General features: G+C 71.6%; 56 protein-coding genes (1 of these 56 only partly in view). 36 read left to right on the forward strand and 20 right to left on the reverse strand.

The genetic code is table 11. The features are described 5' to 3' along the window. Positions 1–413: 413 nt before the first annotated feature. The 4 genes from HEQ75_RS16360 to HEQ75_RS16375 form a co-directional block, all read right to left on the reverse strand. Positions 414–1,364: a Bug family tripartite tricarboxylate transporter substrate binding protein gene (locus tag HEQ75_RS16360; RefSeq protein ID WP_235961803.1), complete on the reverse strand. Its 951-nt coding sequence runs from the start codon at positions 1,362–1,364 to the stop codon at positions 414–416. A 108-nt stretch (positions 1,365–1,472) separates the two neighbouring features. After that, positions 1,473–2,453 carry a tripartite tricarboxylate transporter substrate binding protein gene (locus tag HEQ75_RS16365; protein ID WP_168032546.1) on the reverse strand — a complete coding sequence of 327 codons (981 nt, stop codon included), beginning with the start codon at positions 2,451–2,453 and terminating at the stop codon, positions 1,473–1,475. Between the two features lie 112 nt (positions 2,454–2,565). Next, positions 2,566–3,711, reverse strand: a complete 1,146-nt coding sequence (locus HEQ75_RS16370; RefSeq protein WP_168032548.1) for an MFS transporter — start codon at positions 3,709–3,711, stop codon at positions 2,566–2,568. An 84-nt stretch (positions 3,712–3,795) separates the two neighbouring features. Continuing rightward, on the reverse strand, positions 3,796–4,239 hold the full coding sequence (locus HEQ75_RS16375; RefSeq protein WP_168032550.1) for a hypothetical protein: 444 nt from the start codon (positions 4,237–4,239) through the stop codon (positions 3,796–3,798). Between the two features lie 136 nt (positions 4,240–4,375). Between HEQ75_RS16375 and HEQ75_RS16380 the strand changes: the two genes are divergently transcribed. Continuing rightward, positions 4,376–5,083: a S1 family peptidase gene (locus tag HEQ75_RS16380; protein WP_168032552.1), complete on the forward strand. Its 708-nt coding sequence runs from the start codon at positions 4,376–4,378 to the stop codon at positions 5,081–5,083. 239 nt (positions 5,084–5,322) lie between these two features. After that, entirely contained in the window at positions 5,323–5,841 is a 519-nt protein-coding gene (locus tag HEQ75_RS16385; protein ID WP_168032554.1) for a septal ring lytic transglycosylase RlpA family protein, read from the forward strand. Between the two features lie 17 nt (positions 5,842–5,858). On the opposite strand, the gene HEQ75_RS27915 is transcribed toward HEQ75_RS16385, so the two are convergent. Next, the gene (locus tag HEQ75_RS27915) at positions 5,859–6,101 is read right to left on the reverse strand and encodes a DUF1127 domain-containing protein (RefSeq protein WP_209318608.1); all 243 of its coding nucleotides are present in this window, start codon (positions 6,099–6,101) and stop codon (positions 5,859–5,861) included. A 108-nt stretch (positions 6,102–6,209) separates the two neighbouring features. Between HEQ75_RS27915 and HEQ75_RS16395 the strand changes: the two genes are divergently transcribed. Next, a complete protein-coding gene (locus HEQ75_RS16395) occupies positions 6,210–7,139 on the forward strand; it encodes a LysR family transcriptional regulator (RefSeq protein ID WP_168032557.1) in 930 nt (309 codons plus the stop codon). 16 nt (positions 7,140–7,155) lie between these two features. Here HEQ75_RS16395 and HEQ75_RS16400 read toward each other — a convergent pair whose 3' ends face one another. The 5 genes from HEQ75_RS16400 to HEQ75_RS16420 form a co-directional block, all read right to left on the reverse strand. Beyond that, entirely contained in the window at positions 7,156–7,749 is a 594-nt protein-coding gene (locus tag HEQ75_RS16400; RefSeq protein WP_235961805.1) for a DUF882 domain-containing protein, read from the reverse strand. Then, positions 7,749–9,335: a L,D-transpeptidase family protein gene (locus tag HEQ75_RS16405; protein WP_235961807.1), complete on the reverse strand. Its 1,587-nt coding sequence runs from the start codon at positions 9,333–9,335 to the stop codon at positions 7,749–7,751. The genes HEQ75_RS16400 and HEQ75_RS16405 overlap by 1 nt, the downstream gene beginning before the upstream one ends. 94 nt (positions 9,336–9,429) lie before the next feature. Further along, positions 9,430–10,182, reverse strand: coding sequence for an SDR family oxidoreductase (locus tag HEQ75_RS16410; protein WP_168032559.1), 753 nt, complete (start codon positions 10,180–10,182; stop codon positions 9,430–9,432). Between the two features lie 39 nt (positions 10,183–10,221). Next, a complete protein-coding gene (locus HEQ75_RS16415; protein ID WP_168032561.1) occupies positions 10,222–10,440 on the reverse strand; it encodes a hypothetical protein in 219 nt (72 codons plus the stop codon). A gap of 42 nt (positions 10,441–10,482) precedes the next feature. After that, positions 10,483–10,752, reverse strand: coding sequence for a hypothetical protein (locus HEQ75_RS16420; RefSeq protein ID WP_168032563.1), 270 nt, complete (start codon positions 10,750–10,752; stop codon positions 10,483–10,485). A 178-nt stretch (positions 10,753–10,930) separates the two neighbouring features. On the opposite strand from HEQ75_RS16420, the gene HEQ75_RS16425 reads away from it, so the two are divergent. The 4 genes from HEQ75_RS16425 to HEQ75_RS16440 all read left to right on the forward strand — a co-directional run bounded on the left by HEQ75_RS16425 (position 10,931) and on the right by HEQ75_RS16440 (position 15,001). Then, on the forward strand, positions 10,931–12,019 hold the full coding sequence (locus tag HEQ75_RS16425) for an Ldh family oxidoreductase (protein ID WP_168032565.1): 1,089 nt from the start codon (positions 10,931–10,933) through the stop codon (positions 12,017–12,019). Positions 12,020–12,035: 16 nt separating this feature from the next. After that, the gene (locus HEQ75_RS16430) at positions 12,036–12,929 is read left to right on the forward strand and encodes an isocitrate lyase/PEP mutase family protein (protein WP_168032567.1); all 894 of its coding nucleotides are present in this window, start codon (positions 12,036–12,038) and stop codon (positions 12,927–12,929) included. A gap of 3 nt (positions 12,930–12,932) precedes the next feature. Then, complete coding sequence (locus HEQ75_RS16435) at positions 12,933–13,667, forward strand: haloacid dehalogenase type II (protein ID WP_168032569.1); 735 nt, start codon at positions 12,933–12,935, stop codon at positions 13,665–13,667. 140 nt (positions 13,668–13,807) lie between these two features. Beyond that, positions 13,808–15,001, forward strand: a complete 1,194-nt coding sequence (locus HEQ75_RS16440) for a class I SAM-dependent methyltransferase (protein WP_168032571.1) — start codon at positions 13,808–13,810, stop codon at positions 14,999–15,001. Positions 15,002–15,057: 56 nt separating this feature from the next. Here HEQ75_RS16440 and HEQ75_RS16445 read toward each other — a convergent pair whose 3' ends face one another. Continuing rightward, positions 15,058–16,041: a Bug family tripartite tricarboxylate transporter substrate binding protein gene (locus tag HEQ75_RS16445; RefSeq protein ID WP_168032573.1), complete on the reverse strand. Its 984-nt coding sequence runs from the start codon at positions 16,039–16,041 to the stop codon at positions 15,058–15,060. Positions 16,042–16,149: 108 nt separating this feature from the next. Between HEQ75_RS16445 and HEQ75_RS16450 the strand changes: the two genes are divergently transcribed. The 5 genes from HEQ75_RS16450 to HEQ75_RS16470 all read left to right on the forward strand — a co-directional run bounded on the left by HEQ75_RS16450 (position 16,150) and on the right by HEQ75_RS16470 (position 20,805). Then, positions 16,150–16,869 (forward strand): DUF1028 domain-containing protein, encoded by a 720-nt coding sequence (locus HEQ75_RS16450; RefSeq protein ID WP_168032575.1) that lies wholly within the window; start codon positions 16,150–16,152, stop codon positions 16,867–16,869. Between the two features lie 106 nt (positions 16,870–16,975). Next, positions 16,976–18,187: an MFS transporter gene (locus tag HEQ75_RS16455; protein WP_168032577.1), complete on the forward strand. Its 1,212-nt coding sequence runs from the start codon at positions 16,976–16,978 to the stop codon at positions 18,185–18,187. 28 nt (positions 18,188–18,215) lie between these two features. Then, positions 18,216–19,175: a Gfo/Idh/MocA family oxidoreductase gene (locus tag HEQ75_RS16460; RefSeq protein WP_168032579.1), complete on the forward strand. Its 960-nt coding sequence runs from the start codon at positions 18,216–18,218 to the stop codon at positions 19,173–19,175. Positions 19,176–19,212: 37 nt separating this feature from the next. Next, positions 19,213–19,827, forward strand: coding sequence for a histidine phosphatase family protein (locus HEQ75_RS16465; protein WP_168032581.1), 615 nt, complete (start codon positions 19,213–19,215; stop codon positions 19,825–19,827). A 99-nt stretch (positions 19,828–19,926) separates the two neighbouring features. Next, entirely contained in the window at positions 19,927–20,805 is an 879-nt protein-coding gene (locus HEQ75_RS16470) for an aminoglycoside phosphotransferase family protein (protein WP_168032582.1), read from the forward strand. Here the strand turns inward: HEQ75_RS16470 and pobA are convergent. Beyond that, positions 20,793–21,977 (reverse strand): 4-hydroxybenzoate 3-monooxygenase, encoded by a 1,185-nt coding sequence (gene pobA, locus HEQ75_RS16475; RefSeq protein WP_168032584.1) that lies wholly within the window; start codon positions 21,975–21,977, stop codon positions 20,793–20,795. The genes HEQ75_RS16470 and pobA overlap by 13 nt on opposite strands. A gap of 194 nt (positions 21,978–22,171) precedes the next feature. Between pobA and phnD the strand changes: the two genes are divergently transcribed. The 17 genes from phnD to HEQ75_RS16560 all read left to right on the forward strand — a co-directional run bounded on the left by phnD (position 22,172) and on the right by HEQ75_RS16560 (position 43,234). After that, the gene (gene phnD / locus HEQ75_RS16480; RefSeq protein WP_168032586.1) at positions 22,172–23,083 is read left to right on the forward strand and encodes a phosphate/phosphite/phosphonate ABC transporter substrate-binding protein; all 912 of its coding nucleotides are present in this window, start codon (positions 22,172–22,174) and stop codon (positions 23,081–23,083) included. 17 nt (positions 23,084–23,100) lie between these two features. Further along, entirely contained in the window at positions 23,101–23,979 is an 879-nt protein-coding gene (gene phnE, locus HEQ75_RS16485) for a phosphonate ABC transporter, permease protein PhnE (RefSeq protein WP_328734155.1), read from the forward strand. Continuing rightward, the gene (phnE, locus tag HEQ75_RS16490; RefSeq protein ID WP_168032589.1) at positions 23,976–24,740 is read left to right on the forward strand and encodes a phosphonate ABC transporter, permease protein PhnE; all 765 of its coding nucleotides are present in this window, start codon (positions 23,976–23,978) and stop codon (positions 24,738–24,740) included. Before phnE (HEQ75_RS16485) ends, phnE (HEQ75_RS16490) begins: the two co-directional genes overlap by 4 nt. Continuing rightward, positions 24,737–25,405 carry an LbetaH domain-containing protein gene (locus tag HEQ75_RS16495; RefSeq protein WP_168032591.1) on the forward strand — a complete coding sequence of 223 codons (669 nt, stop codon included), beginning with the start codon at positions 24,737–24,739 and terminating at the stop codon, positions 25,403–25,405. The genes phnE (HEQ75_RS16490) and HEQ75_RS16495 overlap by 4 nt, the downstream gene beginning before the upstream one ends. Before the next feature lie 68 nt (positions 25,406–25,473). Continuing rightward, positions 25,474–27,036 (forward strand): phosphoric/sulfuric ester hydrolase PehA, encoded by a 1,563-nt coding sequence (gene pehA / locus HEQ75_RS16500; RefSeq protein WP_168032593.1) that lies wholly within the window; start codon positions 25,474–25,476, stop codon positions 27,034–27,036. 27 nt (positions 27,037–27,063) lie between these two features. After that, entirely contained in the window at positions 27,064–28,611 is a 1,548-nt protein-coding gene (locus HEQ75_RS16505) for an ABC transporter substrate-binding protein (protein ID WP_168032595.1), read from the forward strand. Then, complete coding sequence (locus tag HEQ75_RS16510) at positions 28,611–29,843, forward strand: alkaline phosphatase family protein (protein ID WP_168032597.1); 1,233 nt, start codon at positions 28,611–28,613, stop codon at positions 29,841–29,843. Before HEQ75_RS16505 ends, HEQ75_RS16510 begins: the two co-directional genes overlap by 1 nt. Continuing rightward, entirely contained in the window at positions 29,840–31,459 is a 1,620-nt protein-coding gene (locus tag HEQ75_RS16515; RefSeq protein ID WP_168032598.1) for an ABC transporter substrate-binding protein, read from the forward strand. Before HEQ75_RS16510 ends, HEQ75_RS16515 begins: the two co-directional genes overlap by 4 nt. 3 nt (positions 31,460–31,462) lie before the next feature. Continuing rightward, positions 31,463–33,046 (forward strand): ABC transporter substrate-binding protein, encoded by a 1,584-nt coding sequence (locus tag HEQ75_RS16520; RefSeq protein WP_168032601.1) that lies wholly within the window; start codon positions 31,463–31,465, stop codon positions 33,044–33,046. A 4-nt stretch (positions 33,047–33,050) separates the two neighbouring features. Beyond that, a complete protein-coding gene (locus tag HEQ75_RS16525) occupies positions 33,051–34,619 on the forward strand; it encodes an ABC transporter substrate-binding protein (RefSeq protein ID WP_168032603.1) in 1,569 nt (522 codons plus the stop codon). A 2-nt stretch (positions 34,620–34,621) separates the two neighbouring features. Further along, positions 34,622–36,241, forward strand: a complete 1,620-nt coding sequence (locus HEQ75_RS16530) for an ABC transporter substrate-binding protein (protein ID WP_168032605.1) — start codon at positions 34,622–34,624, stop codon at positions 36,239–36,241. 2 nt (positions 36,242–36,243) lie between these two features. Next, positions 36,244–37,851: an ABC transporter substrate-binding protein gene (locus tag HEQ75_RS16535; protein ID WP_168032607.1), complete on the forward strand. Its 1,608-nt coding sequence runs from the start codon at positions 36,244–36,246 to the stop codon at positions 37,849–37,851. Then, entirely contained in the window at positions 37,848–38,831 is a 984-nt protein-coding gene (locus HEQ75_RS16540; RefSeq protein WP_168032609.1) for an ABC transporter ATP-binding protein, read from the forward strand. The genes HEQ75_RS16535 and HEQ75_RS16540 overlap by 4 nt, the downstream gene beginning before the upstream one ends. Beyond that, the gene (locus HEQ75_RS16545) at positions 38,828–39,838 is read left to right on the forward strand and encodes an ABC transporter ATP-binding protein (RefSeq protein WP_168032621.1); all 1,011 of its coding nucleotides are present in this window, start codon (positions 38,828–38,830) and stop codon (positions 39,836–39,838) included. Before HEQ75_RS16540 ends, HEQ75_RS16545 begins: the two co-directional genes overlap by 4 nt. Position 39,839: 1 nt before the next feature. Beyond that, positions 39,840–40,781, forward strand: a complete 942-nt coding sequence (locus tag HEQ75_RS16550) for an ABC transporter permease (RefSeq protein ID WP_168032624.1) — start codon at positions 39,840–39,842, stop codon at positions 40,779–40,781. A 2-nt stretch (positions 40,782–40,783) separates the two neighbouring features. Continuing rightward, positions 40,784–41,665 (forward strand): ABC transporter permease, encoded by an 882-nt coding sequence (locus tag HEQ75_RS16555; protein ID WP_168032626.1) that lies wholly within the window; start codon positions 40,784–40,786, stop codon positions 41,663–41,665. Positions 41,666–41,809: 144 nt separating this feature from the next. Continuing rightward, on the forward strand, positions 41,810–43,234 hold the full coding sequence (locus HEQ75_RS16560; RefSeq protein WP_168032628.1) for an alkaline phosphatase family protein: 1,425 nt from the start codon (positions 41,810–41,812) through the stop codon (positions 43,232–43,234). Positions 43,235–43,333: 99 nt separating this feature from the next. Here the strand turns inward: HEQ75_RS16560 and HEQ75_RS16565 are convergent, their stop codons facing one another. From HEQ75_RS16565 to HEQ75_RS16575, 3 genes are all read right to left on the reverse strand, one after another. Beyond that, positions 43,334–45,247 (reverse strand): TRAP transporter permease, encoded by a 1,914-nt coding sequence (locus HEQ75_RS16565; RefSeq protein ID WP_168032630.1) that lies wholly within the window; start codon positions 45,245–45,247, stop codon positions 43,334–43,336. Between the two features lie 25 nt (positions 45,248–45,272). Continuing rightward, positions 45,273–46,271 (reverse strand): TAXI family TRAP transporter solute-binding subunit, encoded by a 999-nt coding sequence (locus HEQ75_RS16570; RefSeq protein WP_168032632.1) that lies wholly within the window; start codon positions 46,269–46,271, stop codon positions 45,273–45,275. 80 nt (positions 46,272–46,351) lie between these two features. Beyond that, complete coding sequence (locus tag HEQ75_RS16575; protein ID WP_168032634.1) at positions 46,352–46,654, reverse strand: hypothetical protein; 303 nt, start codon at positions 46,652–46,654, stop codon at positions 46,352–46,354. 107 nt (positions 46,655–46,761) lie between these two features. Here HEQ75_RS16575 and HEQ75_RS16580 point away from each other — a divergent pair, with 107 nt between their 5' ends. Then, positions 46,762–48,354 (forward strand): ABC transporter substrate-binding protein, encoded by a 1,593-nt coding sequence (locus HEQ75_RS16580; protein WP_168032636.1) that lies wholly within the window; start codon positions 46,762–46,764, stop codon positions 48,352–48,354. Positions 48,355–48,388: 34 nt separating this feature from the next. Further along, the gene (locus tag HEQ75_RS16585) at positions 48,389–50,107 is read left to right on the forward strand and encodes an ABC transporter ATP-binding protein (RefSeq protein WP_168032638.1); all 1,719 of its coding nucleotides are present in this window, start codon (positions 48,389–48,391) and stop codon (positions 50,105–50,107) included. Positions 50,108–50,186: 79 nt separating this feature from the next. On the opposite strand, the gene HEQ75_RS16590 is transcribed toward HEQ75_RS16585, so the two are convergent. From HEQ75_RS16590 to pdxY, 3 genes are all read right to left on the reverse strand, one after another. Beyond that, positions 50,187–50,456: a hypothetical protein gene (locus HEQ75_RS16590; RefSeq protein WP_328734165.1), complete on the reverse strand. Its 270-nt coding sequence runs from the start codon at positions 50,454–50,456 to the stop codon at positions 50,187–50,189. Between the two features lie 76 nt (positions 50,457–50,532). Then, the gene (locus tag HEQ75_RS16595; RefSeq protein WP_168032640.1) at positions 50,533–50,952 is read right to left on the reverse strand and encodes a hypothetical protein; all 420 of its coding nucleotides are present in this window, start codon (positions 50,950–50,952) and stop codon (positions 50,533–50,535) included. Positions 50,953–51,013: 61 nt separating this feature from the next. Beyond that, positions 51,014–51,901: a pyridoxal kinase PdxY gene (gene pdxY, locus HEQ75_RS16600; RefSeq protein ID WP_168032642.1), complete on the reverse strand. Its 888-nt coding sequence runs from the start codon at positions 51,899–51,901 to the stop codon at positions 51,014–51,016. A 328-nt stretch (positions 51,902–52,229) separates the two neighbouring features. Between pdxY and rpmE the strand changes: the two genes are divergently transcribed. After that, positions 52,230–52,463 (forward strand): 50S ribosomal protein L31, encoded by a 234-nt coding sequence (gene rpmE / locus HEQ75_RS16605; protein ID WP_168032644.1) that lies wholly within the window; start codon positions 52,230–52,232, stop codon positions 52,461–52,463. A gap of 260 nt (positions 52,464–52,723) precedes the next feature. Further along, positions 52,724–53,197 carry an Hsp20 family protein gene (locus HEQ75_RS16610; RefSeq protein WP_328734169.1) on the forward strand — a complete coding sequence of 158 codons (474 nt, stop codon included), beginning with the start codon at positions 52,724–52,726 and terminating at the stop codon, positions 53,195–53,197. A gap of 55 nt (positions 53,198–53,252) precedes the next feature. Here the strand turns inward: HEQ75_RS16610 and HEQ75_RS16615 are convergent, their stop codons facing one another. Further along, a complete protein-coding gene (locus tag HEQ75_RS16615; protein ID WP_168032646.1) occupies positions 53,253–53,447 on the reverse strand; it encodes a DUF1192 domain-containing protein in 195 nt (64 codons plus the stop codon). A gap of 137 nt (positions 53,448–53,584) precedes the next feature. Here HEQ75_RS16615 and HEQ75_RS16620 point away from each other — a divergent pair, with 137 nt between their 5' ends. Continuing rightward, positions 53,585–54,154 carry a DUF1013 domain-containing protein gene (locus tag HEQ75_RS16620; RefSeq protein ID WP_168032648.1) on the forward strand — a complete coding sequence of 190 codons (570 nt, stop codon included), beginning with the start codon at positions 53,585–53,587 and terminating at the stop codon, positions 54,152–54,154. Positions 54,155–54,295: 141 nt separating this feature from the next. Here the strand turns inward: HEQ75_RS16620 and HEQ75_RS16625 are convergent, their stop codons facing one another. Next, positions 54,296–54,472: a YdcH family protein gene (locus tag HEQ75_RS16625; protein ID WP_168032650.1), complete on the reverse strand. Its 177-nt coding sequence runs from the start codon at positions 54,470–54,472 to the stop codon at positions 54,296–54,298. A 201-nt stretch (positions 54,473–54,673) separates the two neighbouring features. Between HEQ75_RS16625 and HEQ75_RS16630 the strand changes: the two genes are divergently transcribed. Both HEQ75_RS16630 and purE read left to right on the forward strand, forming a co-directional pair. After that, on the forward strand, positions 54,674–54,874 hold the full coding sequence (locus HEQ75_RS16630; protein ID WP_168032652.1) for a YdcH family protein: 201 nt from the start codon (positions 54,674–54,676) through the stop codon (positions 54,872–54,874). A gap of 36 nt (positions 54,875–54,910) precedes the next feature. After that, positions 54,911–55,089 carry the start of a 5-(carboxyamino)imidazole ribonucleotide mutase gene (purE, locus tag HEQ75_RS16635; protein ID WP_328734172.1) on the forward strand. Its footprint extends 316 nt past the window's final position, so only the first 179 of its 495 coding nucleotides appear in the window; it begins with the start codon at positions 54,911–54,913; the stop codon falls past the right edge of the window.

A 55,089-nucleotide genomic window follows, 5' to 3' on the forward strand; every position in this document is an offset into this window, starting at 1 on the left:
CAGCCAACCAACAACACCCTCAACAGGCACCATCAGCCAACCAACAACAAGCAAAGAGCAACCAATACTCTTCCCTCAACAGATACACAGCTTGAATGAACGGTGGGGCCGAAGGGCCGACGCCCCTTGGAAGGGGGCCAGCCTGTCTGTCCCGGTTTACCTCCGCCTCGGCGGGCCGTTGAAGTTAGCGGGTGTCCCGCTCGCTTTCAAGTGGCTGCCTCGTCGTCGGTGGGCGGTTTCTAGTGGCGGGCCGGGCTCCTGTCAAATCGCCCCTGCCACCCCCCCGCCCTGCCCGGAAACCCAGGCAAACCCTGGCGCTGGAAGCAAAAGGGGGCGGCCCTGGCGGGCCGCCCCCCTGTCATCGAACCGCATTTTTTTCACGCCGCCACCAATCGGGTGCCGGCGGGCGCGCCTCAGCTGTCCACGCGGATGTTGTTGTCCTTGATCACCTGGCCCCAGCGCTGGATCTCGGAGGCAACGAAGCTGCGCGCCTCCGCCGGGGTGGAGGCGACAATGTCGCAACCCTGTTCCTCGATCCGGGACTTCACCGCCGGGTCGTTCAGCGCTTCCCGCAGCGCCGCATGCATGCGGTCCACGATCGGCTGCGGCGTGCCGGTGCGGCCGAAGAAGGCCCACCAGGTCGGTGCCTCGAAATTGCCGAAGCCCTGCTGCGCGAAGGACCGGGTGCCCGGCACATGCCGAGTCTCGCCCCGCGTGGTCACCCCCAGCGGCCGCAGCGTGCCCGCCCGCATGTGCTGGGAGACGATGACGACGTTGGTCATGAACAGCGGGATTTCGCCGGCGATCGCCGCCGTCACGGCGGGGCCGCCGCCACGATAGGGCACATGGGTCAGCTTGAAGCCGTTCTGCTGCTGCAGCAGCGTCGTCGCGATATGCGCCAGGCCGCCGACGCCGGACGTCGCATAGTTCAGGCTCTCCGGGTCCTTCTTCGCCGCTTCCATCACCTCCTGGAAGTTCTGGAAGGGCGTGTCCTTGTGTGCCGTCATCACCAGCGGGCCGGTGGCCACCAGGCTGACCGGAACCAGCGCCTCCAGCGTCTGGTAGTTCAGCCGCAGCAGCGTCTGGTTCGGCGCCTCGTTGTCATAGGCCAGCATCCAGGTGCTGCCATCGGCCGGTGCCCGCGCCATTTCGGAAGCGCCGATGGAGCCGCTGGCGCCGCCACGGTTCTCGATCACCACATTCTGGCCGAGGATGGCGGCCAGCTTCGGCTGGAACAGGCGCGCCACCGTGTCGGTGGACCCACCGGGCGCCCAGGGCACGATCAGGCGCAGCGGCCGCTCCGGCCAGTTGCCCTGGGCCCGCACCAGGGCCGGCGCGGCCAGGCCGAGCGCGGTCAGGGTCATCAATCCACGACGCTGCATCATCTGCAGACACCTCCCGTTTGTTCGTTGCGGCGCCAAGCCTACATCAGCTCGGCGGCCGTTGGAATTCACCCGGCCCGACGGCCTGGTTCAGCTGTCCGCGCGGATGTTGTTGTCGCGGATCACCGCGCCCCATTTCTCGATCTCGCTGCGCACGAAGGCCGCGGTTTCCGCCGGGGTGGAGCCGACGATGTCCGCCCCCTGCTCGGCCATCCGCGCCTGCACGTTGGGCTCCGCCAGCACCTGCTTCACCGCGCGCTGCATCCTGTCCAGGATCGGCTGCGGGATGCCGGCGGGGCCGACCAGCTGCCAGTAGGTCAGCGCCTCGAAGCCTGGGAAGCCCTGGCGGGTGAAGGGCACCACGCCGGGCAGGTAGCGGCTGTCGGTCTGCTGGGTCAGGCCCAGCGGGCGCAGCGCGCCGGCGCGGATGTGCGGCAGGATGATCACAATGTTCGACATGAACAGCGGCACATGCCCGGCCAGCGCATCCTGCAGCGCCGGGCCGCCGCCGCGATACGGGACGTGTTCCAGCTTGAAGTCGCCGCGCTGCTGCAGCAGCACGGTGGCGATATGCGCCCCGCTGCCGACGCCGGTGGTCGCGTAGTTCAGCGTCTGCGGCCGCGCCTTGGCGGCCTCCACCATCTGCTGGAAGTTCCGGAAGGGCGTCGAAGGGTGGGTCACCAGCGCATAGGGGCAGGTGCCGACCATGGTGCAGAAGGAGAAGGCCTGCATCACCCGGTAGGGCAGGTTCATCAGCGTCTCGTTGGTCGCCAGCGTGTCATTCGCCAGCAGCCAGGTGTAGCCATCCGGCGCCGAGCGCGCGGTCTCGGAGGAGCCGACGGAGCCTGAGGCGCCCGCGCGGTTCTCCACCACCACCGGCCGTCCCAGCAATTCCGTCAATTTCGGCTGCAGGATGCGCGCGACCGTATCGTTCGACCCGCCCGGCGGGTAGGGCACCACGATGCGCACGGGCCGGTCCGGCCAGGACCCGGTGCCCTGCGCCAGGCCCAGGCGCGGTGCGGACAGTGCCGCAAGCGCGGCAGGGGCGGTCAGCAGCTTGCGGCGTTGCATTCTCGCGTCTCCCTCGATGCTTGGGAGGCATTGCCGCACGCCGGGCCGTGACGTTCAAGCACCGATACGCGGCGGGCGGCGGAATCCGGCCGGGAGGCCCGTGCGGCGCGCCTCAGGCCGGCCGGCGATAGGCGCGCGCCGCCAGCGCCGCCCCGGCCAGGGCCAGGGCGCAGCCCGCCAGCCCGGTCCAGGCCAGGCCGCCGGCGGCGATCACCAGCCCGCCCAGCGCCGCGCCGGTGCCCTGCCCGGCCAGGATAACCGCGCCGTTCAGCGCCAGCGCAACCGAGCGATCCTCCGGCGCCAGGCCCATCAGGCGGGACTGCACCAGTGGCGCCAGGGCAAAGAGGGAGGCCGAGCCGGCGAAGACCAGCAGGCTCAGCGGCACGGCGTGCCAGGCCGCGCGCTCGAGCCCCAGCAGCCCTGCATAGCCCAGCAGCGCCAGCGCCAGAACCAGGAACAGCACCACCGGCACCGCCGGCCCCTGCCGGTCCGCCACCCGGCCGCCGGCCCCGATTCCCACCAGGCTGCCCAGCCCGACGAAGACCTGGATGGCGCCGATGCCGGAGCCCTCGATCCCCGTGGTGGCGGTGACGATCGGGCCGAGATAGGCGGCGATGCAGAACAGGCCGGAAAAGGCGAGCCAGGAGGTGCCGAGGACGCCGAGGATCGCCGGCCGCAGGGCGATGCCGAGCGACCCGGCGCCGCCGCGATCCGTGCTCGGCAGCGCCGGCAGGCCCAGACGCACGGCCAGGGCGGCAAGGCCGGTCAGGGTGCCGGCGAAGACGAAGGTGCCGCGCCAGCCCACAACGCCGCCGAGCGCGGTGCCGAGTGGGATGCCGAAGGAAAAGGCCAAGGTCAGCCCCGCCATGACCAGCGCGATGGCACGCGCCCGCTGCGCCGCCGGCACCAGCATGGAAGCGGCCACCGCCGGCAGCACCAGGGCGGAGGCCAGTGCCGCGGCGACGCGCAGCACCAGGGCGCTGCCGAAATCCGGCACCAGCGCGGTGGCGAGGTTCAGCACCGAAAGCAGGCCGAGGCCGACCGTCAGCAGCAGCCGGCGATCCACCCGCGCGGTGAGCGCCGCGATCGGCGGCCCGGCCAGGGCGAAGGTCAGCGCATAGGTGGCGGCGAGCTGCCCGGCCGTGGCGACGCTGACACCGAGATCGGCGGCCAGCCGCGCGATCAGGCCGGTGAAGGCATAGGCGCCGGTGGCGGAGGCGAATTGCGCCCCCGTCAGCAGCCAGATCCGGCGGTCCATACGCGCTCCCGCATCGGGGCCGCCAAGGCGCGCCCAGAGAAGCTTATCTCGGCGCGCCCCGGCGTTCCGGCAAGGGTGGCGGGTTCAGCCGCCCCAGGGGTCGGCCAGGCGCAGCCCGGCGCGGCGGAAGCAGCAACCCAGAGCGATGGCGGCGCCGGTGGCGGCATAGGCCTGGTGCGGCGGCAGGCGGCGCAGCAGGCAGGCCAGCGCTTCCCGCCTCGGCCCGCGCTGGGCGCAGGCGACGGCCAGCAGCAGGGCCGGCTCCTGCCCCACCAGACGGGGACATAGCGGGCAGCCCAGCGTCAGCGGGTGCTGCGCCAGGGCGCGCAGCAGCGCATCCAGCGGTTCCGCCGCCGCGGTCGCGTCCTCGGTGGCCAGCAGGCGGCGCAGCGCCAGCAGCGCCGGCTGGCCATGCCGGGCGGCGTGCGCCCAGGCGCGGGCGGCATCCACCAGCAGGCGCTCCGCCGGGGGCAGCGCATCGGCCTCGGCGCCGGTCCAGGGCCAATGGGGAAGGCCGGTTGTAGCCATGGAATCGCTCCTGCCTGTCGAGCCCCTGGATACCGCAATTGCGAGTCATTCGCAAATCTGAAAGCCGGGGAGCCCGGCGCTCGCGCCCGCCGCGCGCTTCATGCGGCGTCAAACCGGGCGGGCGCAGGATGGGCGGATGCGAAGCGCCCCTGCCCTCTGCCGTCGCGCGCTGCCCCTGCTGCTGGCCGGCGCCTGCGCCCGTCTGCCGGGGGCCGAACTGGCAGGCGAGTTGCCGGCGGGACGCGCCACGCTCGCCGGCTTCGCCGCGCTCTCGGCGATGGGCCTGCCGCTGGGCTCGGCGGTGGCGGTGGCGCCGGGGCGGCTGCTGACCAATGCGCATATCCTGCCGGAGGGCACGGAGGCCGTCCTGGCGCGGCGCGGCGATGGCGCCGGCGGCGCCATGGCCCGGCTCCTGGCGCGCAGCCCGGCGCTGGACCTGGCGGTGCTGGCGGTGCCGCCCGGCCTGTTCCGACCCCTTCCCTGCCGCAGCGCGCCGCTGGCCACCGGCGAGGCGGTATGGGCGCTGGGAGCGCCGGCGCTGGGGCCGGCCCTGGCGCAGGGGCGGGTGGCGCGGCCGGCCGCGCTGCTCGCCGGGCGCGGCCCCGGTTTCACCGCCCGGATCGCCGCCCTGGCGGGCTATTCGGGCGGCCCGCTGCTGGATGCGGCGGGCCGGCTGGGTGGGCTGGTGACAGCGCTGGTCGATCCCGGACCGGCCCTGCTGCTGGCGGCGCTGACGGGGCTGGACCTGGACGGGATTGCACGACTCCGTGACCCGCGTGAGGTTTTCGTCCTATCCATCGCCGCGGCGATGGCCGAATCCGGCCGGATCGCCCCCATGGGGTGAGATGCGCCCCGCAAAAGCTTGACGAGCGGGGGCTTCCGGCTGTCCTTGCCGGCACCGCCCCAGGACCCGGCGGTGTGAACCCCCGCGACGTGCCCCCCCGCACGCCGCCCCGTATTCACCGGCCTATGCCGCCGCGGGCTTCGCCCGGGCGTGCCGATCCGCCGTGAACGGCCCCGTGCGGGGCCCTGCGGATCGCGTGCCGCCAGGCCGCCTTCGGGCGGTGTGAAGGAGGACCTTGGATGGCCCCAGAGGCCCCGCAGCGCGAAGCGCTGCGTTCTTTCTACGCGCAGCGCGAAGCGCTGCATTCTTTTCATGCGCAGCGCGAAGCGCTGCGTTCTTCCCATGGCCGGCGCGCTTTGCTCGCCTCCTGCTGCCTCGGCCTCGCGCTGCTTGCCGGGCTTGGCCTATCCGCCCCGCCGGCGATCGGCCATGATTTCGCGCCGCAGCGCGGCATCGCTTCCTACTACCATCCGGAACGCTTCACCGGCCGTCCTATGGCCAATGGCGAGCGCTTCGATCCCAATTCCAATTCCGCCGCCCACCGCACCCTGCCCTTCGGCACCGTCGCCGTCGTCACCAACCTGCGGAATGGCGAAAGCCGCACGGTGGTGATCGAGGATCGCGGCCCGCATGTGCCCGGCCGGATCATCGACCTGTCGCCGCGCATCGCCGAGGAACTCGGCATGCGCGAGGCCGGGCTGGCCCGAGTGGAAATCCGCCCGCTGGCGCTGACGGAAGTCGCCCAGGCCCCGGACTGAACAGAACCCCTGCCGCGCTACTGGGCCCTGGGGCCGATGTCCCAGGGCAGGCGGCCGGATTCATAGACCGCATCGGCGCGGCTGAGCCCGATATCCTTCAGCATGCGATCATCCATCGCCGCCAATTGGCGGCGCGTGGTGATGATGCGCAGCATGACGCCCATCCAGCCGAACCAGGTCGCGGCGCCGCCACGGGCGCGCCGCCTCGCCAGGCTGGGGTTCCGCCGCACGCCGCCGGGCGAGAGCAAGAAGCCGGACATCGATTCACTTCCTTCTGCTGATCCATCGGGGCCAGCATCCGGCGGGGGAACGCATCAGTAAAACGAGAAATATTGACGGGCCGCATCAACATCCTTGATGCTGGCCGCATGACGCCCCTGCCCCCCGCGCTTGACCCCGACCTGCTGCGCGTCTTCGTGCTGATCGCCGAGGGAAGGTCCTTCACCCGCGCCGCGGACCGCGTCGGGCGCACCCAATCCGCCGTCTCCATGCAGATCCGCCGGCTGGAGCAGACGCTCGGCCAGCCGCTGCTGCTGCGCACCCCGAAGGGCGTGCAGACCACGCCGCAGGGCGCCTGGCTGCTGGACCGCGCGCGCGACCTGCTGGCGCTGAACGACGAGATCGTGGGCAATTTCCGCGCCCCGCCCATGGTCGGCTCGGTCCGGCTCGGCACGCCGGACGACTATGCGCTGAACTGGCTGCCGGACATCCTGGCGCGCTTCGCGGAGGCGCATCCGGCGGTGGAACTGGACGTCACCTGCCTGAACTCGGATGAGCTGGTGCTGCATTTCCAGCAGGGCAGGCTGGACCTGACCCTGGTGAGCGAGGGGCAGGAACCGCCCGGCGTGCCGGCCGAGCGCATCTGGCGCGGCCCGCTGCGCTGGGTGGGCAGCCCGACGCATGGGCTGCACCGGCGCGACCCGCTGCCGCTGGCGCTGTCCCGCCCCAACCTGCATCCTACCCGCCCGGAATTCGCCTGCGCCTGGCGCGAGGCGGCGCTGGCGGCGCTGCGCGCCAGCGCCCGCCCCGCACGCGTCACCTACAATTCGGCGACGCAGACCGGCTGCTTCACCGTGGCCCTGGCGGGGCTGGCGCTGACGGTCAGCACGCCCACCACCCTGCCGCAGGGGCTGGCCTGGCTCGGCGAGGCGGAGGGGCTGCCGCCACTGCCGGACATGGGCATCCTGTTGCTGCGCCACGAATCCGGCCTCGGCGTGCCGGCGGTGGATGCGCTGGCCAGCCACATCACCGAGGGTTTCCGGCGCGCCAGCGAGGCCGGCATCGCCCTGGCCGCCTGAACCGCGGCTCGGCCCGCTACCAGCGCCGCACCGGGCCGCAATCCAGGTGCACGAAGCCATCCCGGGAATACAGCCCGACCCCGCCGAGCCGCATCTCGGACGCCAGGCGCGCCAGCTGCGTGGCGCTGCGCCCCGGCAGCCGGCAATCCGCCGCCATGCCCGACATGTGCAGCGACACGCGGGAGACGCGGCGGCTGCGGTTGGCATTGACCGCGTTGGATTCGGGGGTGCGATAGCCGCTGACCACCTCGAAGGTCTCGTCGCTGTCCAAGCGAAGGGCGGCGGCGGCCATCACGTCGAACAGGCGCGGGTCCATCGGCGTGGTCTCGGCCCGCGACAGGTCGCGGAAGACGTAGTCCAGCCGGCGCAGCGCCTCCCGGTCATAGCGGCCGTCGCGGAAATAGACGCCGGCGAAACTGTCATTCGTCACCTGCCGGCGCACGCGAAGGCTGCGCGTCGCGCCCTGCGCCCAGGCCGGCGCCGCGGCCAGGGTTCCCGCGCCGGCCAACACCGCGGCCAGGACCCCGCGCCGCGGCAGGGCGCTGGCCGGCACCAGCCCGGCTTCGCCACAGCAGGGGCAGGCTTCCGGATGCATGAAGATCCGTGGCATCAGCGGGCAGAGAGCTGCGGCCGGTTCATCCCCGCCACCAGCGGCCGATGCGCGACCATGGCACGGGCATAGGCGGCATCCAGCCGGTAGATGTCGGGGCGGATCCGCACCCGTCCGCCGGCCTCCACCACCACCGTTTCATAATACAGCCTCACCGGCAGGCTGCGCGCCAGGGAGGCGACGCTGGTGGCACGGCTGGCCAGCATGCGTTCCGCCCGCGCCAGACTCCAGCCGGGGGTGCCTTCCAGCAGCACGCCCATCAGCTCATTCGGCCGTTCCAGCCGGATGCAGCCGGAGGAGAAGGCGCGGTCCGGGCGGCGGAACAGATGCCGGTCCGGCGTGTCGTGCAGGTAGATGTCCTCGCCATTCGGCATGATGAACTTGATGCGGCCCAGCGCGCTGAAATCGCTGGCATCCTGGCGCACGAAATAGGGGAAGCGGCGACCGTTGATGCTGGACCAGTCGATGGTCCGCGGGTCGATCTCCATGCGCTCCCCGCCCACCAGGGAGAACACCCGGAAGCCCTTGTCCATCATCGCCTGCGGGTCGCGGCGGAAGCGCGGCAGCAGGTCCTCCCGCGCATTGCGCTCCGGCACGCCCCAGGGCGGGTTGAACTGGATGGCGGTCAGCCGGACGTTCAACATCGGCGTGGCGCGGGCCGGCTGGCCGACGATCACCGCCATGCCCAGCAATTCGCGGTCCCCTTCCATCACCCGCAGTCGGAAATCCGGGACATTCACCTCAACCCGCCGGCCGGGCGGGGGCGTGCCGGCGCCGCGGCGCATGTCCAGCGCCACGCGGAGCTGGTCGATGCGATCGCCCAGCGGGCGGTTCAGCAGGCCGAGCGAGATGCGGCCGACGCGGCCATCCACCTCCAGCCCATTGGCCAGCTGCCAGCGCCGCACCGCGGCCTCCAGCACCGTGTCATAGCGGCTGCCGGCATCCGGCGCGGCCGCCAGCGTCGCATCCTCCACCGCCAGGCGGGCGCGCAGCAGCGGCACGCGGATCGGGTCCTGGTCGCCGGGGTCAATGGTGGCCTCACCCGGGATCGGCGTGAAGGCGCCGCGCGCGGCGACCTGCCGCTGCCGCGCCAGTTCCGCCTTCAGCGCCGCAGCCTCCCGCGGCAGCAGCGCGGCGCGATCGAGCAGCCCGGCCGGGTCGGGGGTGGCGGCAAGCTCGGCCAGCCAGGCCTGCAGGTTCACGGCGGAGGGGTCGCGTCGCAGGTCGGGACGGCCAGGCAGATCCCGCACCCGGCCGAGCAGCAGATCGGTCAGCGCCGCGGCGCTGGCCTGGTGCAGGGCGATGCGGAAGGCGGCGGGGTCGGCCGCGGCCAGCGTGCTGTCCGGAATGGCGTAGTGGCGCGGGTCGAGCCCATCCTCCTCCAGCCGCAGCAGCCGGTCCACCAGGCGCAGCAGCGCGTCGGTGGCGCCGGGCACCGTGCCGGGGACGGCCGGCAAGCCGGCAGGGGGCGCGAGGCCGCCGGGGGCCTCCATCGCGGGGGTGGCGGGGCGCTGCGCCTGAGCGGCGGCAGGGCCCGCCACGAAGGCCAGGGCTGCGGCAAGCAGGGGCCGACGTTCGATGTGCATGGCCCTGGAATACCGAAGCCGCCCCTGGGTTGCAAACACCGATGGGCAGATCCGCCGGCGATCACGGCGGTTTCGCTGCCGCACCCCGCGCCGCCTACCGCCCGCCGCCCACCGGCAGCACCGCGCCGTTCACATAGGCCGCCTGGGGCGAGAGCAGGAACAGGATGCACTCCGCCACCTCCTCCGGCGATCCCATGCGCCGCAGCGGGATGCCGGGGACGATGCGGCCGATGCGCTCCGGAATGCCGGCGCTGGCGTGGATGTCGGTGTCGATCATCCCGGGAGCGACCGCGTTGACCCGGATTCCCTCCCCGCCCAGCTCCCGCGCCAGGCCCAGCACCAGGCTGTCCACCGCCCCCTTGCTGGCGGCGTAGTGGACGAATTCGAAGGCGGAGCCGATCTGCGCGGCGCGCGAGGAGACGGCGACGATCCCGCCCCCCGCGCCGCCGCGGGAGGTCGCCATGCGTTGCGCCGCCTGCCGGCAGGCGCTGGCCAGGCCCAGCACGTTCACCCGGAACACCTCGGCCCAGGTGGCGTCGGAGGAGGTGAGGAAATCGCTGGCCGGGCCGGTGATGCCGGCATTCACCACCAGCGCGTCGATCCGGCCGAATCGCGCATCCAGCCGGCCGAAGGCGGCCGCTGTCGCCGCCGGGTCGCCGGCATCGGCCTGCACCAGTTCCACCGCCGCGCCGGAAGCGCGGCAGGCCTCGGCGGTTGCCGCCGCCGCCGCCTGCGCACCGCGCCAGGTCAGCAGCAGATCATGCCCGCGCGCCGCCGCCAGCCGGGCCGTGGCGGCGCCGATGCCGCGCCCCGCGCCCGTCACCATCATCACCGGCCTGTCCACCATCGCCATCCCTCCCTGCCGGCGGGCAGGACAGCGCTTCCGTCAGCCCAGCGCCAGATACAGCAGCCAGGAGATCAGGGCCGCGGCCCCCAGCACCAGCAGGCCGGCGCCGATGGCAGCCAGCCCCTCGTTGCGGCGCGCACCCTCCTCGGGCTTGGCGATGGGCCGGGAGGGCGGAATGACTCCCCTCGGCGGGTTGAACGGGTCGCGACGCGAGAGCGGAACGCCCGGACGCGCGTCCTGGACCAGGGTCTTCGGCATGGCCGGCCTCCTGCAGATGGTGCCGGGCCTGGAACGCGCGACTCAGCGGGAGGTGAGCAACCACCCGAGCAACAAAATCGCCAGCGTCGCCAGCGCCAGGCCTTTCAGCGTCGCCCAGACCTCCGAGCGGCCACCATCGCCCTCCTCCGGCAGGTAGGTCGGGCGCTGCGGCAGCGCCGCCCGGGCGAAGGGATCACGCGGCGGGGCTTCGGGCGGTGGGACCGCCGAGACGGGGGCCACGGGCGCGTCCGGCAGCGCCGGGTCGAACATGGTGGCCTGCGGCGGGCGGATTTCGGTGCGGCGATCCGACATGACTGGCTTACTCCGGGTTGGCAATCTCCGGGCCGGCGTCCTCCTGCGAGGAGCGCGGGCGGCCAGCCTACCAGCCAGCCCGGCCAAGGTGCCACGCGCCTGCGGCCGCCCCGATTGACGCCGGCGCCGGTCCGGTCCACCCCTTGCGCCCTGAAACGGCGGGGAAAACGGCAAGGCGATGCGGGCAAGTGCGGACAGCGTGCGGGCGCAAATCCTCGCGATCCTGGCGGCCTGGGGCATGCCGGAGGATCTGGCGGCCCAGACCGCGGAGGTGATGCTCGATACCGACCTCGCCGGCGTGGACAGCCACGGCATCGGCATGCTGACCAGCTACGAGGGCATGCGCCGGGCCGGCCAGGTGAAGCTGGACGCGCGCCCGCGGATCGAACGCGATGGCGGCGCGGTGGCGCTGGTGGATGGCGGCGCCGGGCTCGGCCATCCGGCGGCGGCCTTCGCCATGCGGCTGGCGATCCAGCGCGCGAAGCAGTTCGGCGTCGGGGCGGTGGCGGTGCGCAACAGCCACCATTTCGGCGCCGCCGGCTGGTACGTGAAGCTGGCCGCGGCCGAGGGCTGCGTCGGGCTGGTGACCAGCGGCACGCGCACCATGGCGATGGTGCCAACCCATGGCGCGGTGCCGGTGCTGGGCACCAACCCCATCGCCTTCGCCGCCCCGGCCGCCAGCCAGCCCCCGGTGGTGCTGGACATGGCCACCACGACGGCCGCCGCCAACAAGGTCCGTGCCCGGGCGCTGCGCAACAAGCCCATCCCCGCCGGCTGGGTGGTCGATGGCCGCGGCCAGCCGGTGACGGAAGGCGCCGCCGCGGTCGCGCAGATCTTCGAGAAGCCCGAAGGCGGGCTCTCGCCGGTCGGCGGCACGCCGGACATGGCCAGCCACAAGGGCTACGGCCTGGCGATGATGGCGCATATCCTGGGCGCGACCCTGTCCGGCGCCAGCTTCTCGCCCATTCGGGTGCGCACCCAGCGGCCGGAGGACCCGGACGATATCGGCCACTTCATGCTGGCGCTGAACCCCGCCGCCTTCCGCCCGGAAGGCGCGTTCGAGCAGGATCTGGACGCGGCGGTGGCGGTGCTGCGCGCCACGCCGCCGGCCGACCCCGCCCTGCCCGTGCTGGTGCCCGGCGACCCGGAACGGGCCGAGCACGCCGAGCGCAGCGCGCAGGGCATCCCCATCCCCGCCGGGCTCGAGGCGCAGATCCGTGGCATCTGCGAGCGTGCCGGCATTGCCTTCCTGTTGGCCGAAGCCTGAAGAGGACCCCCGACCCATGGCCCATCCCAGCCTGCGCCAGGCGCTTGCCGCCGACGACTTCATCCTCGCCCCCGGCGTGTTCGACATGATCTCCGCCAAGGTGGCGGACGGCATGGGGTTCAAGGCGCTCTACGCCACCGGCTTCGGGGTCACGGCGTCGCATCTCGGCCTGGCCGATGCCGGCATCGCCACCTACACGGACATGGTCGGCCGCATGGGCACCATCGCGAAGGGCTGCCGCACGCCGGTGATCGCCGATGCCGACACCGGCTATGGCGGCCTGCTGAACGTGCGCCACACGGTGCGCGGCTATGAGGAGGCGGGCGTCACCGCCATCCAGATGGAAGACCAGGAAGTGCCGAAGAAGTGCGGCCACACGCCGGGCCGCAAGGTGATCCCGGCGGAGGAGATGGCGCTGAAGATCCGCGTCGCCGCGGAAACCCGGCGCAGCGAGGATTTCCTCATCATCGCCCGCACCGATGCCCGCACCTCGCTTGGCCTGGAGGAGGCGATCCGCCGCGGCCAGATGTTCGCCGAGGCCGGGGCCGACGTGATCTTCATCGAAAGCCCGGAAAGCGAGGCCGAGATGGCGGAGGTGGGCCGGCAGATCAAGAAGCCGCTCTTCGCCAACATGGTGGAAGGCGGCCGCACGCCGATCGTCCCGGCGGAGCGGCTGCACGCCATGGGCTACCGCATCGCCATCTACCCGGCGGTGGGCTTCCTGAGCGTGGCCGGGGCGCTGGAGCGCGCCTATGGCCAGCTCAAGGCCGATGGCCATTCCAACAACATGACGGTGAATGCCGACTACAGCTTCGCGAAGATGTGCGAGCTGATGGGCTTCCCGGATGTGTGGGAATTCGACCGCAAATGGGCCGAGGCCGCCGGCAACCTGCCGAAGGCGGCGGAATAGCCCATGCCGCAGACCCCGCCCGAGGATGTGCGCATCCTGCTGTTCGATGTCTTCGGCACCGTGGTGGACTGGCGCAGCTCCGTGGCGCGGGAGGTGGCGCCCTTCCTGGCGCGGCACGCGCCGGGCGTGGACCCGACCGGCTTCGCCGTCGCCTGGCGCCGCCGCTACCAGCCGGCGATGGAGGCGGTGCGCAGCGGCGCCCGCCCCTTCACCCGGCTGGACATCCTGCACCGGGAGAACCTGGAAGGCGTGCTGCAGGAATCCGGCCTGGACCCGGCGGCGATCGACGCGGCGGAGCTGGACCAGTTGAACAAGGCCTGGCACCGGCTGGACCCCTGGCCGGACAGCGTCGCGGGGCTGGCGCGCCTGAAGCAGCGCTTCCTGATCGCGCCGCTGTCCAACGGCAACATCGCGCTGATGCTGAACCTGGCCAAGCGCGCCGGCCTGCCCTGGGACGCGATCCTGGGGGCGGAGGTGGCGCGCGCCTACAAGCCGAGCCCGGCGGCCTACCTGAACACCGCCGAGATCCTGGGCCTCGCCCCCGGGCAATGCATGCTGGTGGCGGCCCACAACAACGATCTGGCGGCGGCCCGCCGCGCCGGCTTCCGCACCGCCTTCGTGCCCCGCCCGACGGAACACGGGCCGGGGCAGAAGACGGATCTGGCGCCGGAACAGGATTGGGACGCGGTGGCGGAAAGCTTCCCGGCGCTGGCCGATCGGCTGGGCTGCCCCGGGTAGCTCCTGTTCCGTCCTCAGGCGCCGGGCGCGGCCTCCGGCTGCCACCGGCCGTCGGCGTGATCGGTCGCAGGGCGGCTTGATCGGGCGCGGTCGGGCCGCGACACTGGCGCCACAACGCATCCGGCGGATTTCCTTCCAGCATGGCCTTCCCGCATGACGACCCCGCCTGGGCGGAAACCGCCGCCTTCCTGCGCGCCCGGCTGGCACCGGCCGACCGGGTGCTGGCGCCGGACCCGTTCCGCTGGGCCATCCCCCGCGCCGAGCGCTTCGGTGGCGCCGCCGGCACGGCGCCGCGCGACGTCGCCTGGGTGGTGGTGCACAAGGGAGAGCTGGACCGCATCCCGCGGCCGCTGCTGGACGCGCTGCCGGACCAGGCCCGCCCGGTCTATGCCAACCCGGTCTTCGTGGTCTTTGCCAGCCGGCCGGCCGAGGACCTGCCGGACCTGACCGAGACCGACCACGTCCGCGCCTTCGCCGCCAACCACGCCACCCTGCCGCCGGCACCGCTGCCGGTGCTGGCCCTGGTCGATCTGGCCGAGCCGCCCGCGGCGCCGCCTCCCCCACCGCCCCCGCTCGCCCGCCCCGTGCCGCCGCGCCAGGCACCGCGCCCGCAGCGCCCGCCGCCGCGCCCCGCCACCGCCCCGCCCCGACCCTGGCTGGTCGCCGGCCAGCCGGGCCCGGCGCGGGAAGCCGCCTTCCAGGCGGAGCTGGACCGGCTGATCGCCGCCTATCTGGGCAGCGCCACCGGGCAGGCCGTGCTCGATATCGGTTGCGGCACCGGCCGGCTCGGCACGCTGCTGGAAGGGGCCGCCCGCGTCGCCGGCATCGACCTGGACCCGGCCGCGCTGGCCGCCGCCCGCACCCGCCATGCCGGGCTGCCGCATTTCGGCTTCGCGCGCATGGACGCCGCCCGCCTGGCCTTCGCCGAGTCCAGCTTCGACGCCGCCTTGCTGGTCGACACCATCGAGATGCTGGCCGACCCCGCCGCCGCCCTGGCCGAGGCCGCCCGCGTGCTGGCCCGTGGCGGGCTGCTGCTGCTGAGCGCGGTGAACCGCGACAGCCTGTATCTGCGCGCCCTGCGCCGGCTGGGCGGCAGCCCGCCGGCCGCCGGCCACACGGCCGAGGAACTGGCCGGGATGCTGCGGGCCGTGGGCATGCAGGTGGTGCGCAGCGATGGCTGCTTCCTCTCCCCCGCCTGGGCGCTGCCCGGCGCCGCCCCGGGCCTGGCGGCGCTGGAGGAGGACCCCGAATTCATCGAGACCGCCCGCCGGCTCGGCCGCCGCGCCGGGCCGGAGGATGCGCTGGCCTTCGTGCTGCTGGCCCGCAAGGGCTGACGGCGGCGGACCCGTCCCACGACTGGTCCGCGCGCCCGCCCTGCAAGCCGCAGGTGTCAGCCGGTGGCGATGCCGCCGGCGCGGATGATCGGCGTCCAGCGCGCCACTTCCCGCGCGATGTGGCCCGCGAAGGCTTCCGGCGTGCCGCCGACCACCGTGCCGGCCTGGGTGTCGAAGATGCGCTGCTTCACATCCGGCATGGCGGCGATGCGGCCGAACACCTCGTTGATCCGGCGCGCCAGGGCCGGATCCATGCCCGCGGGGGCGACGATGCCGTGCCAGACCGCCACCTCGAAGCCCGGCAGCACGGTGGAGATCGCCGGCACCCCCGGCAGCAGCGGCGTGCCCGCCGCATTGCCCACGGCGATCGCCTTGGCATTGCCCTGGCGGATCTGGCCGATGCCGGAGGAGACGGTGGGGAAGCCGAACTGCGCATCGCCGCGCAGCAGCGCCGTCACCATCTCCGCGCCCGAACGGTAGGGCACGTGCACCATGGAGACGCCGGCCTCCTTCAGGAACAGCGCCATGAACAGGTGGCTGCCATTGCCGTTGCCGGCCGAGGAATAGGTGAAGCCGTCCGGCCGCGCCTTCGCCTGCTCGATCACCTGCTGGATGCTGGTGGCGGAGACGGAGGGATGCGCCATCAGCACCGCCGGCAGGTTCACCAGGTGGATGATCGGCGTGAAGGCGGTGGGCGGGTCGTAGCTCAGGCTGGGAACCAGTTCCTTGCCGATGGCGTTGGCGCCGACATCGGCCATCATCAGGGTCAGGCCGTCCGGCTTCTCCCGCGCCACGAAGGCGCCGGCGATGGTGCCGCCGGCGCCGGGGCGGTTCTCCACCACCAGGGTCTGGCCGCCGGAGGCTTCCGGGAACTTCGCGGCGACGGTGCGGGACAGCGTGTCGATGGCGCCACCGGCGCCGAAGGGCACGATCAGCCGGATCGGGCGGTCCGGCCAGGTGCCCTGCGCCCGCGCCACGGCCGGCGCGGCAAGCGCCCCCATGCCGGCCAGGACATGCCGGCGCAACAGCTTGTGCGTCATCATTAAAACCTTTCTTGAGACGTTATCGCCAAAATGGCCCAGCACTAGCTGGCGCGCAACCGGCGAACTCACTGTAGTGTGCAGCACCTTCCGAGTCGGATGCCTGCCATGACCTGGTCCATCGTCGCCCATGACCCGGAGACCGGCGCCTTTGCCGTCGCCGTCACCACCTGCGCCTTCGCGGTCGGCGCCTCCTGCCCCTTCGTGCGGTCGGGCGTGGGCGCCGTCTCCACCCAGTCCATGACCAACCGCTATCTGGGCCCGGCGGTGCTGGACGGCATGGCGCGCGGCCTGTCGCCGGCGGCGGCCATCGAAAGCGCGCTGGCCGGCGACGAGGGGCGCGGGCTGCGCCAGGTGCATGCGGTGGACCGGCATGGCCGCAGCGCCGCCTTCACCGGGAAGAACTGCGTCGAATGGTGCGGCGACGTCACCTCCGCCCATGTCTCCTTCGCCGGCAACATGCTGGCCGGCCCCGCGGTGCTGGCCGATACCTACGCCGCCTTCGTCACCAACCCGGAGATGAAGCTGGCGGAACGCCTGCTGGCCGGGCTCGACGCCGGGGAGGCCGCGGGCGGCGACCGCCGCGGCCGGCAATCCGCCGCCCTGCTGCTGACCACGACCGAGGATTTCCCCGACCTGTCGCTGCGCGTGGACGACCACCCGCTGCCGCTGGTGGAGTTGCGGCGGCTGTACGACATCTGGCTGCGCGAACGCGCCCCGGCGCTGCGCGACCAGCCCTCCAAGGCGCGGCCTTCCGGCATGACGGACCTGGACGGGATCGAGGCGCGCTGGATCGCCAAGGGGCTGGACCTGCGGCTGCGGCGCTGAGACCCTGTGGGCGCGGCCCGATGGGCCCCTGCAGCACGGGAAGGGATGCGATGACAGCGCCGCGCAGCGACAGGCAGGCGCCCACCCCGGCGGGTTCCGGCCGCGGATGCTGAAGCCCTGGGTCGCGGCGCTGTCCGCCACGCTGCTGATGCAGACGGTCGGCACCTTCCTGGGCCAGACCATCCCCGTGGTAGCACCGCTGATGACGGCGGAGCTGGGCCTGCGGCCCGAGACGGTGGGCAATTTCTCCTCGGTCAACACACTGGGCGCCATCCTGTTCCTGCTGTTCGGCACGCCCTTCGTCGCCCGCCACGGGCCGCTGCGGATGCTGCAATTCGGCGCGCTGGTGGGCAGCCTGGCGCTGCTGGCGGCGGCCGCCGGCATCGTCTGGCTGCTGCCGGTGGCGGCGCTGGTGATGGGCATCGGCTATGGCCCCACCGGCCCGGCCGGCAGCCGCATCCTGCAGGCCACGGCGCCGCCGCGGCACCGGGTGCTGATCTTTTCCGTCAAGCAGGCGGGCGCGCCGGCCGGTGGCGCGCTGGCCGGGCTGGTGGCGGCGCCGATCGCGGCGCTGTACGGCTGGCAGGCGGCGCTGCTGTCCGCCATCGTCGTGGCACTGGCCTGCGCCGTGCTGATCCAGCCGCTGCGCCCGCAGCTGGATGCGGAGCGCGAGCCGCAGCGGCCGTGGCGCGACGCCTTCACCGCGAAGCGCCTGGCCGCGCCGGTGAATGCGCTGCGCATGCACCGGGTGCTGCCGCCGCTGACGCTGCAGGCCTTCGCCTTCGCCGCCCTGCAGGGCAGCCTGTTCAGCTTCACCGTGACCTGGCTGGTGGAACGCCACGGCTACAGCCTGACCGCCGCCGGCAGCCTGTTCGCCGCCATGCAGGTGGCCGGCGTGGTGGGGCGGCTGGTGCTGGGCTGGGCGGCGGACCGGCTGGGCGATGCGACGCGCAGCCTGTCGCTGCATGGGCTGGTGGCGGCCGCGCTCTCCGCCGCCTGGGTGCTGCTGGGCCCGGACGCGCCGGCGCCGCTGGCGCTGCTGCTGGCCGTGGGCGCCGGCTTCACCGCCGCCAGCTGGAACGGCATCTTCCTGGCCGAGGTCGCCCGGGTGGCGCCGGCCGACCGGGTGGCGGAGGCCTCTTCCGGCGCCATCCTGCTGTGCTTCCTGGGCTACCTCTCCGCCCCCACCGCCTTCGCCTGGGCGGTGACGATGACGGGCAGCTGGACCCTGCCCTACCTGGTGGCCTGCGGGCTGCTGGCCGTGGTCTCCTTGGTGGTGTTCGCGCTGCGGGTTGGAGACGCGGTGCGCAACCGGTAAACCCGCCCCTGGCACAAGGGGTTGGAACATGGCGGTCAGGCTCGGCATCGTCGGCTTCGGCATCATGGGGGAAAGGTTGCTGCGCGCCGCCCTGGCGCAGGACGCCATGCGCCCCGTGGCGGTATGGGACCCCTCCGCCGAGGCCGCCTCCCGCCTCGCCAGGATCGCGCCGGAGGTGCCGATGCTGGCCAGCCCGGCGGCGGTGATCGCGGCCTGCGAGGCGCTGTACATCGCCTCCCCCCCCAGCGCCCATCTGGAGCATGCCGGCGCCGCCTTCGCCGCCGGCCGCGCCGCCTTCCTGGAAAAGCCGCTGGCCGCGGACCTGGCCGCCGCCCGCGCCTTCGTCACGATGGCGGAGGCCGAGGGCGCGCGCGCGGCGGTGAACTTCCCCATGGCCTCCTCCCCCGCCGTGGCGCAGCTCTCCGCCTGGCGGGCGGGCATCGGCGCGCCGCGGGCGCTGACCATCCGCGCCGACTTCGCCACCTGGCCGCGTGGCTGGCAGCAGGGCGCCGCGGGCTGGCTGGCCAGGCGCGCGGAAGGTGGCTTCACGCGGGAAGTGCTGTCCCACTTCCTGTTCCTGACGCGCCGGCAGCTCGGCCCGCTGGTGCTGCTGGACCGCTCGGCGGATTACCCGCCGGACGACGGGGCGGAGATCGCGGTGCAGGCGCGGCTTGCCGCCGGCGGCGTGCCCGTGGCGCTCTCCGGCCAGGTCGGCGGCACCGACCGCGACGAATCGAATGAATGGCGGCTGGAGGCCGAGGCCGGCAGCATCCGCCTGCGCGACTGGTCCCTGGCCGAGAAGCGGGACGCCGATGGCGCCTGGCGCCCGGCGCCGGACGCGCTGCCGAACGAGACCATGCGGCCCATGGTGCTGCGCGACCAGCTGCGGAAACTCGCCGCGCTGACGCGCGATGAACCGCAGGACCTCGCCACGCTGCGCGAGGCGCTGGAGGTGCAGGAGGTGGTGGAGGGCATCCTTGGCGGCTGAAAGACCGAGGCTTCCCCGGCGCGCCCTTCTCGCCGCCATGCTGGCGCCGGGCCTGGCCTGGGCGCAACCACGGGCACCGGTGGCGCCGGACAGCCCGGCGGGCGCGGCGCTGGTGGGGCGGCTCCGGCAGGGTGGGCTGGTGCTGTACCTCCGGCACGCCGACACGCGGGGCGAGCCCTGCGACCGCAGCTACCGCCTGGGCGACCGCGACGGGCAGCGCAACCTCTCGGCCGCGGGCCGCCTGCAATCGGCGCGGATCGGCGCCATGCTGGCCGAGCTGCGCATCCCGCTGGCGCTGCCGGTACTGGCCGGCCCGGTCTTCCGGGCGCGCGATACGGCGGAACTCGCCTTCGGTGCCGGCGCCATCCAGGTGACGGAGGGGCTGCTGGCGGATGACTATGCCGGCGGCCGGCTGGCCTGGGTGCTGGCGGAACACCGCCGCCTGTTCGGCACCAGGCCGCCGGCGGGCGAGAACCGCGTGCTGGTCGGCCACCGCACCCCCGCCATCATGCTGCTGGGCGATGCCGTCGCCGGCCGCGCCTTCCCGGAAGGCGCGGCGCTGGTGCTGGAGCCGGCGGGCGGGCGCTTCGCCCTTCTGGGTATCCTGGAACTCGCCCCGCTGCCCGGCGGCGGTTTTCACGCCTGCGGCTGAGGCCGGCGCCGGCCTGGCCGCATCCTCCACGCATCGGGCGGGTCCGCCGGCTGCGATGTTGCGGTAGAAGACGCGCCACTCCCTTTCTGCCGGATACCGATGCCTCCCCTCGATGCCGCCCTGGTCGCCACACTGGTCCGCACGCAGTTTCCGCGCTGGGCGGCGCTGCCGGTGCGGCCCGTCGCGGAAGGCGGGATGAACAACCACAGCTTCCGCCTGGGCACGGACATGCTGGTCCGCCTGCCGAGCGCGGCGCGCTATGTCGCCCAGGTGGCGAAGGAGCAGGCTTGGCTGCCGCGCCTCGCGCCGCGCCTGCCCCTGCCGATCCCGCACCCGCTGGCGCTCGGCCAGCCCGGCGAGGGCTTTCCCTTTCCCTGGTCGATCTATGGCTGGATCGAGGGCGAGACCGCCCGGCCGGACCGGATCACCGACCCGCTGCGCCTGGCGCGGGATCTGGCGGGCTTCCTGCACAGCCTGCAGCGGCTCGAGGCGATGGGCGGGCCGCCGGCCGGGGCGCACAACTTCCATCGCGGCGGGTCGCTCGCGGTCTATGACGCGGAGACCCGGGCGGCGATCGCGGATCTCGGCGCCGAGATCGACGGCGCCGCGGCCACCACGATGTGGGAGGCGGCGCTGGCGTCCCGCCACGCCGCGCCGCCGGTCTGGATCCATGGCGATGTGGCAGCGGGCAATCTGCTGCTGCGGCAGGGCCGGCTCTGCGCGGTGATCGATTTCGGCAACATGGCCATCGGCGACCCGGCCTGCGATCTGGTGCCAGCCTGGACCATGTTCGATGCCGCCGCCCGGGGCGCCTTCCGCGAGGCGCTGCCCCACCCGCCGGCATGCTGGGCGCGGGCCCGCGGCTGGGCGCTGTGGAAGGCGCTGATCACCTGGCGGGCGCCGGGCCCGCCCGGCGCTTCCGCCCGGCAGGTGATGGCCGCGCTGCGGGCGGAACGCGAAGCCGGCTACACCTCGTAGGGCAGCCCGACATAATTCTCGGCCAGCGTCGTCATCGCCGCGCGGCTGGTCGAGACATAGTCGAGCTCCGCCACCTGCACCCGGTGCTCGAAGCGGTCCTCGCCGTCGAAGCGGTGCAGCATGGAGGTCATCCACCAGGAAAAGCGCTGGCCCTTCCAGATCCGCCGCAGGCAGATCTCCGAATACTGCTCCAGCAGGCTGGCGTCGTTCCGGGCGAAGAAGCGTTCCAGCCCGCGCGCCAGCACGCGGATATCGGCAATGGCCAGGTTCATGCCCTTGGCACCGGTGGGCGGCACGATATGCGCCGCGTCGCCCGCCAGGAACAGCCGCCCATGGCGCATCGGCTCCACCACATAGCTGCGCATGGCGGTGACGCCCTTCTGGAAGATTTTCCCCTGTTGCAATTCATCACCGCAGCCAAGGCGCTTGTGCAACTCCTCCCAGATGCGGGAATCGGGCCATTCGTCGAGGTTCTCGTCCGGCGCGCATTGCAGATAAAGCCGCGTCACGCTCTCCGACCGCATGGTGGCCAGGGCAAAGCCGTCCTGGTGGCGGGCGTAGATCAGCTCCTCCGACACCGGACGGCTGTGCGACAGGATGCCGAGCCAGGCGAAGGGGTAGATGCGGTCATAGACCCGGATGATCGCCTCGGGGATGGCGCCGCGGCAGATGCCGTGGAAGCCGTCGCAGCCGCCGATGAAGGCGCAGTCCAGCACCTGCGCCACGCCGTCATGGGTGAAGCTGATGCGCGGGTTGTCGGTGGTGACGTCGTGCACCGCGACGTCCGAGACCTCGAACAGGATCGCCGGGTTGCCGCTGCGCGTGCCGGCGGCCAGGCGCGCGGCGATCAGGTCCTTCACCACCTCCTGCTGCCCATAGATGGTGACCACCTTGCCGGTGAGGTCCGTCAGCGGGATGCGGTGGCCGGCGCCGTCGAAGCGCAGCTCGATGCCGTGATGCGCCAGGCCCTGCCGGTGCAGCCGGTCCGCGACCCCGGCCTCGGTCAGCGTATCGACGCTGCCCTGTTCCAGCAGCCCCGCGCGCACCCTTTCCTCGACATAGGCGCGGGAGCGGGCCTCCAGGACCACGCTGTCGATGCCGGCCAGGTGCAACAGGTGGGAGAGCAGCAGCCCCGCCGGGCCGGCGCCGATGATGCCGATCTGGGTGCGCATGGCTGGTCGAACTCCCCTGGGCTCCGCCGGTTGGATCTGCGCCCGGCCCGATGTGATGCAAGCCCGGCGCGGACGCGGATTGTTGTATCGCATAACAATCTGTCGCGGCGAAGCGTCGCGATAGGGTCACGATGGTGTCAAGCCGCTGCAACATGCCGAGGCTAGAGCACGCGCAACCGCTTCGAGGACGCGTCATGATCCGTCGCCGCACCCTGCTGGCCGCCGCCCCGCTGCTGGCCGCCCCCGCCCTGGCGCGCGCCCAATCCGGCTGGCGCGCCAACTATCGCGACCTTCGCTACGGCATCATCTCGTCGGAGAATGAACGCGACGCGATCGCCCGCCTGCAGGGCCTGGCGGCCTATACCGAGCGCAAGCTGGGCGTCCCGATGCGCATCACGCGCGGCACCGACTATGCCGCGGTGGTGGAGGCGCTGCGCGCCAACCAGCTGGAATTCGCGCATCTCGGGCCGGCAGCCTATGCGCTGGCGCGGCGCGCGATGGGCGAGCGCGTGCTTCCCCTGCTGCGCCACCGCAGCCGTGACGGCGCGGAGGGCTACTACTCCGTCATCTTCGTCAAGGCCGACAGCCCCTACCAGACCCTGGCGGACCTGCGCGGCCGTTCCTTCGCCTTCGCCGATCCGAACTCGACGTCCGGCTTCGCCGCGCCGAGCTACTTCCTGCGCAAGGCCGGCATCGAGCCGAGCACCTATTTCAGCCGCACCGGCTTCTCCGGCAACCATGAGCAGTCGGTGATCGCGGTGCTCAACGGCACCTACGACTCCGGCGCGACCTTCTGGAGCAACGAGACCGCCGGCAACATCCAGCGCATGACCGAGAAGGGCATGATCCAGCCGGGGACCACGCGCATCATCTGGCGCAGCCCGCTGATCCCGAACTCCCCCACCGTGACGCGCGCCGAGGTGCCGGAGGATCTGCGCCGCGACTTCGTCGCCATGATGAAGGCGATGCCGGTCGAGGCGCCCGAGGTGCTGCGCCAGCTCAGCACCAGCACCGTGGCCTTCGCCGATGCGCGCCACGAGGACTACCTGGACGTCATCGCCATCACCGAGGACAACCAGAGCCGCCGGCGCGAGCGGCGGTCCTGACACCGGGCTCGCAGGCCGTGGCTGCCGCGCCGCCGGCCGCCGCCGTCGCCGCGGTCACCGCGCGCTGGGCCGCGCGGTCCAGGGCGCGGGGCCTGCGGACGCTGTTATGGGGTGTGGTGTTCCTGCTGGCCGTGGGCGTCGCCACCCAGGTCGGCCAGGTGAATATCGGGCGGCTGCTGGCCGGGTTGCCGATGGCCGCCGACTATATCGGCCGCACCATCCCGGTGCTGCGCGCCGAAAGCTTCGGCGCCGACCTTGCCGAGTGGTTCTGGGGCTTCGACATCTGGGTCGGCCTGCTGCTGGACACCATCCTGATCGGCTATACCGGCACCGTCCTCGGCGGCGCCGCGGCGCTGCTGCTCTCCTTCCCCGCGGCCACGACACTGGCGCCGCGCTGGTCCGTGGAACTCTCCCGCCGCCTGCTGGAATTCGCCCGCACCGTCCCCACGCTCGTCTTCGCGCTGATCTTCGTCTACGCCTTCGGCCTCGGCCCCTTTGCCGGGGTGCTGGCGATTGCGCTGCACACCATGGGGGCGTTGGGCAAGCTGTTCGCCGAAGTGCATGAGAATGCGGATCTCCGCATGGTGGATGCGGTGCGCGCCGCCGGCGGAAGCTGGCCGCAGACAATGCGCTACGGCGTGCTGCCGCAATCCCTGCCCGGCGTGCTGTCCTTCGGCCTGCTGCGCTTCGAGATCAATGTGCGGGAGGCCAGCGTGCTCGGCATCGTCGGTGCCGGCGGCATCGGCGAGGAGCTTTATCTTTCGGTACGGCAGTTCGAATACCCGGACATCTCCGCCATCCTGCTGCTGATCCTGATCACCGTCACGCTGATTGACCAGTTGTGCACGCGGCTGCGCCACCGCATCCTGGGCGCGGAGGCGCTGCGCGTCGCATGACCCTCAACCGCACCCCGCTGCTGTTTGCCGGGGGCTTCCTGCTGCTGCTGCTCGGGCTCTGGCGGGTCGATGCCTCGCCGGCGCGAATCCTGGATGGGCTGGGCAAGCTGGGCTGGCTGGTGGCGCTGATGTGGCCGCCTTCGTCCGGCGGCGCGCTGGTGGAATTGCTGGAGGCGCTGGCCGAGACGGTGGCGATGGCCTTCCTGGGCACGCTGCTGGCGGCCCTCGTGGCGCTGCCGCTGTGCTTCCTTGGCGCCGGCAACGTCATCGCCAGCACGCTGCTGCGCTTCACCGTGCGCCGGAGCTATGACGGGCTGCGCGCGGTGGACAGCCTGGTCTGGGCGCTGATCTTCGTCTCCGCCGTCGGCATGGGGCCCTTCGCCGGGATCCTGGCGCTGGCGGTGCCGGATATCGGGCTGCTCGCCAAGGTCTTCTCCGAAGCCATCGAATCGGCGGATCGCCGCCAGGTGGAAGGTGTCCGTGCCTCCGGCGGCTCGCGGCTGCATGCGATCCGCTACGGGCTGGTGCCGCAGGCGGCGCCGGTGATGCTGTCCCAGATGCTCTATACCTTCGAGAGCAACACGCGCTCCGCCACCATTCTCGGCGTGGTGGGCGCGGGCGGCATCGGGCTGGCGCTTGGCGACCGCATCCGGCTGAACAACTGGGATGAGGCCGCCTTCATCGTGCTGCTTATCCTCGTCACCGTCGGCATCATCGATTTCGGCAGCCGCCGCCTGCGGCTGAAGCTGATCCGCGCATGACCGAGAGGCCTGTCTACCGCGACCCCGCCACCGCCAAGAAGCAGCTTGGCGACGCGCCCTGCATCGATCCCACGGCCAGTGTCCGCGACTGCAGCTTCGGCGCCTATACCGAAGTCGGCGCGCGGACCTCGATGGCGGAGGTGACCTTCGGCGACTATTCCTATGTCGTGCACGACAGCCAGATCATCTACGCCACGATCGGCAAGTTCTGTTCCATCGCCAGCCACACGCGGATCAACCCCGGCAACCATCCGCTGGACCGCGTGGCGCTGAACCACTTCACCTACCGCGCCAGCGCCTATGGCCTGGGCCCGGACGAGGCCGGCTTCTTCGACTGGCGGCGGGAACACCATGTCACGCTCGGCCATGATGTCTGGCTGGGGCATGGCGTCATCGTCCTGCCGGGGGTGACGATCGGCTCGGGGGCCGCGATCGGCGCCGGCACGGTGGTGACCAGGGATGTGCCGCCCTTCGCCATCGTGGTCGGAAATCCGGGCCGCATCCTCCGCTTCCGGTTCCCCGAAACTATTCGCGACAGTCTGCTGCGTATCAATTGGTGGGATTGGTCACGGGACCAACTTGCAGCGGGTCTGGATGACATGCGAAACTTGTCGGCGACGGCCTTCTGCCAGCGCCATGATCCCGGGTTCTGTCACAAAGACTAAGCCCGACCGTCACACCAGCTTCGCCGATAGGGCGGTAAGCCCCGCGCCGACGCAAGGAGCGGCGCAGCATGGGTTCGCGGAAGAACGTTCTTCTTATTGTGGTGGACCAGTGGCGCGCCGATTTCGTGCCCGCCCTCGGCGCCGGTTTCCTGCGCACGCCAAACCTCGACCGCCTCTGCCGGGAGGGTGTGACCTTCCGCAACCACGTCACCAACACCGTGCCCTGCGGCCCGGCGCGGGCCAGCCTGCTGACCGGCCTGTACCTGATGAACCACCGCGCCGTGCAGAACACGGTGCCGCTGGATGCGCGCCACACCAACCTCGGCAAGCAGCTGCGCCTGATCGGCTATGACCCGGCCCTGATCGGCTACACCACCACCACGCCGGACCCGCGCACCACCGGCCCGCGCGACCCGCGCTTCACCACCCTCGGCGACCTGATGGACGGTTTCCGCAGCGTCGGCGCGTTTGAGCCGAACATGGACGGGTATTTCGGCTGGCTCGCGCATCAGGGTTACGAACTGCCGGCGAAGCGCGAGGATATCTGGCTGCCGGAAGGCGAGGACGCCGTGCCGGGCGCCACCAACCGCCCGTCCCGCATCCCGAAGGAATTGTCGGACACCACCTTCTTCACCGAGAAGGCGCTGACCTACCTGAAGGGCAAGGGCGAGAAGCCGTGGTTCCTGCACCTCGGCTACTACCGCCCGCACCCGCCCTTCATCGCGCCGGCGCCCTACAACAGCCTGTATGATCCGGCGGACATGCCCGCCCCCGTGCGCGCCCCGCGCTGGGAGGAGGAGGCCGAGCAGCATCCGCTGCTGCGCCACTATCTGCGCGCCATCGGCCAGGCCAGCTTCTTCCGCGGCGGCCAGGGTGCGGGCGCGGGGCTGGATGAGGCCAGCATCCGTCAGATGCGCGCCAGCTATTGCGGCCTGATGACCGAGATCGACGACGCGCTCGGCCGCGTCTTCGCCTATCTCGAACAGACCGGGCAGTGGGATGACACCACCATCATCTTCACCTCCGACCATGGCGAGCAGCTCGGTGACCATTGGCTGCTCGGCAAGCTCGGCTATTTCGACGAGAGCTTCCGCATCCCGCTGGTGGTCAAGGGCGCCGGGGCGCAGGCCGGGCTGATCGACGACACGCTGACCGAAAGCGTGGACGTGATGCCGACCATCCTGGAATGGCTCGGCGGCACCGCACCGCGCGCCTGCGACGGCCGGTCCCTGCTGCCGGTGCTGGCGGGCGAGAAGCCGGCCGACTGGCGCGACCTGCTGCACTACGAATACGATTTCCGCGACATCCACTATTCGCAGCCGGAGACGGCGCTCGGCCTGACGATGGATACGTCGAGCCTCTGCGTCGTGCAGGACGCGGACTACAAATACGTCCACTTCGCCGCCCTGCCGCCGCTGTTCTTCGACCTGCAGCGCGACCCGAACCAGTTCGAGAACCGCGCCGAGGACTCGGCCTACGCCGCGCGCGTGAAGGACTACGCGCAGCGCGCCCTGTCGCTGCGGCTGCGGCACGCCGAACGCACCCTGACCCATTTCCGCGCCACGCCGAAGGGCCTGGAGGAGCGCCGCCCGGCGCCCGCCGCGCCGGCGGCGCGCGCCGCGGCGGAGTAGTCCGACACCGGAACGGAAGGCCACGCCATGCGAACCCTGCGCCAGAGACTGATCGCCGCCCTTGCCGCCTGTGCGCTCGCCGCACCGGCGCTGGCGCAGGAGGCACGCCCCGCCCTGACCATCGCCGTGCAGGACGTGCCGCGGTCGCTCGACCCGCTGACGCAGTTCGGCAATGTCGATTGGCGCGGCTACGCCAACATCTTCGACGGCCTGCTGACGATGGACTTCGCCGGCGACTTCCGGCCGCTGCCGGCGCTGGCGGAAAGCTGGCGCCGCATCGACGGCCGCACGCTGGAACTGACGCTGCGCCGCGACGTCACCTTCCATGACGGCAGCCGGCTGACCGCCGAGGACATCGCCTTCACCTTCGGCCCCGAACGCATGCGCAACCAGGGCGCGCCGGGCTATGCGGTGGGCCGGATCTTCTTCGGCACCTTCGCCGACATCGAGGTGGTGGATGCGCAGACGGTGCGCATCGTCACCAGCCAGGACGACCCGCTGATCGAACAGCGTCTGGGCACCATCCCCGGCGGCGTGGTCGGCCTGCAGGCGTTCCGCGCCGCGCCGAACTTCGCCGCCTGGAACCAGCGCGCCATCGGCACCGGCCCCTATCGCGTGCAGAGCTACCGCGCCGGCAACGACCTGGTGCTGGTCGCGCATGATTCCTGGTGGGGCGGCCGCCCGCCGGCGCAGCGGCTGCGCTTCTGGGCGGTGCCGGAGGTTGGCTCCCGCGTCGCGGCGCTGCGCAGCGGCGAGGTGCAGATCGCGACCGACATCCCGCCGGACCAGTTCCCGGTGGTCGCCGCCGATCCGCGGCTGGAGATCGTCGGCGGCGGCGTCGCGAACCATCGCGTGCTGTCCTACAACACCCGCAACCCGGCGCTGCGCGACCCCCGCGTGCGCGAGGCGCTGAATCTCGCCATCGACCGCGGGGCGATCACCCGGGCGCTGTGGGACGACCGCCTGCCGGTGACGCGCAGCCACCAGTTCCCCGCCTATCGCGACCTGTTCCTTGCCGACTGGCCGATGCCGCGCTTCGACCCGGCGGCGGCGCGCCGCCTGCTGGCGGAAGCCGGCTACCGGGGCGAGCGGATCACCTACAATGTGCTGAGCAACTACTACACCAACGAACTCGCCACGGCGCAGGTGCTGGTGGAGATGTGGCGCGCCGTCGGGCTGAACGTCGTGCTCGAGGTGCGGGAGAACTACAGCCAGATCGTCAACGACCCGGCGCATGGCATCCGCAACTGGTCCAACACCATGACCCTGCCGGACCCGGTGGGCAGCCTGTGGCGCCTGTATGGCCCGCGCGGGCCGGTGCAGGGCAGCTACCGCGAATGGGTGAATGACGCGTTCAACCGCGACGGCGCCATCCTGGAAAGCTCGACCGACACCGCCGCCCGCCAGGCCGCCTGGCGCCGCATGCTGACCGTCTACGACCGCACGGACAGCCCGGGCACGGTGCTGCACCAGTTCGGCCTGTTCTACGGCAAGCGCCGCGATGTCGCCTGGCAGCCGCTGCCGGTGGAGTGGATGGATTTCCGCCCGGCCTTCCTGCGCACGGCGGCCCGCTGATGGCCGAACGTGCCATCCTGCTGCTGATCGACGGGCTGCCGGCGGATGTCTTCGCCGCCGAGGCCGCCCGCCTGCGCAACCTCTCGGCGCTGGCCGCGCGCGGCCTGCACCTGGCGCGGGTGACGCCGGCGCAGCCATCCGTCTCCTTCCCCGGCCGGGCGGAGATGCTGACAGGCCGCGGCCCGGCGGAGAACGGCGTCTGGGGCAACGCGATCCATGACGGCACGCGCTTCCGCAAGGCAATGGCCGATGACATCCGGGTGCCGACGCTGGCCCGCGCGGTGCGCGATGCCGGCGGCACGGTGGCCAGCATCGGCTTCGGCCTGGTCGATCCTGCCGATGCCGACTGGCATTCGGATCCGTGGTGGCAGCATCTCGATGCCGCCGATCCCGCCAACACCAAGGGACCCGCCGCCGCGCCACTGCACATCCGGCGCGATGCCGATGGCCTGCTGGCGGCGGCGCTGCGGCGCGGCGCCTTCACCTTCGGCCCGGGCGCCACGCCGCACGGCCTGGTGCAGCCACAGATGCTGGGCTTCGCCTGCGACATGGCGCAGATCGACGCCGCGGCGGCGCTGCTCTGCGGCGAGGCCCCGCCGCGCCTGGTGCTGACGGAAATCGCCACGCCCGACGCCGCCCTGCACTACCACGGTCTGGGCAGCGCGGCGGCGGACCTGGCCATCGCGCTGGCGGACATGCTGGTGGGCCGGCTGGTGCAGCATCTGGAGGCGGCCGGGCGGCTGCACGACACGCTGATCGTCGTCTCCAGCGACCATGGCCACGCCCCGATCGACACCGCGCTGTACCCGGAAGCGATCCTGCCGGGAAAGATCTGGGCCTCGGAAGGCGGCGCGCTGCATGTGCTCGCCGCCACTGCGCGCGATGTGGCGACGCTGGCCGCGCTCGGCATCACGCCGCTGCCCGACACGCATCTGCCGGAGGCGCAGCGCGGCCGCATCACCACCTTCGTCGCGCCGGCCGGCCAGGCCTTCGAACGGCGCACCGATGTTGCCACGCCGACGGGCGCGCCGATCGTCGTGGCCACCCATGGCAATGCGCCGGGCACGCCGGGCGATGACGCCGTCGCCTTCCTGGCGGGCGGCGGCATGCCGCGCGGCCTCGTGCCGCGGGCCAGCCTGCGCGACCTGGCGCCTGCCATCCTGCACCTCCTGGGCCTTCCCGCGCTTGCCGGCACCAGGCCCAACCTGATCCGAGAGAGGATTCCCGCATGACCGCCCTCCCCCGTCGCGCGCTGCTGGCCACGCCGGCGGCGCTGGCCCTGCCGCGCTTCGCCATTGCCCAGTCCGACAACCGCCCCTCCATCACCATCGCCGTGCAGAAGGTGGTGAACAGCAACACGCTCGACGTGCTGCGCGAGCAGTCGAATGTGGGCGAGCGCGTGTTCTTCTCCTCCCTGTGGGAAGGCCTGATCGGCCGCGACTGGCTCGGCGACCTGCGGAGCGTCCCCGGCCTGGCGACGTCCTGGCGCCGGCTGGATGACCGCACGGTGGAGCTGGTGCTGCGCCAGGGCGTGCGCTTCCACAATGGCGACGAGCTGACCGCCGACGACGTGGTGTTCACCTTCGGGCCGGAGCGCATGTTCGGCACCGGCCAGGGCGCGCCGCAGGGCGTCACGCTGTTCAGCCGCCTGCCCGGCGGCACCGGCAAGGAACTGCCGCCCGAGGTCGCCGCCGTCGCCCGCCGCAACTGGCCGGCGCTCGAGAAGGTGGAGGCGGTGGACAAGTACACCGTCCGCTTCGTCAACCGCACGCCGGACGTGACGATGGAAGGCCGGCTGGCGCGCTACGGCAGCGACATCATGAACCGGCGTTCCTTCGAGGAAGCCGGCAGCTGGCTGGACTGGGCGCGCAAGCCCGTCACCACCGGCCCCTACATGGTGGCGGAATTCCGCCCGGACGTGTCGCTGACGCTGGTGGCGCACGATGCCTATTGGGGCGGCCGCCCGCCGCTGAAGCAGATCCGCTTCGTCGAGGTGCCGGAGGTGTCCTCCCGCATCAACGGCCTGCTCTCCGGCCAGTACCAGTTCGCGTGCGACCTGCCGCCGGACCAGATCGAATCCGTCGAGCGCAACCGCGCCTTCGAGGTGCAGGGCGGCACCATCCTGAACCACCGCCTGACGGTGTTCGACAAGAACCACCCGCAGCTGCGCGACCCGCGGGTGCGTCGCGCCATCACCCATTCGATGGACCGCCAGGCGATCGTCGAAAGCCTCTGGGCCGGCCGCACCGTGGTGCCGAAGGGCCTGCAGTGGGACTATTACGGCCCGATGTTCCACGCGGATTGGTCGGTGCCGGCCTATGACCCGGCCGAGGCCCGCCGCCTGCTGCGCGAGGCGAATTACCGCGGCGAGCCGATCCCCTACCGCCTGCTGAACAACTACTACACCAACCAGGTGGCGACGGCGCAGGTGCTGGTCGAGATGTGGCGCTCGGTCGGGCTGAACGTGCAGATCGAGATGAAGGAGAACTGGGCGCAGATCTTCGACCGGTCCAGCCCGCGCGCGGTGCGCGACTGGTCCAACAGCGCGCCCTTCAACGACCCGGTCTCCTCCATCGTCAACCAGCACGGCCCGAACGGCCAGCAGCAGCAGGTCGGCGAATACGCCAATGAGGAGCTGAACCGGCTTTCGGTGGAGCTCGAGACGAGCACGGACCGCGCCCGGCGCCGCGCCGTGTTCCGCCGCATGCTGGAGATCGCGGAGCGCGAGGACCCCGCCTACACCGTGATCCACCAGAACGCGACCTTCACCGCGAAGCGCAAGGACATCGCCTGGAAGGCAAGCCCGGCCTTCGCGATGGACTTCCGCGCCGGCAACTGGGGGGCCTGAGCCATGCTCCGCCGCCGCACCCTGCTGGCCGCCGCGCCGATCGGCGCGGCGGCGGCCACCCTGCCGCGCTTCGCCATCGCCCAGGCCGACCAGCGGCCCGTCATCACCATCGCCGTGCAGAAGATCGGCAACAACGGCACGCTGGATATCCTGCGGGAGGCCAGCAATGTCGGCACGCGCTGGTACAACCTGTACAAGGAACCGCTGATCGACACGGACTGGACCGGCAATCTGGCGCTGCGCCCGGGCCTGGCCAGCGCCTGGCGCCGCATCGACGACCGCACCGTCGAGCTCGAACTGCGCGACGATGTGCGCTTCCATGACGGCACGAAGCTGACGGCGGAACACGTCGCCTTCACCTTCAGCGCGGAGCGCATGTTCGGCCGGCCCGGCCTTACCGGCCCGTCCGCGCCGCCGCCGGAAGTCATGGCCGGCGCCCGCGGCACCTTCCCGGGCTTCGAGAAGGTGGAGATCCTCGGCCCGCACCGGCTGCGCTGGGTGAACCGCACCGGCGACGTGACACTGGAAGGCCGCCTCTCGCACCGCGCCGGCAGCATCATCCCTGGCGAGGCCTTTGCGCGTGCCGGCGGCTGGGCGCCGTTCTTCCAGATGCCGATCGGCACCGGCCCCTACCGCGTCGCCGAATGGCGCATCGACAGCCGCCTGGTGCTGGAAGCCTTCGACGACTACTGGGGCGGTCGCCCGCCGATCCGCCAGATCCGCTTCCTGGAAGTGCCGGAGCTGTCCTCCCGCATCAATGGGATGTTCGCCGGGGAGTATGACTTCGCCTGCGACATCACGCCCGACCAGATCACGACCATCGAGCGCGATCCGCGCTTCGAGGTGGTGGGTGGCGTCATCATGAACCACCGCGTCACGCATTTCGACACGACGCACCCGGTGCTGGAGAACCCGCTGGTGCGCCGCGCCATGACGCATGCGGTGGACCGCAAGGCGATCGTGGACAGCCTCTGGGCCGGCCGCACGGAGATCCCCGCCGGCCTGCAATTCCCCTTCTTCGAGGGCATGCTGGCGCAGGGCTGGTCGGTGCCGCGCTTCGACGTGGCGGAAGCCCGCCGCCTGCTGCGGGAGGCGAATTACCGCGGCGACGCCATCCCCTACCGGATGCTGAACAACTACTACACCAACCAGACCGCGACCGGCCAGGTGATGGTGGAGATGTGGCGCGCGGCGGGGCTGAACGTGCAGCTGCAGATGGTGGAGAATTGGGGCCAGGTGCAGGCCGCCGGCCCCGGCCGCGGCATGTTCGAACACTCCGTCACCAGCTTCTTCAACGACCCCGTCTCCTTCGTGCCCACCACCTACGGCCCGCGCGGCTCGCTCAGCCGCAACGGCATGTGGAAGAACGCGGAGTTCCACGCGCTGGTGCCGCAGCTGGAATCCGGCACGGATCGCGCACGCCGCGGCGCCATCTGGGCGCGCATGCTGCAGATCATGGAACGCGAGGACCCGGTGGTGAACGTCATCCACCAGACCGCGAACTTCACCGCCAAACGCCGCAACATCGCCTGGCGCCCGGCCAAGTCCTTCGTGATGGACTTCCGCCGCCAGAACTGGGGGGCCTGAGCCCATGAAACTTTCCCGCCGTTCCGCGCTGAAGCTCGGCGCCGCCAGCCTTGCCCTGCCCGCCCCCGCCATCGCCCAGGCCGACAGCCGGCCGACGGTGACGGTCGCGGTGCAGAACATCAGCACCTCCAACACGCTGGAGATGCTGCGCGAACAATCCAATGTCGGCACGCGCATCTTCCGCAACTATGTGGAGCCGCTGGTCGATACCGACTGGGTCGGCGACATGGCGCTGCAGCCGGGCCTGGCCACCGCCTGGGAACGCGTCGATGACCGCACCGTGGATTTCACGCTGCGCCAGGGCGTGCGCTTCCACAATGGCGATGCCTTCACCGCCGATGACGTCGCCTTCTCCTTCGGCCCGGACCGCATGTGGGGCGGCGGCGCGAAGGAGGTGCCGACCGCGGTCGTCCAGGGCGCGCGCCGCATCTTCCCGGGCTTCGAGCGGATGGAGGTGCTGGGGCCGCATCGCGTGCGCCTGGTGAACAAGGTGCCGGACATCGTGCTGGAAGGCCGCATGGCGCGCACCGCCGCCGTCATCGCCAACCGCCGCGCCTTCATGGCCGCGCCGTCCTGGATGGATTGGGCGCGCAAGCCGGTCGGCACCGGCCCCTACAGCATCGCCGAATACCGCCCGGACCAGATGCTGACGCTGGATTCCTTCGACCAGCATTGGCAGGGCCGCCCGCCGATCCGCCGCCTGCGCTTCGCCGAGGTGCCGGAAGTGGCCAGCCGCGTGAACATGCTGGTCTCCGGCGAGGCGCAATTCGCCTCCGACATCCCCCCCGACCAGATCGAGCGCATCGCCAGCGATCCGCGCTTCGAGGTCGCGGGCGGGCCGATCAACAACACCCGCTACCTGGTCTTCAACCAGGCGCATCCGGTGCTGGCCAATCCGCTGATCCGCCGCGCGATGAGCCACAGCATCGACCGCGAGGCGATCGTCGCCGCGCTGTGGGGCGGCCGCACCACGGTGCCGCGCGGCCTGCAGTGGGAATTCTACGCGGACATGTACCTGGCCGATGTCGAGGTGCCGAAATTCGACCCGGCCGAGGCGCGCCGCCTGCTGCGCGAGGCCGGCTATCGCGGCGAGGCCATCCCCTATCGCTGCCTGAACAACTACTACACCAACCAGACCGCGACGGCGCAGATCAACGTCGAGGGCTGGCGCGCCGTCGGCCTGAATGTCGAGCTGCAGATGGTCGAGAACTGGGGCCAGATCCAGGCCGGCGACAAGACCAGCCGCGGCGTGCATGACTGGTCCGCCGCTGCCGCCGTCAACGATCCCTCGATCCAGATGTCCGGCACCTGGGGCCGCGCCGGCGCGCCCTGGCTGCGCGAACAGTATCGCAACGAGGAATTCGGCACGCTGGCCGATGAGCTGGAAACCAGCATGGACCGGCCGCGCCGGCGCATCGTCTGGCGCCGCATGCTCGAGATCATCGAGCGCGAGGACCCGGGCTACGTCGTCCTGCACCGCAACGCCAACTTCACCGCCAAGCGCCGCGACATCGCCTGGCGCGCCGCGCAGTCCTTCGTGATGGATTTCCGCGCGAGCAATTGGGGAGCCTGACCATGACCACCCTCACCCGCCGCACCGCCTTCGGGCTGGCCGGCGCCTCCCTGATCCTGCCGCGCTTCGCCATTGCGCAGGCGGACCAGCGCCCGACCATCACCATCGCGGTGCAGAAGCTGGCCAACACCAACACGCTGGAGACGCTGCGCGAGCAGTCCAATGTCGGCACGCGGACCTGGAACAGCTATGCCGAGACGCTGATCGAGCAGAGCTGGACCGGCGACCTCGGCCTGAAGCCGGCACTCGCGGAATCCTGGCGCCGCATCGATGACCGCACGGTGGAGCTCTCGCTCCGCCGCGGCGCACGCTTCCATGACGGGCGGGAGATGACGGCCGAGGACGTCGCCTTCTCCTTCAGCGCGCAGCGCATGGGCTGGGGCATGACGGTGGAGCAGGCGCGCAACCTGTTCGCCGTGATCCCCGGCCAGAATCCCGGCCGCACGCCGCCGCCGGAGGTGCTGGCCGTCGCCCGCCGCACCTACCCGGCCTTCGAGCGCATCGAGATCGTGGACCGCCACACCGTGCGCTTCGTGAACAAGGTGCCGGACGTCACGCTGGAAGGCCGCATCAGCCGCAATGTCGGCGCCATCTTCTCCCGCGACGCCTTCGAGAAGGCTGGCTCCTGGCTCGACTGGGCGCGCCGGCCCATCGGCACCGGCCCCTATCGCGTGGCGGAATTCCGCCCCGACCAGTCGCTGATCCTGGAAGCCTTCGATGACTACTGGGGCGGCCGCCCGCCGATCGCCCGGCTGCGCTTCATGGAAGTGCCGGAGGTCGCGTCGCGGATCAACATGCTGCTGTCCGGCGAGGCCGATTTCGCCTGCGACATGCCGCCCGACCAGATCGCGACGGTGGAACGCAACCCGCGCCACCAGGTGGTCGGCGGGCCGATCATGAACCACCGCCTGACGGTGTTCGACAAGAACCACCCGGTTCTCGCCAACCCGCTGGTGCGCCGCGCCTTCACCCACAGCATCGACCGCGACGCCATCACCGCCGCGCTGTGGGATGGCCGGGCGCCGGTGCCGAAGGGGCTGCAGTTCGGCTTCTACGGCGACATGTTCCTGTCCGACTGGGCCGTGCCGAAATACGACCTGGCGGAGGCCCGCCGCCTGCTGCGCGAAGCCGGCTACCGGGGCGAGGCCATCCCCTATCGCCTGCTGAACAACTACTACACCAACCAGACGGCGACGGCGCAGATCCTGGTGGAAGGCTGGCGCCAGGTCGGGCTGAACGTGCAGATCGAGATGCGGGAGAACTTCCCACAGGTGCTCTCGCGCGAGGGCCAGCGCGGCGTGCGGGATTGGTCGAACAGCGCCAGCTTCAACGACCCCACCGCCTCGCTCACCGCCCAGCATGGCCCGCAGGGCCAGCAATGGCAGATCGGCGAATGGCGCAACGAGGAATTCGGCCGCCTGTCCGGTGAGCTGGAGACCAGCACGGACCGCGCCCGCCGCCGGGTGGTGTTCCGCCGCCTGCTGGAGATCGCCGAGCGCGAGGACCCTGCCTACACCGTGCTGCACCAGTCGGTGAACCTGACGGCCAAGCGCCGCGACATCGGCTGGAACGCGGCGCAGTCCTTCAGCATGGATTTCCGCACGCGGAATTGGGGAGCCTGAACATGACCAACATCTCCCGCCGTGCGCTGTTCGCGGCGCCGACGCTGCTGGCGATGCCGGCCATCGCGCAGGGCGATGACCGGCCCACGCTGACCATCGCCGTGCAGAAGCTCTCCAACTCGAACACCTTCGAGCCGCCGCGCGAGCAATCCAATGTCGGCTTCCGCATCCATGGCCTCTATGCGGAGCAGCTGGTCGGCACCAACTGGCTCGGCAATGCGGATCTGGTCCCGGGCCTTGCCACCGCCTGGCGCCGGCGGGATGCCTCGACGCTGGAACTCACGCTGCGGCCCGGCGTGCGCTTCCATGACGGTCGGGAGATGACGGCGGAGGATGTCGCCTTCTCCTTCGGCGCGCGCCTGTTCGGCACGCAGGGTTCGAGCGGCGCGGGGCAGTCCACGGTGCTGGCCGGCACCGCGACCAAGGAGCCGCCGGCCGAGGTCATCGCCGTCAGCCGCCGCACCTATCCGGGCCTCGCACGGATCGAGATCGTCGACCGCCACACCGTGCGCTTCGTCAACCGCAGCCCGGATGTGACGCTGGAAGGCCGCATCGCGCAGAGCGTCGGCGCGATCCTCTCGCGCGAGGCCTTTGCCGCCGCGCCGAGCTGGCTGGAATGGGGCCGCGCGCCGGTCGGCACCGGCCCCTACCGCATCGCCGAATTCCGCCCCGACACCGCCTTGGTGATGGAGGCGCATGATGCCTATTGGGGCGGCCGCCCGCCGGCGCGGCGGCTTCGCTTCGTCGAGGTTCCGGAAGTCTCCGGCCGGGTGAATGGCCTGTTCTCCGGTGAATATGACTTCGCCTGCGACATCCCGCCCGACCAGATCAGCGTGGTGGAGCGCAACAGCCGCTTCGAGGTGCTGGGCAGCCCGATCAACAACATCCGCAAGCTGGCCTTCGACAAGTCGAACCCGGTGCTGGCCGATGCCCGCATCCGCCGTGCCATGTCGCATGCGATCGACCGCCAGGTCCTGGTGGATACGCTCTGGGCCGGGCGCACCGTGATCCCGCGCGGCATGCAGCTGGAAAGCTACGGCGCGATGTACCTGCCGGACTGGGAGAACCCGCGCTTCGACCTGGCGGAAGCGCGCCGCCTGCTGCGCGAGGCGAACTACCAGGGCCAGCCGATCACCTATCGCCTGCTGAACAACTACTACACCAACCAGGTCGCCAGCGGGCAGATCGCGGTCGAGATGTGGCGCGCCGCCGGCCTGAACGTGCAGATCGAGATGATGGAGAACTTCGCCCAGGTCACCGCCCGCACCCCGGGCCGAGGCGTGCGCGACTGGTCCAACACCTCGATCTTCGGCGACCCGGTCGCCGGCATCCTGCGCAGCTTCGGCCCGCGCACGGAAGCCGAGCGCACCGGCGAGTGGAGCAGCGCGACGTTCAACGAGACCTCGGCCGCGCTGGAGACCGAGACCGACCTGACCCGCCGCCGCGAGCTGTTCCGCCGCCTGCTGACCATCCTGGAACGCGAGGATCCGGGCTACATCGTGCTCCACCAGGCGGCGGCCTTCACGGCCAAGCGCAAGGACATCCAGTGGCGCGCCGCCAAGGGCTGGGCCATGGTCTTCAGCCAGGGCAACCTGCGGGTCCGCGCATGAGCGCCGCCCTCGTCACCCTCAAGGGCCTTCGTGTCAGCTTCGACGGGCAGGCGGCGCTGCGCGGCATCGACCTTTCGGTGGCGCCGGGCGAATCCGTGGGCCTGGTCGGGGAATCCGGCTGCGGCAAGTCGGTCACCTGGCTCGCCGCCCTCGGCCTGCTGCCGGGGCGCGCGCAGATCAGCGGCAGCGTGAAGCTGGACGATGTGGAACTGCTGCAGGCCCGGCCGCATGTGCTGGACCGCGTGCGCGGCGGCCGCATCGCCATGATCTTCCAGGACCCGGCCAGCAGCCTCAACCCGGTGCACCGCATCGGCAAGCAGATCACGGAGGCGCTGCGCCTGCATCGCGCCATGGGCGGCGCCGCGGCGCGGGCGGAGGCCAAGCGCCTGCTCGACCAGGTCGGCATCCCGGACGCGGCGCGCCGGCTGGATGCCTGGCCGCATGAACTCTCCGGCGGGCAGAACCAGCGCGTGATGATCGCCATCGCGCTGGCCGGCCGGCCGGAACTGCTGGTGGCGGACGAACCCACCACGGCGCTCGACGTCACCATCCAGGCGCAGATCCTGCGCCTGCTGCAGGATCTGCGGCGCGACACCGGCATGGCGCTGGTGCTGATCTCCCACGACCTCGGCGTGGTGGCCGACAGCTGCGAGCGGGTCTGCGTGATGTATGCCGGGCGCATCGTGGAACAGGCGCCCAGCGCGCGGCTGTTCAGCGCCCCCGCCCATCCCTATACCCGCGGCCTGCTGGGCGCGCTGCCGCCGCTGGACGGGCCACGCCGGCGACTTGCCGCCATTCCCGGCGGCGTGCCGGAGCCCTGGGCCATGCCGCCGGGCTGCGCCTTCGCCCCGCGCTGCGCCATGCATGTCTCGGCCTGCGATGCGGCCGCGCCGGAACAGGTCGGCGTGGCGCCGGGCCACCGCGCCGCCTGCATCCGCGCCACCCTGCCCGCCAGCCATCACCAGGCGGCCTACGCATGAGGGACGACGCGCAATTGCTGGTCGCCCAGGGCCTGGTCCGCCGCTACGCCATGCGCCGCGGCTTCCTGGGCCGCAGTGTCGAGGTGCGCGCCGTGGACGGCGTTTCCCTGACGCTGGAACGCGGCCGCACGCTCGGGCTGGTGGGCGAATCCGGCTGCGGCAAATCGACCACCGGGCGCCTGGTGCTCGGCCTCGAAAACCCCGATTCCGGCACGGTCGCCTTCGAGGGAAGGCCGATGCCGGCGCCGAACACCGAGGCCTGGCGCAAGCTGCGCGCCCGGATGCAGATGGTGTTCCAGGATCCGCTGGGCGCGCTGGACCGGCGCCTGCCGATCGGCACCCAGGTGGCGGAGCCGCTGGAGATTCACGCCATCGGCACGGCCGAGGAACGCAGCGCCCGCACCGCCGAGCTGCTGCGCAGCGTCGGGCTGCGGCCGGACCAGGCGGTACGCTATCCGCACGAACTCTCGGGCGGCCAGCGCCAGCGCGCCGTGCTGGCCCGCGCGCTCGCCACCGATCCCGCCATGCTGGTCTGCGACGAGCCGATCAGCGCGCTGGACGTCTCGATCCAGGCGCAGGTGATGAACCTGCTGGTCGAGCTGCAGGAACGCCTCGGCCTCGGCATCCTGTTCATCAGCCATGATCTGCGCGCGGTGCGCCAGGTGAGCCATCGGGTCGCCGTCATGTATCTCGGCCGCATCGTCGAGGAAGGCGAGCCGGACGCGGTGCTGCACGACCCGGCGCACCCCTATGCGCAGGCGCTGGTCTCCGCCATCCCGCATCCGGGCAAGATCGGCCGCGGCATCGTGCTGCAGGGCGACCCGCCCAACCCCGCCGACCGTCCCTCCGGCTGTGCCTTCCACCCGCGCTGCCCGGTCGCGACCGCGCTCTGTGCCCAAGAAACCCCCAGCCTGAAGCCCCGCCCGGGCGATGGCCGCCTCGTCGCCTGCCATGTGGCGCAGGGCGAGGTCGCCCCCGGAGCCGGCCTGATGCGAGAGGCTGCCTGACATGCTGCGATTCTTCGGCAGCCGCCTGCTGCGCGCCGCCGTCACCATCGTCATGGTGGTGACCTTCGCCTTCATCGTGCTGCGCCTGTCCGGCGACCCGGCGCAGATCATCATGGGCGCCGATGCACCACCCGAGGCGGTGGACGCCTTCCGCACCGCCTGGGGTCTCGACCAACCCGTCTGGCTGCAATATTTCCATTACTTCGGCGCCATCTTCCAGGGCGATCTCGGCCGCTCCATGCGGGACGGGCGCGACGCCATCGTGCTGGTGATGGAACGCATCCCCGCCACCCTGGCGCTCACCATCCCGGCGCTCCTCATCAAGCTCGGCCTCGGCATTCCCGCCGGCATCACCGCCGCCCTGCACCGCAACTCCTTCATCGACCGCGCGGTGATGCTGATGGCGGTGGCCGGCTTCACCGTGCCCTCCTTCGTGCTCGGCCTGCTGCTGGTGCTGGTGTTTGCCGTGCAGCTCGGTTGGCTGCCCTCCGGCGGGCAGGAAAGCTGGCGCCACGCGATCCTGCCCATCATCACCATGGGCGTCGGCGGCGCCGCGGTGCTGGCGCGCTTCACGCGCTCCGCCATGCTGGAAGTGCTGGGGCAGCCCTATATCCGCACCGCCTCCGCCAAGGGCGTGCCGTGGCGCGCCGTGGTCTGGGGGCATGCCCTGCCCAACGCCGCCATCCCCACCGTCACCATCGTCGGCTTCATGGTCGGCAGCCTGATCGCCGGCGCGGTCGTCGTCGAAAGCGTCTTCTCCTGGCCCGGGGTCGGCCGCCTGCTGGTGGTGGCCGTGGCGAACCGCGACCTCGCCGTGGTGCAGTGCATCCTGCTGCTGGTCGCCGCCACCATGGTCACCGCCAACCTCGTCGTGGACCTGCTGTATGGCCTGCTGGACCCGCGGCTCCGCAACCAGCCCAAGCGCGCGACGGGGGCCGCCTGACCATGTCCGACATCACCGCCCCCACCAGCCTCGCCAGCGCCGCGCCGCCGAAGCGCGGCCGCAGCCTGCCGCCGCCCATGGTGCTGTTCGGCCTGACCTGGCTGGCCGCCATGCTGGTCATCGCCCTCGGCGCCGACCTCCTCAGCCCCTACAGCTACACCGCGCTCGACCTGCGCAACCGCCTCTCGCCCCCCGCCTTCATGGGCGGCACCTGGCTGCACCCGCTGGGCACGGATGAACTCGGCCGCGACGTGATGGCGCGGCTGATCTACTCCATCCGCATGAGCCTGCTGATCGCCTTCGGCGCCACCATCATCGGCGCCGTCATCGGCACCACGCTGGGCTTCCTGGCCGCGCATTTCCGCGGCTTCGTGGAACAGGTGGTGCTTGCCCTGGTGGACTTCTCCGCCAGCCTGCCCTTCCTGATCCTGGCGCTGTCGGTGCTCGCCTTCTTCGGCAACTCCATGGTGCTTTTCATCTGCCTGCTCGGCCTGCACGCCTGGGAACGCTATGCCCGCATCGCCCGCGGCCTGGCCATCTCCGCCGGCGCGCAGGGCTATGCGGCTGCGGTGCGCCAGCTCGGCGCCTCCCCCTGGCGCATCTACGGGCGGCACGTGCTGCCGAACATCGCCTCCACCCTCATCGTTTCCATGACCCTGGCCTTCCCGGAAATCATCCTGCTGGAATCGGGTCTCTCCTTCCTCGGCCTCGGCGTTCAGCCGCCCGCCACCTCGCTCGGCTCCATGGTCGGCTACGGGCGCGAATACCTCACCCGCGCGCCCTGGATCCTGCTGGCCCCAGCCTTCACCATCATCCTCACCACCCTGTCCGTCTCCCTCATCGGCGACTGGCTCCGCGACCGCCTGGACCCCACCTTGCGGTGAAGGCCGGGGCGGGGCGGATGGCCTCTGAACCCCCGAACGGATGGGTTTCCAAAGGGCCGCCGCCCTTTGGCGGGGGTGCAGGGGGCAACGCCCCCCGCACGACCTTCGCAACCACCCCGACCCTCACCCACAGGAGTGCCTGAGATGCCGCGGTTTGTCGTGATGGCGTTGGATGGGATGCGGCCGGACCTTGTCTCGCCGACCTTGACGCCGAATGTGGCGCGGCTTGTGGCGGAGGGGGTGCGGTTTGCGCAGGCGCGCAGCGTATTTCCCAGCGAGACGCGGGTGGCGACACCGTCCTTCATCACGGGTTGCCGGCCGGGCGGGCATGGCATGGTCGCGAACACCCTGTTCGATGCGGCGGTGGCGCCGGGGCGGCTGCTGCGGACCAAGCTGGTGGCCGATGTGATGGCCATGGCGCAGGGCCGCGAGAGCCCGCTGGAGCGGCCGAGCCTGGGCGAGCGTCTGGCGGAGGCGGGGCTGTCCTTCGCGCTGGTCAGCGCGGGTTCGGCCGGTGCGGCCCGGCTGCTGCATCCGGCGGCGGAGCGGCTGGGTGGCTTCCGCTGGAACGTCGAGGATGTCGATGGCGAGGCGGCCGAGCGGGTGCGGGACCGGCTGGGTCCGACACCGCCCCATGTGGTGCCGAATGTCGCGCGGCTGGAGCATGCGGGGCGGGTGCTGCTGGAGGTGGTGCTGCCGGAGCGCCGGCCCGATGTGGCGCTGCTGTGGCTGTCCGAGCCCGACATCGCCTTCCATTGGGGCGGTCTGCTCTCGCCCGCGGCGCGGGAAGGGCTGGCGGCAGCGGATGCCATCGTGGGCCGCGTGATGGCCTGGCGGGATGCGCAGCCGGACGCGGCGGAGATCGGGCTGCTGGTGATCTCCGACCACGGCCATGTCACCGGCGTCGGCAAGCTGTCGCTGGCCGAGGAGCTCCGCAAGGCCGGCTTCCGCGCCGGCACCGGCATGGCGCCGGATGTGGATGTGGTGGTGGCGCCCGCCGCCGCGCCGGGGCTGTGGTTCCGCGACCCGGCCATGGCGCCGCAGGTGGCGGAGTTCCTGTCCCGCCAGCCCTGGGCCGGCCCGCTGCTGGCGCGCGACGCGTCCATCCTGCCCGCGGGCCAGGCGCTGCCGCTGTCCCTGCTCGGCAGCGGCCATCGCCGCAGCGCCGATCTGGTAGCAACCTTCGCCGGCACCGAGACGCCGGATGCCTGGGGCCTGCCCGGCACGGCGCCCTTCGACGCGCCGGACGTGCCCGAGGGCGGCGGCATGCATGGCGGCCTGCACCGCGCCGAGCTTGCCACCGTGCTGGTGATGCAGGGCGGTCCGTTCCGCCGCGGCGCGGTCGCCGAAACCCCCGCGGACCTCACCGACATCGCCCCCACCCTGCTGCACCTGCTGGGCCTGGGCTCCGAGGGCTGCGAGGGCCGGCCGCTGGCCGCCGCCTGGGATGCCGCACAGGACAGCCCGCCCCTGCACGAGGTGATCGAACTGCCCCGCGGCTTCGTGCTGGAGGCGATGCAGGCCGCGCCCGCCGGACGGCTCTACCCGACGGCGATGCGACGGGGGTAGGGCAAGCGTCCAAGCGAACGCAGCCTGCTGGGGCAGTGCCGGTTGTTCGCAGCGCGGGCGGGCCAGAGCCCGACTGCCGGCAACCAGCGCCCCCCCAGACTACCGCACGGCGCCGGGCGCCCCAGCGCGCCGGCGGCCGGCCGCCAGTTGCCAGGCCGCGACGCCGCCGAGCATGCCGAGTGCCAGGGCCAGCCGGGCCGGATCCGGGATGGCGTGCAGGAAGGCCACGGCCAGGCCGGTGCCACCGAGCAGCAGGCGCAGCGGCATCGCCATCGGCGCCAGCAGCCAGCCGGCCCAGGCGCTGGTGAACAGGGTCAGCGCCCCTGCCATGATGGCGATGGAGGTGGCGATCTGCACCAGGCCGCCGCGCATCATGATGCCCGGGTCGTAGATGAAGGCGAAGCCCACCGCGAAGCCGGCGATGGCGAAGCGGGAGGAATGCAGCGCCGTCATCAGCGGGCTGGCACGGGCGATGGCGGCGGCGGCGAAGGCCGCAGCCGCCACGGGGGGCGTCGTATCCGCCAGCACCGCGAAGTAGAAGACGAACATGTGCGCCTGCAGCGTGTCCACGTTCAGCGCGGCGCCCAGTTCCAGCACCTGCGGCACGCCGATGGCCGCGGCGATGATGTAGCTCGGCGTGGTGGGGATCCCCATGCCCAGCACCAGCACCGTCAGCGCCAGCAGGACCAGCAGGATGGGCAGGCTGCCGCCGGCAAGTTGCTTGATGATGCCGCCGAAGGCGACCACCATGCCGGTGGCCGTGAGCGCGGAGACGACGATGCCGGCGCCAGCGATGGTCACCGCCAGCGGCGCCATGGTCAGCCCGGCCTGGGCCAGGGCGTTGACGATCTGCCAGGGCGACATGCGGGACCGCCGCCGCAGCATGGCCACGCCGACCATCGACAGCGTTGCCGCGAAGGCCGCGAAATTGCCGGACCAGCGCTCCGTCATCAGCCAGACCAGCACGCCGATCGGGATCACCAGATGGGCGTCGGCCAGCACCTCGCGCCAGGCCGGAATTTCGTGCAGCGGCACCGGTGCCAGGCCGAGCTTCTTGGCCTCGAAATGCACGGCGGCGAGGATGGCGAAGTAGTACAGCACCGCCCCGGCCGCGGCCGCGACCAGGATGTTGCCGTAGGGGATGTTGGTGATTTCCGCCATGACGAAGGCGGCCGCCCCCATCACCGGCGGCATCAGCGCGCCGCCGACCGAGGACGCGCTTTCGATCCCGCCGGCGACGGCCGGGCGGTAGCCCACGCGCATCATCAGCGGGATGGTCATGGACCCGGTGGTGATGACGTTGGAGACGGAGGAACCGCTCATCGTCCCGAACAGGCCGGAGGTGACGACGGCGACCTTGGCCGGCCCGCCGGAATAGCGCCCGGCGACGGCGGAGCCGAAATTGGAGAACAGCCGCCCGGTGCCGCTGGCCTGCATGAAGCAGCCGAACAGCACGAAGACGGCGATGATGGTGGCGACGATGCCGGTCAGCGGCCCGTAGACGCCGCCCGCGGTGGGCACGAGCCAGGAGGCCTCGACGATCTCCTCCGGCGTGAAGGGCCGCGCGTTCAGCAGGCCGGGCACCAGCCAGCCCCATTGCATGTAGGCCAGGGAGACGGCGACCATGATGGCCAGGCCGGGTTCCACGGCGCGGCGGATCGCCTCCAGGATGGTGACGATGGCGACCAGGCCCAGCACCATCATGGTGGGGGTGAAGGGGTCGACATATTCCATGCGGTCGGCGACCGCCATCCAGTTCCACATCACCCAGGCATGCGGCACGCCGGAGGCCACCGCCCAGATCCAGTCGAAGACGGAAGGGCGGTGCCGCGGCGATCGCGTCTTGAAGGCCGGGTAGAGCAGGAACAGCAGCGGCGTGAACACCAGCAGGTGGAAGCCGCGCATCTGGATCGGCTCGGGGAACCCGAAGCCGCCGAAATAGAGATGGACCGCGGCTGCCGCCGCGGCCCATGCCCAACAGACCCACTTCAGCGGGCCGGCGAGTTCACGCATGCCCGCGTCCCTGTTCGCGGGTGGCTCAGCCCGGCATCACGCCGGCTTCGCGGAAGGCGCGCGCCGCCCCCGGGTGCAGCGGCAGCCCCTCGTACTTCCAGGCGACGGCCGGGTTGAAGGCGCCCATGGAGGCGTGGATCTGCGTCAGCCGCGTGCCCTTGTTCTTGATCAGCGTCCGGGTCACGCCGTAGGCCACCGGCTCGGGCAGGGATTCATGCACCATGATGACGCTGTCCATCGTCGTCACCTTCAGGTCCGTGCTCTGCAGCTTCGGATAGGTGGCGGCCGGCAGCACGCCCTCGGAATAGGCATAGGCGCTGATCAGGTGCTGGCGGATGTCGTCCGGGAAGCCGACCAGCTGCGCCTCGTGCCTTCCCTGGCCGATTTCGGTCAGCAGCGCGGCCGGCTTGGCCAGCGCGGCGTAGAGGTAGTCCACCTGGCCGTCGGCGAAGGCCGCACCGATATCGGCGTAGGAGCCATTGAGGTAGCGGCCGCCCGAGCTGCGGATCTGGTCCGGGCTGCTGCCCAGGAACTTCAGGATGCGCTGCAGGGTCATCTCGTCGGTCGAGGAACGCTGCGGGCAGGCGATCTTGAGCCCCGGCTGGGTCAGGATCTCGCGCATCCCGGTCGGCCCGCCGGCGCCGACGCGGCGGACCAGATTGTGCTCGGTCGGGCTGTAGCCGCTGCCGAGGCTCATCAGCTTCTCGTGCTTGGCGCGATAGGGCTCGTCGCCGCGGCGGGCGGCGGCGGCGAAGGCATCGATGCCCCAGCCCATCGGCGACTGGCCGTTGTTCACGCGGGTGGAATTGGCCAGGCCGCCGCCCGGCACGACGCGGATGCGGATATCCGGGTTCTCCTCCGCGATCAGCGAGGAGAGGCCGGCGGCCATGGTGTACCAGCCGCCACCGACCGAACCGGCAACCCATTCAAAGGTCTGCTGCGCCTGCGCCGTCCGGATGAAGGGCGCGGCAAGGCCGCCGGCACCCAGCAGAAGCGCACTGCGGCGCGAAATCATCATGGCCATCGAGGGCCTCCCCGTTTCTCAGCATCACGATCATGCGCGGGGTCGCGGCCCGCTTGCAACGGGGCGTTGACGGGATTGTTTCAGCCGCGTCGGAGGAAGGGGCGTGCCGCCGCCACCGCCGGCCCGCAGCCCGGGGTGGCGTCCGCCAGCACATCCTCCGGCGGCAGGGTGCCGATCCAGGCGCGGATCGCGGTGGTCACCCCCCACCAGGGATCCTCGCCGGCCCGTTGCACCAGCGCCGGCGCGGCGCCGCTGGCGCAGACCGCAAGCTGCGCCAGCACCGCCGGCGGCGCCTGGGCGGCCAGCAGCCTGTCCCGCAGGTCCGCCTGCATCGGGCCGACCAGAAAGGTCAGCACCAGCCAGGCCACCAATTCCCCGATCATGCGGCAATACCCTGCAGCGACGGGCACGCCATGCCGTGCGCAGCGCGCTGTTGCAAGCCGGCGCGGCGGGGCGGCATGCTGCGAGCTTCTCGCAGCTGGAGAGAACCATGCATCGCCGCAGCCTGTTGACCGGATTGGGTGCCGCCGGCGCCCTGCAACTTGGCCGGCCGGCGCCGGCGCTGGCGCAGGGGGAGGCCGCGCACACGCTGCGCTTCATCCCGCAGGCGGATGTCACCAGCCTCGATCCGATGAGCACCACCAGCTACGGCGTGCGCAACCACGGCCACATGTGCTGGGACACGCTGTACGGCCCGGACAGCCGCTTCACCATGCGGCCGCAGCTGGCCGAGGGGCATGTGGTGGAAGAGGACGGGCTGCGCTGGGTGTTCACCCTGCGGCCCGGCATCCGCTTCCATGATGGCGAGCCGGTGCGGGCGCAGGACGCGGTCGCCTCCATCGCCCGCTGGTCGGCGCGGGACACGCTGGGCCAGACGCTGCGGGCACGCACCGACAGCATGCGCGCGCTGGACGACCGGCGCTTCGAGATCCGCCTGAAGCAGCGCTTCGGACCGATGCTGGACGCGCTCGGCAAGCCTTCCGCCTATCCCTGCTTCATCTTCCCCGAACGCTTCGCGAATGTGGACCCGACGCGCCCCTTCACCGAGGTGGTGGGCAGCGGCCCCTATCGCTTCGTGGCGGAGGAACGGCTTTCCGGCGCCAGGGTGGTGTACCGGAAGTTCACCGGCTACGTGCCCAACCCGAACCCGCCCAACCTGCTGGGCGGCGCCAAGCTGGCGCATTTCGAGCGCGTCGAGTTCCGCATCATGCCCGATGCCGGCACCGCCGCCAGCGCGCTGCAGGCCGGCGAGGTTGATTGGTACGAGCAGGTGGCACCCGACCTGCGCCCGGTGCTGCAGCGCCATCGCGACATCACGGTGGAGCGCGTGGATGCCGGCGGGCTGATGGCGTCGCTCCGCTTCAACCACCTGCACCCGCCCTTCGACAACCCGGCGATCCGCCGTGCCCTGCTCCATTCCGTCACCCAGAGTGACTTCATGTCCGCCATCATGGGCACCGACCGCGCGCTGTGGAGCGATGGCATCGGCGCCTTCCCCACCTCCTCGCCGCTGGCCAATGACGAGGGGATCTCGGCGCTGACCGGCCCGCGCAGCTTCGATGCGGCCAGGGCGGCGCTGCGCGCGGCCGGCTATGCGAACGAGAAGGTGACGGTGCTGCACCCGACCGACGTGGTGAACAACAACACCATGACCACGGTGCTGACCGATGCGCTGCAACGCTCCGGCCTGAACGCCGAAAGCGCCACCAGCGACTGGGGCACGGTGCTGCAGCGGCGCGGCCGGATGAACCCGCCCGGCGAGGGCGGCTGGAACGCGCTGATCGTGCTGTTCGGCGGCGTGGATCTTGCCAATCCCGGCGTGCACCCGCTGCTGCGCGGCAATGGCCGCAGCGCCTGGTTCGGCTGGCCCACCAGCCCGGCGCTGGAGGGGATGCGCGACGAATGGCTGGATGCCGGCTCGCTGGACCAGCAGAAGGCCATCGCGCGGCGCATCCAGGCGCAGGTCTGGCAGGACACGCCCTTCATCCCGCTCGGCCAGTATTTCGTGGACAGCGCGTGGCGGCGCAGCATCACCGGCGTGCAGAAGGGCATGACGCTGCCGATCAACGTGCGCCGGGCATAGCGCCCGCCGCATGGGGTGGTGTAGGCACCGCCCCATGCTCCGCCAATTCCTCGAATTCTACCGCCCGCACCGCCGTCTGGTGCTGCTGGATTTCGGCTGCGCCGCCGCCTCCGGCATGCTGGAGCTGCTGTTCCCCATGGCGGTGCGTGGCTTCATCGACCATCTGCTGCCGCAGCAGGACATGCAGCTCATCCTGCTGGCCGTCGCCGGCTTGCTGGCGGTGTACCTGCTGAATGCCGGGCTGATGGCGGTCGTCACCTATTGGGGGCATGTGCTCGGCATCGCCATCGAGACCGAGCTGCGCCGCCGCGCCTTCGACCATCTGATGCGGCTGTCCTTCCGCTTCTACGACAACCAGAAGACCGGCCACCTGGTCGGCCGCGTCACCAAGAACCTGGAGGATATCGGGGAAGTCGCGCATCACGGGCCGGAAGACCTGCTGATCGCCGTGCTCACCTTCCTCGGCGCCTTCGCGCTGATGCTTCTGGTCAGCCCGCCGCTCGCGCTGCTCACCGCTGTCATCGTGCCGCTGGTGGGCTGGGTGGTGGCACATTACGGCGGGCGGATGACGCAGAACTGGCAGGCGCAGTTCGGCCGCGTCGGCGCCTTCAACGCCCGCATCGAGGAAGCCGTCGGCGGCATCCGCGTGGTGAAGGCCTTCGCCAACGAGGCGCATGAACGCCGACTATTCGCCGCCGACAACGCGCAGTACCAGCGCACCAAGCTGGATGCCTACCGCATCATGGCGGTCAGCATGACGCTGAACTACCTCGGCATGCGGCTGGTGCAGCTGGTGGTGATGCTGGCGGGCGCCGCCTTCATCGTCGCCGGCAGCCTCTCCATCGGCGACTTCGTCGCCTTCCTGCTGCTGGTCAACGTGTTCTACCGGCCGCTGGAAAAGATCAACGCGGTGATCGAGACCTACCCGAAGGGCATCGCCGGCTTCCGCAGCTTCCTCGACCTGATGGCCACCGAGCCCGACATCGCCGATGCGCCGGAGGCACGGCCGGCGCCGCCGCTCGCCGGCCATGTGCGCTTCGAGGGCGTGAGCTTCGGCTACACGCCGGGGCGCCCGGTGCTGCGCGACCTGGACCTGGCGGTGGCGCCGGGGGAGACGGTGGCCCTCGTCGGGCCGTCCGGCGCCGGCAAGACCACCATCTGTTCGCTGCTGCCCCGCTTCTACGAGGTGGAGGCGGGACGCATCACCATCGACGGCATCGACATCCGGCAGATGACGCTGGCCTCGCTGCGCCAGCAGATCGGCATCGTGCAGCAGGATGTGTTCCTGTTTGCCGGCAGCATCCGGCAGAACATCGCCTATGGCCGGCTGGGCGCCGATGACGCCGCCATCCTGCAGGCCGCCCGCCGCGCCCGGCTGGACACGCTGATCGCGGATCTGCCGGAGGGGCTGGACACGCTGATCGGCGAGCGCGGGGTGAAGCTCTCCGGCGGCCAGAAGCAGCGGCTGGCGATCGCGCGCATCTTCCTGATGAACCCGCCCATCCTGATCCTGGACGAAGCGACCAGCGCCCTGGACACGGAGACGGAGCGCGCCATCCAGCAGGCGCTGGCCGAATTGGCGCGAGGCCGCACCACGCTGGTCATCGCGCACCGCCTGGCGACGATCCGCGACGCCGACCGCATCCTGGTGGTGACGGAACGCGGCATCGCCGAACAGGGCAGCCATGCCGCGCTGCTGGCCGCCGACGGCGCCTATGCAAGGCTGCATGGGGCGCAGATGCAGGCCGGGTGAGCGCGCCCCGGGCGACCCGGACCATGCCGTGGGACAACGATCCGGCGCCTGGGTCGCGCTGCTTTCGGCGAACCGGCCCCTACCGCCAGCCGGCGCGGCGCTCGCAGGCCTGGCGTTCCCGCGGGTGCGACCGCTCCCACTGGCTGATGGAGCGCGTCTCGCTGTTCGGCATCCGGTCGTTCATGCAGGTGCAGTAGGCGCGCACCACGCCTGTGCGCACCCCCGCATCCCGGTTGTCGCGCAGGCACTGGTTGATCCAGCGCCGGTCATCGGCACTGGCGGTGGAGGTGGTGACGCAGCCGGGGGCGAGCAGCAGCGCCAGCAGGGCCAGGATGGGGCGAATCGGCACGATCGGGCTCCGCGGCGGGGAGCCGGATCGTTGCGCTGCCGCGCCCGCGTCGCAAGCCCACCCCCGCGGCGGTCGCTCAGCGCAGCCGGCGTCGTTCCTCCTCGATCCGGCGCTGTTCCTCCGCCAGGCGGCGCTGGCGCTCGGCCAGTTCCCGGTCACGTTCCGCGGCCTCCCGCCCGCGCCATTCCCCGCGCCGGTCGTCGCGGCCCTGGTGGCGGCCCTGGTCGCGCTCCGCCCGGCGCTCGTGCTCCTCGCGCTCTCGCGCCCGGCCGCGCTCATAGGCCTCGCGCTCCCGCTCCCGCCGCTCGCGGTCCCGCTCCTGTTCCTGGCGCTGCGCCTCGGCTTCGCGCCGCCGGGCCTCGTCCGGGTCGCCGCCCTGGAACTGACGCAGCACCTCGCCGAGCCGGTTGAGGTCCTGCGCCGCGGCGGGCAGTGCCAGCAGCGCCAGGCCGGCCCCCAGCAGGGCACGTCGGGCATGGGGTCGGGTGGGGTGCATGGGCTTCCTCCTGATCTGGAGGAGGAACGCAGGGCGGTGGCCGGCGTTGCGCCGCCCCCGCTCAGCAGGCTTCGGCGCGAAACACGCGGGAGGGGGTGACGAATTCCTCCTGCGCCGCGACCGTCAGGATCTCCCGGGATCCCGCCTCCGCCGTGCGTCGCAGCAGCCCATAGATGGAGGAGGCGGCGGCCGAGAGCGCGACGGAGGGCTCGCCCCAGCGCAGCCGGTGGAACAGGAACAGGGCGGCGATCGCATCCCCCGCGCCGTTGACGGAAATCGGCAGCAAAGGCGTGCGGATGCGGTGGAAGCGCCCGCCCTCCCCCACCAGCATGTCCATCGCCGATGCCGGCGTGTCCTCCACCCGCAGGGAGGTCACCAGCACGCAGCGCGGCCCCCTGGCCTGCAGGGCGGCGACGGCGGCCTTGGCCTGGTCCAGCGAGGCCACGGTGGCGCCCGTCAGCCATTCCAGCTCGAACTGGTTCGGCGTGAGGATATCGGCCGCCGGCACCGCACGGTCGCGCATGAAGTCGGGGATGCCGGGGCGTACGAAGACGCCGCGGCCGACATCGCCGATGACGGGGTCGCAGCAGAACATCGCCGCCGGGTTGGCGGCCTTCACCTGGGCCGCGGCGGACAGGATGGCCGCGCCGATCTCGGCCGCCCCCATGTAGCCGGACAGCACCGCGTCACAGCGGGTCAGCGCGCCCCGCTCGGCGATGCCCTGCACCAGCTCCTCGATCAGCGATGCCGGAAAGACCTGGCCGCGCCAGGCGCCGTAGCCGGTATGGTTGGAGAACTGCACCGTGTTGAGCGCCCAGACCTCCGCCCCCAGCCGTTGCAGCGGAAACACGGCGGAGGCGTTGCCGACATGGCCATAGGCGACCCAGGACTGGATCGACAGGATATTGAGCGGCCGGCCCGCATCGGCCGGCGAGACGGCCTGGTTCATGCGGGCCCGGCCTCGCGGCGAAGGGCGGTTGCGGGCTGCGGTCGGCGCATGCGGCGATCCCCGGATCGGTCAGGCGCAACGGCTCTAGAGCAATATGCGTTCAGATGGAATCGTCTGAACGTATTTCTTGCTCTGGAATCATAGACTTCTAGGGCAAGCGCAGCGTTCAAGCGAACGCAGCCTGCGCTGGGCGCCGCCGCCAGGCGGGTCAATCGCCCGCGCCGGCGGTGGCGGCGGCGAGGTTGCGCCGGCCTGCCCGCTACCCTATAGCCTCGCTTTCCCGCGCCTGCCGGTCGCTGTCGGTGGGCCCATCAGCGTGAGCGCCCCGATGAAGCCCGACATCCATCCCGAATACCACACCATCAACGTCATCATGACGGATGGCACCACCTTCACCACCCGGTCCTGCTACGGCAAGGAAGGCGACACCATTCGCCTGGACATCGACCCGAAATCCCACCCGGCCTGGACCGGCCAGCAGCGCGTGATGGACACCGGCGGCCAGATCGCCAAGTTCAACAAGAAGTTCGCCGGGCTCGGCATCCGCAAGCAGCCGGCCTGAGCCGGCGGCCGGGGGCGGTTCGCCCCCGGCATCGCGCGTTTGGGACAGGGCGCGCCCCCACCGGGGCGCGCCCTTTCCGCCTGGTGGGCCCCCGCCGCACCCCCTTGAAGCGGCATCCACCGCAAACCAATTCCTGCGCTGCCGGCGGTGCCCGATCGGGGCCGACGGCGCGAAGACCGGTCAAGGCCGCCCGTTCGCGGGGGCCGTCCCAGCCGGGGCTTCGCCGTGCAATCGACCTTGCTACCGCAGGAGGTCTTTCCGTGAACGCACTCGATTTCTCCCCCCTCTTCCGATCCGCCATCGGCTTCGACCGCATGGCCCGCCTGGTGGAAACCGCCCGCGCGGCGGCCGAGGGGCCCAGCTACCCGCCCTACAACATCGAGAAGACCGGTGAGGACAGCTATGTCCTGACCATGGCCGTGGCCGGCTTCGGCCCGGACGACATCGAGGTGACGGCGCATGACAACACGCTGACCGTCGCCGGCAAGGCCGCCCCGCCGGCGCCGCAGGACAATGGCCGCGTGCTGTATCGCGGCATCGCCGGCCGCGCCTTCGAGCGTCGCTTCGTCCTCGCCGACCATATCGTCATCGAGGGAGCGCAGCTCGAGCATGGGCTGCTGCATGTTGCGCTGCGCCGGCAGGTGCCGGAGGCGCTGAAGCCGCGCCGCATCGCGATCCAGGCCGGCAACGCGCCGCGCGTGCTGGAGAATGCGCCGCAGGCCCAGGCGGCCTGAGGCGCTTCCGCATCACGGCCGGGGCCGGCGGCGCAAGCCGCCGGCCCTGTCCGTCTCACCCCCCGGGCCGGCGGAAAAAGGCGTCGGCGGCGCTGCGATGCGCCTGGCGCTTGCCGATCTCGGCCTCGGCCCTGGCGATCTCGGCCTGCAGCCGGGCGATGTAGGCGCGCAGCTCCTCGACATCCCAGCGGTCGATCACCGGCGGCTGGAAGGCCGCGCTGCGGCGGGGCAGGTCCTCCTCCAACGACATGCGTGTCATCTCTCCTTCATCCCGGGCTTTGACCAGGCCGGGAGCCCTCTCTATATCCGAAGCCAACGAGGCGCGGGCGCCCCGGCTGGCATGGGCGCTTGCTCGGGTCGCGGCCCGAACCACCAAAGGGTCCCACCATGAAGACGCCCCTGATGCCGAAGGCCACCGCCGTGTGGCTGATCGAGAAGACGTCCCTCTCCTTCGAGCAGATCGCCGATTTCGTGGGCATGCACCCGCTGGAAGTGCAGGCGATCGCGGATGGGGAGGTGGCGCAGGGCATCGTCGGCTATGATCCGGTCGCCAACGACCAGCTGACGCGGGAGGAGATCGCCCGCTGCGAGGCCAGCCCGGGTGCGCGGCTGGTGCTGACGGAACGCGCCCTGCCGCTGCCCAAGCAGCGCAGCAAGGGCGCACGCTATATTCCGGTGGCGAAGCGGACGGAACGGCCGGATGCCATCGCCTGGCTGCTGCGCAACTACCCGCAGCTGTCCGACCCGCAGATCGTGAAGCTGCTGGCGACCACCAAGGAAACCATTGCGAAGGTGCGGGACAAGACGCATCCGAACACGGCCAACATCAAGCCGCGGGATCCGGTGACGCTGGGCCTCTGCACCCAGACGGCGCTGAACGAGGCGGTGGGCACGGCGAATGACCGCCAGGGCGGTGCGCCGCCGCCACCCCTGCCGCTGGACGATGCCGCGGCCTGACCCCGGCGCCACCGCCCGGCCGGGACTTTCCGGCCTGGGACGGCCGCCTGCCCCCCGGCCAGCGCCCTCCGGCGCGGCCCTACGGATCGGTCCTACGGACCGGTTCGGGACAGGGCGCCGCCCCGTCCCGGTGCCCACCGGTCAGTGCAGCGGGCGGGCCTTCAGCTTTTCCATCTCTTCCTTGAGGCGCAGTTTCTCGCGCTTCAGGCGCATCAGCGCCAGATCGTCCGGGCGGGGTCGCCCACCCTCATCGGCGATTCGCGTTTCGAGCGTCGCGTGCCGCGCCTCAAGGGCGCGGATACGGGCAGCCTCGGCCATGCGCAATGATCCTTGTCCGTTGCCTTGCGGGGCAGCGGCGGCACGATCCACGCCGAGGGCGGACGCCGCGATGGGATGAGGCGGCGGAACCGGCCCCGGGCGCGCAACCGTCCCTTCTGCGCCCGCGATTGTCATGTTATGCCGCTCCGTGGCGCATTCCAGCGCCAAGTTTGAGACACCCAGCTGTAACATTGGGGGCGCATGCAGGCCGATCGCGACAGCCTCCTCCGCCGTCTGCACGAATTGCGCAGCGAGCACCGCGACCTGGACACCGTCATCGCCCGCCTGGATGAGGCCGGGACGGATGCGTTGCAGTTGCAGCGGCTGAAGAAGCGCAAGCTCAAGCTGAAGGACGAGATCGCCTGGCTCGAAGGCCGGCTGGTCCCCGACATCATCGCCTGAGCCTGCCCGGGCCATGGCCGAACCGACGAGGCGAATGTGACCGATCCAGCCGCCGCACCGCGCGTGGGCGTCATCATGGGCAGCACCTCCGACTGGGAGACGATGCGCCATGCCGCCGAGATCCTGACCCGCCTGGGTGTGGCGCATGAGCAACGCGTGGTCTCCGCCCACCGCACGCCGGGGCGGATGTACGACTATGCGCAGCAGGCCGCCGG

Source organism: Falsiroseomonas selenitidurans (genome assembly GCF_012103215.1).
GTDB lineage: Bacteria > Pseudomonadota > Alphaproteobacteria > Acetobacterales > Acetobacteraceae > Falsiroseomonas > Falsiroseomonas selenitidurans.

Coding starts and splice junctions, on each gene's coding strand:
- HEQ75_RS16460 (WP_168032579.1), top strand. CDS start 18,216: ATGGCGGTCAGGCTCGGCATCGTCGGCTTCGGCATCATGGGGGAAAGG.
- HEQ75_RS16420 (WP_168032563.1), bottom strand. CDS start 10,752: ATGTCGGATCGCCGCACCGAAATCCGCCCGCCGCAGGCCACCATGTTC.
- HEQ75_RS16620 (WP_168032648.1), top strand. CDS start 53,585: ATGAAGACGCCCCTGATGCCGAAGGCCACCGCCGTGTGGCTGATCGAG.
- HEQ75_RS16630 (WP_168032652.1), top strand. CDS start 54,674: ATGCAGGCCGATCGCGACAGCCTCCTCCGCCGTCTGCACGAATTGCGC.
- HEQ75_RS16520 (WP_168032601.1), top strand. CDS start 31,463: ATGCTCCGCCGCCGCACCCTGCTGGCCGCCGCGCCGATCGGCGCGGCG.
- HEQ75_RS16540 (WP_168032609.1), top strand. CDS start 37,848: ATGAGCGCCGCCCTCGTCACCCTCAAGGGCCTTCGTGTCAGCTTCGAC.
- HEQ75_RS16495 (WP_168032591.1), top strand. CDS start 24,737: ATGACCGAGAGGCCTGTCTACCGCGACCCCGCCACCGCCAAGAAGCAG.
- HEQ75_RS16430 (WP_168032567.1), top strand. CDS start 12,036: ATGGCCCATCCCAGCCTGCGCCAGGCGCTTGCCGCCGACGACTTCATC.
- HEQ75_RS16380 (WP_168032552.1), top strand. CDS start 4,376: ATGCGAAGCGCCCCTGCCCTCTGCCGTCGCGCGCTGCCCCTGCTGCTG.
- HEQ75_RS16595 (WP_168032640.1), bottom strand. CDS start 50,952: ATGCACCCCACCCGACCCCATGCCCGACGTGCCCTGCTGGGGGCCGGC.
- HEQ75_RS16530 (WP_168032605.1), top strand. CDS start 34,622: ATGACCACCCTCACCCGCCGCACCGCCTTCGGGCTGGCCGGCGCCTCC.
- HEQ75_RS16445 (WP_168032573.1), bottom strand. CDS start 16,041: ATGACGCACAAGCTGTTGCGCCGGCATGTCCTGGCCGGCATGGGGGCG.
- HEQ75_RS16375 (WP_168032550.1), bottom strand. CDS start 4,239: ATGGCTACAACCGGCCTTCCCCATTGGCCCTGGACCGGCGCCGAGGCC.
- HEQ75_RS16580 (WP_168032636.1), top strand. CDS start 46,762: ATGCATCGCCGCAGCCTGTTGACCGGATTGGGTGCCGCCGGCGCCCTG.
- HEQ75_RS16450 (WP_168032575.1), top strand. CDS start 16,150: ATGACCTGGTCCATCGTCGCCCATGACCCGGAGACCGGCGCCTTTGCC.
- HEQ75_RS16360 (WP_235961803.1), bottom strand. CDS start 1,364: ATGACCCTGACCGCGCTCGGCCTGGCCGCGCCGGCCCTGGTGCGGGCC.
- HEQ75_RS16435 (WP_168032569.1), top strand. CDS start 12,933: ATGCCGCAGACCCCGCCCGAGGATGTGCGCATCCTGCTGTTCGATGTC.
- pobA (WP_168032584.1), bottom strand. CDS start 21,977: ATGCGCACCCAGATCGGCATCATCGGCGCCGGCCCGGCGGGGCTGCTG.
- HEQ75_RS16615 (WP_168032646.1), bottom strand. CDS start 53,447: ATGTCGTTGGAGGAGGACCTGCCCCGCCGCAGCGCGGCCTTCCAGCCG.
- HEQ75_RS16535 (WP_168032607.1), top strand. CDS start 36,244: ATGACCAACATCTCCCGCCGTGCGCTGTTCGCGGCGCCGACGCTGCTG.
- HEQ75_RS16555 (WP_168032626.1), top strand. CDS start 40,784: ATGTCCGACATCACCGCCCCCACCAGCCTCGCCAGCGCCGCGCCGCCG.
- HEQ75_RS16625 (WP_168032650.1), bottom strand. CDS start 54,472: ATGGCCGAGGCTGCCCGTATCCGCGCCCTTGAGGCGCGGCACGCGACG.
- pehA (WP_168032593.1), top strand. CDS start 25,474: ATGGGTTCGCGGAAGAACGTTCTTCTTATTGTGGTGGACCAGTGGCGC.
- HEQ75_RS16370 (WP_168032548.1), bottom strand. CDS start 3,711: ATGGACCGCCGGATCTGGCTGCTGACGGGGGCGCAATTCGCCTCCGCC.
- HEQ75_RS16470 (WP_168032582.1), top strand. CDS start 19,927: ATGCCTCCCCTCGATGCCGCCCTGGTCGCCACACTGGTCCGCACGCAG.
- HEQ75_RS16365 (WP_168032546.1), bottom strand. CDS start 2,453: ATGCAACGCCGCAAGCTGCTGACCGCCCCTGCCGCGCTTGCGGCACTG.
- HEQ75_RS16510 (WP_168032597.1), top strand. CDS start 28,611: ATGGCCGAACGTGCCATCCTGCTGCTGATCGACGGGCTGCCGGCGGAT.
- HEQ75_RS16545 (WP_168032621.1), top strand. CDS start 38,828: ATGAGGGACGACGCGCAATTGCTGGTCGCCCAGGGCCTGGTCCGCCGC.
- HEQ75_RS16395 (WP_168032557.1), top strand. CDS start 6,210: ATGACGCCCCTGCCCCCCGCGCTTGACCCCGACCTGCTGCGCGTCTTC.
- HEQ75_RS16585 (WP_168032638.1), top strand. CDS start 48,389: ATGCTCCGCCAATTCCTCGAATTCTACCGCCCGCACCGCCGTCTGGTG.
- HEQ75_RS16570 (WP_168032632.1), bottom strand. CDS start 46,271: ATGGCCATGATGATTTCGCGCCGCAGTGCGCTTCTGCTGGGTGCCGGC.
- HEQ75_RS16505 (WP_168032595.1), top strand. CDS start 27,064: ATGCGAACCCTGCGCCAGAGACTGATCGCCGCCCTTGCCGCCTGTGCG.
- phnD (WP_168032586.1), top strand. CDS start 22,172: ATGATCCGTCGCCGCACCCTGCTGGCCGCCGCCCCGCTGCTGGCCGCC.
- phnE (WP_168032589.1), top strand. CDS start 23,976: ATGACCCTCAACCGCACCCCGCTGCTGTTTGCCGGGGGCTTCCTGCTG.
- HEQ75_RS16405 (WP_235961807.1), bottom strand. CDS start 9,335: ATGCACATCGAACGTCGGCCCCTGCTTGCCGCAGCCCTGGCCTTCGTG.
- HEQ75_RS16440 (WP_168032571.1), top strand. CDS start 13,808: ATGGCCTTCCCGCATGACGACCCCGCCTGGGCGGAAACCGCCGCCTTC.
- HEQ75_RS16575 (WP_168032634.1), bottom strand. CDS start 46,654: ATGATCGGGGAATTGGTGGCCTGGCTGGTGCTGACCTTTCTGGTCGGC.
- HEQ75_RS16550 (WP_168032624.1), top strand. CDS start 39,840: ATGCTGCGATTCTTCGGCAGCCGCCTGCTGCGCGCCGCCGTCACCATC.
- HEQ75_RS16515 (WP_168032598.1), top strand. CDS start 29,840: ATGACCGCCCTCCCCCGTCGCGCGCTGCTGGCCACGCCGGCGGCGCTG.
- HEQ75_RS16465 (WP_168032581.1), top strand. CDS start 19,213: ATGCTGGCGCCGGGCCTGGCCTGGGCGCAACCACGGGCACCGGTGGCG.
- HEQ75_RS16400 (WP_235961805.1), bottom strand. CDS start 7,749: ATGCCACGGATCTTCATGCATCCGGAAGCCTGCCCCTGCTGTGGCGAA.
- HEQ75_RS16560 (WP_168032628.1), top strand. CDS start 41,810: ATGCCGCGGTTTGTCGTGATGGCGTTGGATGGGATGCGGCCGGACCTT.
- HEQ75_RS16385 (WP_168032554.1), top strand. CDS start 5,323: ATGGCCCCAGAGGCCCCGCAGCGCGAAGCGCTGCGTTCTTTCTACGCG.
- HEQ75_RS16565 (WP_168032630.1), bottom strand. CDS start 45,247: ATGCGTGAACTCGCCGGCCCGCTGAAGTGGGTCTGTTGGGCATGGGCC.
- HEQ75_RS27915 (WP_209318608.1), bottom strand. CDS start 6,101: ATGTCCGGCTTCTTGCTCTCGCCCGGCGGCGTGCGGCGGAACCCCAGC.
- HEQ75_RS16410 (WP_168032559.1), bottom strand. CDS start 10,182: ATGGTGGACAGGCCGGTGATGATGGTGACGGGCGCGGGGCGCGGCATC.
- HEQ75_RS16525 (WP_168032603.1), top strand. CDS start 33,051: ATGAAACTTTCCCGCCGTTCCGCGCTGAAGCTCGGCGCCGCCAGCCTT.
- pdxY (WP_168032642.1), bottom strand. CDS start 51,901: ATGAACCAGGCCGTCTCGCCGGCCGATGCGGGCCGGCCGCTCAATATC.
- HEQ75_RS16455 (WP_168032577.1), top strand. CDS start 16,976: ATGCTGAAGCCCTGGGTCGCGGCGCTGTCCGCCACGCTGCTGATGCAG.
- HEQ75_RS16425 (WP_168032565.1), top strand. CDS start 10,931: ATGCGGGCAAGTGCGGACAGCGTGCGGGCGCAAATCCTCGCGATCCTG.
- HEQ75_RS16415 (WP_168032561.1), bottom strand. CDS start 10,440: ATGCCGAAGACCCTGGTCCAGGACGCGCGTCCGGGCGTTCCGCTCTCG.
- rpmE (WP_168032644.1), top strand. CDS start 52,230: ATGAAGCCCGACATCCATCCCGAATACCACACCATCAACGTCATCATG.